Annotated in this window: 50 protein-coding genes (1 of these 50 cut by a window edge); 31 read left to right on the top strand and 19 right to left on the bottom strand. The window is 74.2% G+C overall.

Translation table 11 applies throughout. The annotated features are described in order from the left end of the window. Positions 1 to 475 carry the 3' portion of a class F sortase gene (locus ACFQ6N_RS19820; RefSeq protein WP_380650446.1) on the top strand. Its footprint begins 233 nt before the window's first position, so 475 of the gene's 708 nt are visible here — the last part of the coding sequence; the start codon falls outside the window, past its left edge; the stop codon is at positions 473 to 475. 133 nt (positions 476 to 608) lie between these two features. On the opposite strand, the gene ACFQ6N_RS19815 is transcribed toward ACFQ6N_RS19820, so the two are convergent. The 3 genes from ACFQ6N_RS19815 to ACFQ6N_RS19805 all read right to left on the bottom strand — a co-directional run bounded on the left by ACFQ6N_RS19815 (position 609) and on the right by ACFQ6N_RS19805 (position 4,626). Beyond that, positions 609 to 1,643: a methyltransferase gene (locus ACFQ6N_RS19815; RefSeq protein WP_380650444.1), complete on the bottom strand. Its 1,035-nt coding sequence runs from the start codon at positions 1,641 to 1,643 to the stop codon at positions 609 to 611. A 118-nt stretch (positions 1,644 to 1,761) separates the two neighbouring features. Then, entirely contained in the window at positions 1,762 to 2,844 is a 1,083-nt protein-coding gene (locus ACFQ6N_RS19810; protein ID WP_380650442.1) for a nitrous oxide reductase family maturation protein NosD, read from the bottom strand. 423 nt (positions 2,845 to 3,267) lie between these two features. Further along, complete coding sequence (locus tag ACFQ6N_RS19805) at positions 3,268 to 4,626, bottom strand: cytochrome P450 (RefSeq protein WP_380650440.1); 1,359 nt, start codon at positions 4,624 to 4,626, stop codon at positions 3,268 to 3,270. Between the two features lie 196 nt (positions 4,627 to 4,822). Between ACFQ6N_RS19805 and ACFQ6N_RS19800 the strand changes: the two genes are divergently transcribed. Together ACFQ6N_RS19800 and ACFQ6N_RS19795 are read left to right on the top strand one after the other, a co-directional pair. Next, positions 4,823 to 5,764: a deoxyribonuclease IV gene (locus ACFQ6N_RS19800; RefSeq protein ID WP_380650438.1), complete on the top strand. Its 942-nt coding sequence runs from the start codon at positions 4,823 to 4,825 to the stop codon at positions 5,762 to 5,764. 172 nt (positions 5,765 to 5,936) lie between these two features. Continuing rightward, positions 5,937 to 8,015: an MMPL family transporter gene (locus ACFQ6N_RS19795; protein WP_380650436.1), complete on the top strand. Its 2,079-nt coding sequence runs from the start codon at positions 5,937 to 5,939 to the stop codon at positions 8,013 to 8,015. Between the two features lie 42 nt (positions 8,016 to 8,057). On the opposite strand, the gene ACFQ6N_RS19790 is transcribed toward ACFQ6N_RS19795, so the two are convergent. Continuing rightward, complete coding sequence (locus ACFQ6N_RS19790; protein WP_380650434.1) at positions 8,058 to 8,279, bottom strand: hypothetical protein; 222 nt, start codon at positions 8,277 to 8,279, stop codon at positions 8,058 to 8,060. Between the two features lie 411 nt (positions 8,280 to 8,690). Between ACFQ6N_RS19790 and ACFQ6N_RS19785 the strand changes: the two genes are divergently transcribed. The 8 genes from ACFQ6N_RS19785 to ACFQ6N_RS19750 all read left to right on the top strand — a co-directional run bounded on the left by ACFQ6N_RS19785 (position 8,691) and on the right by ACFQ6N_RS19750 (position 17,017). Further along, positions 8,691 to 10,082 (top strand): amino acid permease, encoded by a 1,392-nt coding sequence (locus tag ACFQ6N_RS19785; protein WP_380650432.1) that lies wholly within the window; start codon positions 8,691 to 8,693, stop codon positions 10,080 to 10,082. Between the two features lie 291 nt (positions 10,083 to 10,373). After that, positions 10,374 to 11,021, top strand: a complete 648-nt coding sequence (locus ACFQ6N_RS19780; protein WP_380650430.1) for an HNH endonuclease family protein — start codon at positions 10,374 to 10,376, stop codon at positions 11,019 to 11,021. Between the two features lie 142 nt (positions 11,022 to 11,163). Beyond that, the gene (locus ACFQ6N_RS19775; protein WP_380650428.1) at positions 11,164 to 11,352 is read left to right on the top strand and encodes a YegP family protein; all 189 of its coding nucleotides are present in this window, start codon (positions 11,164 to 11,166) and stop codon (positions 11,350 to 11,352) included. Between the two features lie 121 nt (positions 11,353 to 11,473). Further along, positions 11,474 to 12,775, top strand: a complete 1,302-nt coding sequence (locus tag ACFQ6N_RS19770; protein ID WP_380650426.1) for a glycosyltransferase family 4 protein — start codon at positions 11,474 to 11,476, stop codon at positions 12,773 to 12,775. Beyond that, complete coding sequence (locus ACFQ6N_RS19765) at positions 12,772 to 13,968, top strand: glycosyltransferase (RefSeq protein WP_380650424.1); 1,197 nt, start codon at positions 12,772 to 12,774, stop codon at positions 13,966 to 13,968. The genes ACFQ6N_RS19770 and ACFQ6N_RS19765 overlap by 4 nt, the downstream gene beginning before the upstream one ends. Continuing rightward, entirely contained in the window at positions 13,943 to 14,827 is an 885-nt protein-coding gene (locus ACFQ6N_RS19760; RefSeq protein WP_380650422.1) for an SGNH/GDSL hydrolase family protein, read from the top strand. Before ACFQ6N_RS19765 ends, ACFQ6N_RS19760 begins: the two co-directional genes overlap by 26 nt. A 290-nt stretch (positions 14,828 to 15,117) precedes the next feature. Then, on the top strand, positions 15,118 to 16,344 hold the full coding sequence (locus ACFQ6N_RS19755) for an NUDIX domain-containing protein (protein WP_380650420.1): 1,227 nt from the start codon (positions 15,118 to 15,120) through the stop codon (positions 16,342 to 16,344). 208 nt (positions 16,345 to 16,552) lie between these two features. Further along, positions 16,553 to 17,017, top strand: a complete 465-nt coding sequence (locus ACFQ6N_RS19750; protein ID WP_380650418.1) for a DUF6188 family protein — start codon at positions 16,553 to 16,555, stop codon at positions 17,015 to 17,017. Positions 17,018 to 17,178: 161 nt separating this feature from the next. Here ACFQ6N_RS19750 and ACFQ6N_RS19745 read toward each other — a convergent pair whose 3' ends face one another. The 5 genes from ACFQ6N_RS19745 to ACFQ6N_RS19725 all read right to left on the bottom strand — a co-directional run bounded on the left by ACFQ6N_RS19745 (position 17,179) and on the right by ACFQ6N_RS19725 (position 21,108). Then, positions 17,179 to 17,553 (bottom strand): hypothetical protein, encoded by a 375-nt coding sequence (locus ACFQ6N_RS19745; RefSeq protein ID WP_380650416.1) that lies wholly within the window; start codon positions 17,551 to 17,553, stop codon positions 17,179 to 17,181. A 76-nt stretch (positions 17,554 to 17,629) separates the two neighbouring features. Then, complete coding sequence (locus ACFQ6N_RS19740) at positions 17,630 to 18,025, bottom strand: roadblock/LC7 domain-containing protein (RefSeq protein WP_380650414.1); 396 nt, start codon at positions 18,023 to 18,025, stop codon at positions 17,630 to 17,632. A gap of 82 nt (positions 18,026 to 18,107) precedes the next feature. Next, positions 18,108 to 19,211 carry a hypothetical protein gene (locus tag ACFQ6N_RS19735; RefSeq protein WP_380650412.1) on the bottom strand — a complete coding sequence of 368 codons (1,104 nt, stop codon included), beginning with the start codon at positions 19,209 to 19,211 and terminating at the stop codon, positions 18,108 to 18,110. A 148-nt stretch (positions 19,212 to 19,359) separates the two neighbouring features. Continuing rightward, positions 19,360 to 19,710 (bottom strand): hypothetical protein, encoded by a 351-nt coding sequence (locus ACFQ6N_RS19730; protein ID WP_380650410.1) that lies wholly within the window; start codon positions 19,708 to 19,710, stop codon positions 19,360 to 19,362. 789 nt (positions 19,711 to 20,499) lie between these two features. After that, positions 20,500 to 21,108 (bottom strand): TetR/AcrR family transcriptional regulator C-terminal domain-containing protein, encoded by a 609-nt coding sequence (locus tag ACFQ6N_RS19725; protein WP_380650408.1) that lies wholly within the window; start codon positions 21,106 to 21,108, stop codon positions 20,500 to 20,502. Between the two features lie 204 nt (positions 21,109 to 21,312). Between ACFQ6N_RS19725 and ACFQ6N_RS19720 the strand changes: the two genes are divergently transcribed. Then, positions 21,313 to 22,935 carry an amidohydrolase gene (locus tag ACFQ6N_RS19720; RefSeq protein ID WP_380650406.1) on the top strand — a complete coding sequence of 541 codons (1,623 nt, stop codon included), beginning with the start codon at positions 21,313 to 21,315 and terminating at the stop codon, positions 22,933 to 22,935. Between the two features lie 255 nt (positions 22,936 to 23,190). After that, positions 23,191 to 24,723, top strand: coding sequence for an APC family permease (locus ACFQ6N_RS19715; protein WP_380650404.1), 1,533 nt, complete (start codon positions 23,191 to 23,193; stop codon positions 24,721 to 24,723). A gap of 101 nt (positions 24,724 to 24,824) precedes the next feature. On the opposite strand, the gene ACFQ6N_RS19710 is transcribed toward ACFQ6N_RS19715, so the two are convergent. The 3 genes from ACFQ6N_RS19710 to ACFQ6N_RS19700 form a co-directional block, all read right to left on the bottom strand. Then, positions 24,825 to 25,847, bottom strand: a complete 1,023-nt coding sequence (locus tag ACFQ6N_RS19710; RefSeq protein ID WP_380650402.1) for an MsnO8 family LLM class oxidoreductase — start codon at positions 25,845 to 25,847, stop codon at positions 24,825 to 24,827. 98 nt (positions 25,848 to 25,945) lie between these two features. Beyond that, positions 25,946 to 26,527, bottom strand: a complete 582-nt coding sequence (locus ACFQ6N_RS19705; protein WP_380650400.1) for a DUF2269 domain-containing protein — start codon at positions 26,525 to 26,527, stop codon at positions 25,946 to 25,948. 370 nt (positions 26,528 to 26,897) lie between these two features. Next, positions 26,898 to 28,097: a peptidoglycan-binding protein gene (locus tag ACFQ6N_RS19700; protein WP_380650398.1), complete on the bottom strand. Its 1,200-nt coding sequence runs from the start codon at positions 28,095 to 28,097 to the stop codon at positions 26,898 to 26,900. Positions 28,098 to 28,471: 374 nt separating this feature from the next. Between ACFQ6N_RS19700 and ACFQ6N_RS19695 the strand changes: the two genes are divergently transcribed. From ACFQ6N_RS19695 to adhP, 3 genes are all read left to right on the top strand, one after another. Further along, positions 28,472 to 29,797, top strand: a complete 1,326-nt coding sequence (locus ACFQ6N_RS19695) for a DUF6271 family protein (RefSeq protein ID WP_380650396.1) — start codon at positions 28,472 to 28,474, stop codon at positions 29,795 to 29,797. After that, the gene (locus tag ACFQ6N_RS19690; RefSeq protein WP_380650394.1) at positions 29,794 to 30,291 is read left to right on the top strand and encodes a GNAT family N-acetyltransferase; all 498 of its coding nucleotides are present in this window, start codon (positions 29,794 to 29,796) and stop codon (positions 30,289 to 30,291) included. The genes ACFQ6N_RS19695 and ACFQ6N_RS19690 overlap by 4 nt, the downstream gene beginning before the upstream one ends. A gap of 233 nt (positions 30,292 to 30,524) precedes the next feature. Beyond that, positions 30,525 to 31,538 carry an alcohol dehydrogenase AdhP gene (gene adhP / locus ACFQ6N_RS19685; RefSeq protein WP_380650392.1) on the top strand — a complete coding sequence of 338 codons (1,014 nt, stop codon included), beginning with the start codon at positions 30,525 to 30,527 and terminating at the stop codon, positions 31,536 to 31,538. A gap of 59 nt (positions 31,539 to 31,597) precedes the next feature. On the opposite strand, the gene ACFQ6N_RS19680 is transcribed toward adhP, so the two are convergent. Continuing rightward, positions 31,598 to 32,281, bottom strand: coding sequence for a hypothetical protein (locus tag ACFQ6N_RS19680; protein WP_380650390.1), 684 nt, complete (start codon positions 32,279 to 32,281; stop codon positions 31,598 to 31,600). A gap of 132 nt (positions 32,282 to 32,413) precedes the next feature. On the opposite strand from ACFQ6N_RS19680, the gene ACFQ6N_RS19675 reads away from it, so the two are divergent. The 10 genes from ACFQ6N_RS19675 to ACFQ6N_RS19630 all read left to right on the top strand — a co-directional run bounded on the left by ACFQ6N_RS19675 (position 32,414) and on the right by ACFQ6N_RS19630 (position 45,502). Then, entirely contained in the window at positions 32,414 to 32,887 is a 474-nt protein-coding gene (locus tag ACFQ6N_RS19675) for a hypothetical protein (protein ID WP_380650389.1), read from the top strand. Positions 32,888 to 33,102: 215 nt separating this feature from the next. Then, positions 33,103 to 34,194, top strand: coding sequence for a hypothetical protein (locus ACFQ6N_RS19670; RefSeq protein ID WP_380650388.1), 1,092 nt, complete (start codon positions 33,103 to 33,105; stop codon positions 34,192 to 34,194). Between the two features lie 333 nt (positions 34,195 to 34,527). Further along, a complete protein-coding gene (locus ACFQ6N_RS19665; RefSeq protein WP_380650387.1) occupies positions 34,528 to 36,555 on the top strand; it encodes an AMP-binding protein in 2,028 nt (675 codons plus the stop codon). Then, positions 36,552 to 38,960, top strand: a complete 2,409-nt coding sequence (locus tag ACFQ6N_RS19660) for an FAD-dependent monooxygenase (protein WP_380650386.1) — start codon at positions 36,552 to 36,554, stop codon at positions 38,958 to 38,960. Before ACFQ6N_RS19665 ends, ACFQ6N_RS19660 begins: the two co-directional genes overlap by 4 nt. A 9-nt stretch (positions 38,961 to 38,969) precedes the next feature. Then, positions 38,970 to 39,941, top strand: coding sequence for a carbon-nitrogen hydrolase family protein (locus ACFQ6N_RS19655; protein ID WP_380650385.1), 972 nt, complete (start codon positions 38,970 to 38,972; stop codon positions 39,939 to 39,941). Further along, entirely contained in the window at positions 39,938 to 41,140 is a 1,203-nt protein-coding gene (locus tag ACFQ6N_RS19650; protein ID WP_380650384.1) for a cupin domain-containing protein, read from the top strand. The genes ACFQ6N_RS19655 and ACFQ6N_RS19650 overlap by 4 nt, the downstream gene beginning before the upstream one ends. Positions 41,141 to 41,183: 43 nt before the next feature. Beyond that, positions 41,184 to 42,074 (top strand): fumarylacetoacetate hydrolase family protein, encoded by an 891-nt coding sequence (locus ACFQ6N_RS19645; protein ID WP_380650383.1) that lies wholly within the window; start codon positions 41,184 to 41,186, stop codon positions 42,072 to 42,074. A 120-nt stretch (positions 42,075 to 42,194) separates the two neighbouring features. Continuing rightward, on the top strand, positions 42,195 to 42,953 hold the full coding sequence (locus ACFQ6N_RS19640; protein WP_380650382.1) for an Asp/Glu racemase: 759 nt from the start codon (positions 42,195 to 42,197) through the stop codon (positions 42,951 to 42,953). 90 nt (positions 42,954 to 43,043) lie between these two features. Continuing rightward, the gene (locus ACFQ6N_RS19635) at positions 43,044 to 43,886 is read left to right on the top strand and encodes a PaaX family transcriptional regulator C-terminal domain-containing protein (protein WP_380650381.1); all 843 of its coding nucleotides are present in this window, start codon (positions 43,044 to 43,046) and stop codon (positions 43,884 to 43,886) included. Then, a complete protein-coding gene (locus ACFQ6N_RS19630) occupies positions 43,883 to 45,502 on the top strand; it encodes an amidohydrolase (RefSeq protein ID WP_380650380.1) in 1,620 nt (539 codons plus the stop codon). Before ACFQ6N_RS19635 ends, ACFQ6N_RS19630 begins: the two co-directional genes overlap by 4 nt. A 7-nt stretch (positions 45,503 to 45,509) precedes the next feature. On the opposite strand, the gene ACFQ6N_RS19625 is transcribed toward ACFQ6N_RS19630, so the two are convergent. From ACFQ6N_RS19625 to ACFQ6N_RS19610, 4 genes are all read right to left on the bottom strand, one after another. Next, positions 45,510 to 46,025, bottom strand: a complete 516-nt coding sequence (locus ACFQ6N_RS19625) for a universal stress protein (RefSeq protein WP_380650379.1) — start codon at positions 46,023 to 46,025, stop codon at positions 45,510 to 45,512. Between the two features lie 216 nt (positions 46,026 to 46,241). Next, positions 46,242 to 47,063: a carbohydrate ABC transporter permease gene (locus tag ACFQ6N_RS19620; protein ID WP_380650528.1), complete on the bottom strand. Its 822-nt coding sequence runs from the start codon at positions 47,061 to 47,063 to the stop codon at positions 46,242 to 46,244. Between the two features lie 107 nt (positions 47,064 to 47,170). Further along, the gene (locus tag ACFQ6N_RS19615) at positions 47,171 to 48,151 is read right to left on the bottom strand and encodes a carbohydrate ABC transporter permease (protein ID WP_380650378.1); all 981 of its coding nucleotides are present in this window, start codon (positions 48,149 to 48,151) and stop codon (positions 47,171 to 47,173) included. A gap of 41 nt (positions 48,152 to 48,192) precedes the next feature. After that, on the bottom strand, positions 48,193 to 49,503 hold the full coding sequence (locus ACFQ6N_RS19610) for an extracellular solute-binding protein (RefSeq protein ID WP_380650377.1): 1,311 nt from the start codon (positions 49,501 to 49,503) through the stop codon (positions 48,193 to 48,195). A gap of 318 nt (positions 49,504 to 49,821) precedes the next feature. On the opposite strand from ACFQ6N_RS19610, the gene ACFQ6N_RS19605 reads away from it, so the two are divergent. After that, positions 49,822 to 50,628 carry an IclR family transcriptional regulator gene (locus tag ACFQ6N_RS19605; RefSeq protein ID WP_380650376.1) on the top strand — a complete coding sequence of 269 codons (807 nt, stop codon included), beginning with the start codon at positions 49,822 to 49,824 and terminating at the stop codon, positions 50,626 to 50,628. 144 nt (positions 50,629 to 50,772) lie between these two features. Here the strand turns inward: ACFQ6N_RS19605 and ACFQ6N_RS19600 are convergent, their stop codons facing one another. Next, positions 50,773 to 51,312, bottom strand: coding sequence for an Lrp/AsnC family transcriptional regulator (locus ACFQ6N_RS19600; protein WP_380650375.1), 540 nt, complete (start codon positions 51,310 to 51,312; stop codon positions 50,773 to 50,775). A gap of 45 nt (positions 51,313 to 51,357) precedes the next feature. On the opposite strand from ACFQ6N_RS19600, the gene ACFQ6N_RS19595 reads away from it, so the two are divergent. The 3 genes from ACFQ6N_RS19595 to ACFQ6N_RS19585 all read left to right on the top strand — a co-directional run bounded on the left by ACFQ6N_RS19595 (position 51,358) and on the right by ACFQ6N_RS19585 (position 54,385). After that, on the top strand, positions 51,358 to 52,266 hold the full coding sequence (locus tag ACFQ6N_RS19595) for an NAD-dependent epimerase/dehydratase family protein (protein ID WP_380650374.1): 909 nt from the start codon (positions 51,358 to 51,360) through the stop codon (positions 52,264 to 52,266). Positions 52,267 to 52,385: 119 nt separating this feature from the next. Next, a complete protein-coding gene (locus ACFQ6N_RS19590) occupies positions 52,386 to 53,210 on the top strand; it encodes an aldo/keto reductase (protein ID WP_380650526.1) in 825 nt (274 codons plus the stop codon). Between the two features lie 512 nt (positions 53,211 to 53,722). Then, complete coding sequence (locus ACFQ6N_RS19585; protein ID WP_380650373.1) at positions 53,723 to 54,385, top strand: alpha/beta hydrolase; 663 nt, start codon at positions 53,723 to 53,725, stop codon at positions 54,383 to 54,385. A gap of 54 nt (positions 54,386 to 54,439) precedes the next feature. Here ACFQ6N_RS19585 and ACFQ6N_RS19580 read toward each other — a convergent pair whose 3' ends face one another. After that, positions 54,440 to 55,033 carry a universal stress protein gene (locus ACFQ6N_RS19580; RefSeq protein ID WP_380650372.1) on the bottom strand — a complete coding sequence of 198 codons (594 nt, stop codon included), beginning with the start codon at positions 55,031 to 55,033 and terminating at the stop codon, positions 54,440 to 54,442. Positions 55,034 to 55,271: 238 nt separating this feature from the next. Here ACFQ6N_RS19580 and ACFQ6N_RS19575 point away from each other — a divergent pair, with 238 nt between their 5' ends. After that, a complete protein-coding gene (locus ACFQ6N_RS19575; protein ID WP_380650371.1) occupies positions 55,272 to 56,090 on the top strand; it encodes an MOSC domain-containing protein in 819 nt (272 codons plus the stop codon). Positions 56,091 to 56,203: the final 113 nt, after the last annotated feature.

Below are 56,203 nucleotides of genomic sequence, written 5' to 3'. Positions count from 1 at the left end.
GGCGGTGCTCAAGCGCGCCGCGCCGGTCCGGCTGAAGATCCCGCAGATCGCCGTGGACGCGCCGTTCACCGAGCTGACCCTCAGCCCGGCCGGCCAGCTCAACGCGCCGCCGCCGGACGACAAGAACCTGGTCGGCTGGTACCGGGACGGCGTGACCCCGGGCGAGCGCGGCAGCGCGGTCGTCGCCGGGCACGTGGACACCACCAAGGGCCCGGCGGTGTTCCTGCTGCTGAGCCTGCTGCTGCCGGGGAACAAGATCGAGGTGAGCCGCGCGGACGGCACGGTCGCGGTCTTCTCGGTGGACACGGTGGAGACCTTCGCCAAGGACGCCTTCCCCGACCAGAAGGTGTACGGCAGAACGACCGACGCCCAGCTGCGGCTGATCACCTGCGGCGGCACGTACGACAAGAAGCGGCTGGACTACCTGGACAACGTGGTGGTCTTCGCCCACCTGGAGTCCTCGCACAAGGCCTGACGCGGCGCGGACGCGGACGACCGCCGGCCCCCTGCTTCCCGGGGGCCGGCGGTCGTGTCGCGGGTGCGGCGGCTGCGGCTGCGGCTGCGGCTGCTGCTGGTTCGACGGCGGCGGCAGTGGCGGCGGCAGTGGCTCAGCCGCGCACGGTCGCCTCGAAGGCGTGCAGGTAGGGGTTGACCGGGCAGACCTCGGCAACCGTCAGGCCGGCCTCCTCCATCAGCAGGACCATGCTCTCCTCGGAGTGCTTGGCGCCGCCCACGTTGAGCATCAGCAGCAGGTCCATGGCGGTGGTGAAACGCATCGACGGGCTGTTGTCGACCAGGTTCTCCACCACCACGACGCGGGCGCCGGGGCGGGCCGCCTTCACCACGTTGGCGAGGGTGCGGCGGGTGCTCTCGTCGTCCCACTCCAGGATGTTCTTGATGATGTAGAGGTCGGCGTGGACCGGGATGTCCACCCGGCAGTCGCCCGGCACCAGGCGCGCGCGGGCCGAGAAGGCACCGCCGTCCTGCAGCCGGGAGTCGGCGCCCGCCACGACCTTGGGCAGGTCGAGCAGGGTGCCGTGCAGCGCCGGGTGCTTCTCCAGCAGGCTGGCCAGCACATGGCCCTGGCCGCCGCCGATGTCGACCACCGAGTCGACGCCGGTGAGGTCCAGGTAGTCGGCGAAGTCCCGGGCGGACTGCCGGCTGGAGGTGGTCATCGCCTTGTCGAAGACCTTCGCCGAGTCGCCGCCCTCGCTGTGCAGGTAGTCGAAGAACTCCTTGCCGAACAGTTCGGGGAAGACGTTGCGGCCCGAACGGACCGCCTCGTCCAGCTTCGGCCAGGCCTCCCAGGTCCACGGCTCCGTGCACCAGAGCGAGATGTAGCGCAGGGAGTTGGGGGCGTCCTCGCGCAGCAGACGGGACATCTCGGTGTGCTCGAAGCGGTCGTCGCCGGTCTCGGTGAAGATTCCGTAGCAGGTGAGCGCCCGCAGCAGGCGGCGCAGTTGGCGGGGCTCGGTGTCGAGCACGACGGCGAGCTCGGTGACGGTGGCCGGGGTGTCGCCGAGCGCGTCGGCGACACCGAGCCGGGCGGCGGCCCGGACGGCGGCGGCGCAGGCGGCGCCGAAGACGAGTTCGCGCAGGCGCATCGCGGCCTGCGGGCCGGTGTGGGCGGATGCGGTGGTCATGGGCGGTTCCTTGGAGTTCCTGGGCGGAGACGGCGGAGGGGTCCGCCGGGGTGCTGCCGGGGTACTTCCGGGGTGCTGGTGGGGTGCCGGGGCACGAGGGGCGTGCTGCCCCGGGCCGTCAGCACCGGCCGGACGGTTCCGAGCGCTCGCAGGTGTTGCGGGCGAAGGTGTTGTCGGCGCCGGTGTCGCGGTCGGCGAGGTCGGCCGGGCCGTTGCCGCTCAGTCGGTTGTCGGTGATCACGGCCCGGGCGTTGGCGATGCCGACGACGCTCTTGAAGAGCACGATCCCGCCGGAGAAGTCCGAGGTGCCCGTGTTGTCGCGGACCTCGTTGCGGGTGACCCGGGTGTCCTCGGTGCCGGTGAGCACGATGCCGGCGCCCTGGATGGCGCCCAGGCGCGGGTTCGCCGGGCAGAACTTGTTGTTGGCGACGACCCGGTTCCCCCGCACGTCGAGGTCCCCGGCGCGGGGCACGCCCTCGTCGCCGACCACGAAGACCCCGCTGCAGTTGCCGCTGATGTCGTTGTCCTGGACGACCAGCTCGCGCAGCCGGCGGACGGTGACGCCCACCCGGTTCCCGGTCAGCTCGTTGCCCTCGACGACGGTGCCGCCGGTGGCGGGCGCCCCGCCCTCGCGGTAGGCGTAGTTGGCGAGGAAGACACCCGACTGGCCGTTGTCGGTGGCGCGGTTGCCGCGGATGACGGCCCGGGTGGACATCTCCTGGCTGATGCCCTGCTGGGCGTTGTCGTGAACGTAGGTGTGGCGGACGGTCAGGCCGGCGGTACCGCTGGCGTCGACGCCGTTCTTCCGGAAGCCGGTGACGGCCAGGGACTCGATCGTGACGTCGGGCAGCGGGGCCGCCTCGGTGCCGACCACGCAGATGCCGTGCCCGGCGGTGGCGCAGGCGTTCTCCGTACCGGTACCGGGGGTGATCACGCTGTCCGGGCCCGCGCCACGCAGGGTGAGACCGGGGGTGGTGATGCGGACGCTGCCCCGGTAGGTGCCGGGGGACAGCAGGACGGTGTCGCCGGGACGGGCGGTGTCGACCGCCCGCTGGATCGATTCGCCCGGCTGGACGAGGTGCAGCCGGCCGAGGTCGGCGGCGTGGGCCGCCGGCGTGGCGGCCAGGGCGGCGAGAGTGGTGGTCAGGGCGGTGGCGGCGGCGGTGGCCGCGGCGAGGTGGTGGACCCGTCGCGTGGGCATGAGTGGTGACCTGTCTTTCGGCGCGCGCTGTTCGCTGTGGAGGAGCGCGGTGCGGGCTCGTGAGGGGTGGTGGCGCGGGTGGTGAGGGGTGGTGAGGGGTGGTGGCGCGGGTGGTGTCGTGGTGTCCGGCCCGCTCCGGCGGCGTGGGCTGACGCGCTGTGTGCGGGCGGTGACGGCCGGTGGGTGCGGCCGAGTCGACGGTACGGTCGCCCGGGAGGGGCCGCCACCAGGGCTGGGCTGCGGGACTGACGGGGCGTCGGCCGGTGGTGGGACGGCTCGGCGTGGCGTCCGGCGTGGCGCGCGGTGGCCGGACATGACGACGCGCCCGGCCGCGGGGGCGGACGGGCGCGAGGGGGGTGGACGGGCTGGTAGGTGGTGCTGGGTGGCGGTGCCGTGGGTCCGGCCCGGCGGCCCGGCGGCCCGTCAGTCCTCGGCCCGAGCCTGCGGGCCGAGGCGCACCGGCAGGGCGGCGAGGTGCCAGGCGGCCGGGTTCGGGCCGCGCTCGACGGCCTCCGGTCCGACCGCCAGGGCCACCCCCGGGTACGTCCGCAGCAGGACGTCGAAGGCGACCACCGCTTCCTCGTGCGCCAGGACCGCGCCCAGGCAGCGGTGGGCGCCGTGGCCGAACCCGAGGTGCGCCTCGTGGTGCCCGTCGCGGTCCGGCGCGCTCGCCCGGCGGACGTCCAGCCGCTCCGGCTCGGCGTACACCCGGGGGTCGTGGTTGGCCCCCGCGAGGATCGGCACCACCGCCTCGCCCTTGCGGATCAGGGTCCCGGCCAGGGTGAGGTCCTCGGTCGCGTAGCGCGGGACCCCGCCGATGGTCGGGCCGCACCAGCGCATCAGCTCGTCGACGGCGGCGGGCAGCAGGGCCGGGTCGGCGCGGACCAGCGCCAGCTGCTCGGGGTGGGCGAGCAGCGCGGCCGTCCCGTTGCCGATCAGGGTCGCGGTGGTCTCGTGGCCGGCGACGACCAGGTTGAGGATCAGCGACACGGTCTCGATCGGGTCGAGGGCCTCCCCCTCGGCGGCCGCCAGCCGGGAGAGCAGGCCCTCGGCCGGTTCGCCGCGGCGGCGCTCGACCAGCTCGCGGGCGGCGGCCACCATGGCGCGCAGTGCCTCGTCCAGTCCGGGCCCGGCGCCCCTGCCGAGGTAGGAACTCCAGCCGCGCCACTGCGGGCGGTCGGCCTCGGGGATGCCGAGGAGTTCGCAGATCACCGCGACGGGCAGCGGGTAGGCGAAGTGCGCGACCAGGTCGACGACGCCGTCCCGGTCGGCGTGCTCGGGCAGGGCCCGCGCGTACTCCTCGGCGAGCCGGGCGATCCGGGGCCGCAGGCGCTCTACCGCACCGGCCGTGAAGGCGGGGTGGACCAGGCCGCGCATCCGGCGGTGCCTGGCGCCGTCCGCGCCGAAGACGCCGGCGCGCAGGTACTTCGCGCACTCGGCCGGCATGCCCCGGGCGCGCCAGACCTGTTCGGTGCGGTGGGCGGGGCCGGGGGCGTCGGTCGGGCCCGTCGGGTCGGTCGGGTCGGTCGGGTCGGTCGCGGTGGCGGGGCAGTCGACGCCGTCGACGCTGCTGACGTTGTCGACGTTGTTGACGAAGCGCGGGTCGGACAGCACGGTGCGGACGTCCTGGTAGCGGACGGCGATCCAGAAGGGGTCCACGCCGGGGATGGTGGCGCGGGCCAGCGGGGCGCGTTCGCGCAGATCGGCGAAGGCGCCGAAGGGGTCGCGGACCAGGTAGTCGGCACGCAGGTCGACGGTCTCGGCGGGTTCGGCGGTGGTCACGACTGCCTCCTCGGGCGCGGAGTCCTTGTGGTCACGGATCGTGACGGAGCCGGGCGGCGAGGTCCGGGCTTTCCGGTCCGGATTCACTCGATCGATGACGAAGGATCGTTTCGCCGGCCCGTCTCCGGCACCGCCGGCGGCGGCCCGGCCCGGGCTGCCGGACACCTCCGTCCGGCCCCGTGGCATGCTCGGGGCCATGACCACCGCGCCCGCCCCGCCCGTCGCCACCGTCCGCAATCCGATCGGCGCCCACGTCCCGGTTGCCGGACGGGGACTGGCCGGGACGGGCCTGGCGTACGCACGGCGGGTCGGCGCCGAGACGGTGCAGGTGTTCGTGGCCAACCCGCGCGGCTGGGCCACTCCCCCGGGCAACCCGGCGCAGGACGAGGAGTTCCGCACCGCCTGCGCCGAGCAGGGCGTCCCGGCCTGGGTGCACGCGCCGTACCTGATCAACTTCGGCTCGGACAACCCGGCCACCCGCGAGCGCTCCGCCGACTCGCTGCGGCACTCGCTGCACCGCGGCCACGCCATCGGCGCGCTCGGCGTCGTCCTTCACACCGGCTCGGCGGTCGGTACGGCGCCCGGCGGCGGCTCGCGCCGGGCCGAGGCGATGGCGCAGGTCCGCGCGGACGTACGGCCGCTGTTGGACGAGCTCGACGCTCTCGGCGAGGACGCGCCCTGGCTGCTGCTGGAGCCGACCGCCGGGCAGGGCAGCTCGCTCTGCTCGCGGCTGGAGGAACTGGCCGAGTACGTGGAGGCGCTGGACGGCCACCCGAAGGTGGGCGTCTGCCTGGACACCTGCCACGCCTTCGCCGCCGGGCACGACCTCGCGGTGCCCGGCGGGGTGACGGCCGCCCTGGACGCCCTGGCCTCCGCCGCCGGTCCGGGCCGGCTGCGGCTGATCCACGCCAACGACTCGGAGGACGTCGTCGGCGCCCGCAAGGACCGGCACGCCAACATCGGCGCCGGGATGATCGGCGCGGAGCCGTTCCGGGAACTGTTCGAGCACCCGGAGACGGCCGGTGTGCCGCTGCTGGTGGAGACCCCGGACCGCAAGCACGGCGGGGACGGCACCGGGCACGCGATGGACATCGCGGTGCTGAAGGAGCTTCGGGAGCGGGCAGCGGTCCGGGCCTGAGGCCGCGGGAGCGGCGGGGGCGGACCGCGCGAGCGGGCGGACAACGGGCCCGGCAGGGACGCGGGGGGCTGACGGGAGCGGGGGCTGACGGCGGCCCCGGCTGAGCTGCCGGATGACCGGGCCGGTGGCAGGCTGGACGAGTCTCTGCCGCCGGCCTCCCAGGGGGTCTCGGATGTCCCCGACCCGGAAACTCGCCGCGCTGCCGTGCGGACGCCGCAGCAAGTGGGTGGTCCTGGCCCTGTGGCTGGTGCTGCTGGTGGCTTTCGGCCCGCTGGCCGGCAAGCTCATGGGCGCCGAGGACAACCAGGCGTCCAGTTGGCTGCCCGGCAACGCCGAGTCCACCCAGGTGCTGAACGAGCAACGGGCCTTCCAGCCGGTGGACACCGCTCAGGCCGTCGTGGTGTACCAGCGGACCGGTGGCATCACCCCCGAGGACCGGGCCGTGGCCACCCGCGACGCCGTCGGCTTCGCCGCCGTGCCGCATGTCGTCGGGCCGGTGGTCGGGCCGGTGGTCTCCGCCGACGGCCAGGCGATGCAGACCGTCGTGCCGATCGACATCGGCAGCAACGGCTGGAACGACCTCAAGCCCGCCGTCGACCAGCTGCGCCGGACCGCCGCCGCCGACAGCCACGGCATGACCACCCATGTGACCGGCCCCGGCGGGGTCGCCGCCGACCAGGCCGCGGCCTTCTCCGGCATCGACGGCTCACTGCTCGCCGCCACCGTCAGCGTCGTGATCATCCTGCTGCTGCTCACCTACCGCAGCCCCGTGCTGTGGGCCCTGCCGCTGATCTCGGCGGCCGGCGCGCTGACCGTCTCCCAGGCACTCATCTACCTCCTCGCCAAGCACGCCGGGCTGACCGTCAACGCGCAGAGCGCCGGCATCCTGATCGTCCTGGTGCTCGGCGCCGGGACGGACTACGCGCTGCTGCTCACCGCCCGCTACCGCGAGGAGCTGCGCCGCCACGAGGACCGGCACGAGGCGATGGCCTTCGCCCTGCACCAGGCCGGGCCCGCCGTCCTCGCCTCCTCCGCGACCGTGGTCGCGTCCATGCTCTGCCTGCTGGTCGCCCAGATGAACTCCACCCGGGGCCTCGGCCCGGTCTGCGCGATCGGCGTCGTGGTCGCCCTCGCCGCCATGCTGACCCTGCTGCCCGCACTGCTGGTGATCGTCGGCCGCTGGGTGTTCTGGCCGGTCCGGCCCGGGTACGGCACCCCCGAACCGACCAGGACCGGCCGCTGGGCGCACATCGGCGCGTGGATCGGCCGCCGCCCGCGCAAGGTCTGGGCCGGAACGGCGCTCGCGCTCGCGGCCTGCTGCGTGGGACTGGTCTCCCTCGACGCCAACGGCCTCGGCACGGCCGGGACGTTCACCGGCAAGCCGGACTCGGTGGTCGGGCAGCAGGTACTGGAGCAGCACTTCCCCGGCGGCACCGGCGCGCCGCTGACGATCATCTCCACCGCCGCCGCAGCCCCCGCCGTACGGGACGCCACCCGCACGACGGCCGGGGTGTCGGCCACCACGGCCCCGGTCGTCCACGACGGGCAGGCACTGTTCCAGGCCACCCTCGCCGACCCGCCGGACAGCCAGGCCGCCAAGGACACCGTCGACCGGGTGCGGACCGCCGTGCACGCCGTGCCGGACGCGAACGCCAAGGTCGGCGGCAGCACCGCCGTCGTGCTGGACGCCGGGCGGGCCGCCGGGAACGACAACCGGGCGATCATCCCGCTGGTCCTCGGCGTGGTGCTGCTGATCCTGGCCGTCCTGCTGCGGGCCGTCACCGCGCCGCTGGTGCTGATCGCGACCGTGGTGCTCTCGTACGCGGCGGCGCTCGGGATCAGCGCGTTCTTCTTCGCGCACGTCTTCCACTTCCAGGGCCAGGACAACGCGTTCCCGCTGTTCGTCTTCGTGTTCCTGGTCGCGCTGGGGATCGACTACAACATCTTCCTGATGACCCGGGTCCGGGAGGAGTCCGCCCAGCACGGCACCCGGCAGGGGGCACTGAACGGGCTCGCCGCGACCGGCGGGGTGATCACCTCCGCCGGGCTGATCCTGGCCGGCACCTTCGCCGTCCTGGGCACCCTGCCGATCGTGGGCTTCGCCGAGATCGGCTTCGCGGTCGCCCTCGGCGTGCTGCTGGACACCCTGGTGGTGCGCTCGGTGCTGGTCACCGCGCTCACCATGGACCTGGACCGGCACATGTGGTGGCCCGGGCGGCTGGGCCCGGGAGCCGGGAGCGGGCAGCGGTGAGCCCGGGAGCCGCCGTGGCGGTTCCCGGGCCCGGGGCCTCGATCAGGAGTCGCCGATGCAGTCGTCCTCGGTGTGCTCGTGGACGTTGAGCCAGGTGGCGTGCGGGCCGAACAGGCCGACACCGGCCGAGCCCGACTCCAGGCTCGCCCCGGTCGACGAGTGCGACGCGTTCCAAGCCATCGCCGGCACCGGCGCCGCGAAGGCGGCGGCGCCGGTCACGGCGGCGATCACGGCGAGCTTGCGGATGTTTCCACGAAGCGACATCAAATGTCCTTTGGGTGGTCTCTGGCATGAGGGAGCGCCCCGGGGTCGGCCACGAACACACCCGGCAACCCCGCGGCACCGACTCAGGTTTGCACACGAACCCGCACGAACCCGGCGGCGCCGCAACCCGAATCAGGCATTCGGGTGACACGACTCCCCCGACCGGACGAACGGGGCGGCCCCGCCGCGCACCCGGTCGAACGGCCGTACGCGGGCTCCGGACGAGTGCCCGTCCGACTGCCGCGCCACCGCAAGACTTGCGGTGAAGCACCCGGCGAACTGAACAAATCCTGTCGATTTGGTGCAAGGTGTCGCCTGGTCCGAGCATGAACGGTCGCTCCGCGCGCCCCACCCCGCTCCACCGAGCGCGCGCCGGAGCCCGAGCAGGACCACGAAAGGCGCAGCACCTCCATGCAGACCAGTCCCGCCGCACCCCGGCAGGCGACCCGACCGGACGGCCCGGCGACCCCGGCCCCGCACCCGGCCGAACCCACCCCTCCGAAGAACGGCCGCTTCGGGCTGGTGACCGCCACCGCCCTGGTCATGGGCAACATCATCGGCGGCGGCATCTTCATGATCCCGGCCGCCGTGGCACCGTACGGGACGGTCAGCCTGCTCGCGTTCGCGGTGCTCACCGTCGGCGCGATCGCGCTGGCGCTGGTCTTCGGGCAGCTGGCGCGGCGCAACCCGCGTACCGGCGGGCCGTACGTCTACGCCCGCGAGGCCTTCGGGGACTTCGCCGGCTTCCTGTCCGCCTGGTCGTACTGGATCACCACCTGGGTCAGCAACGCCGCGCTCGCCGTGGCCGCCGTCGGCTACCTCGGCGTGCTGCTGCCCCCCGTCGGCCACTCCATGGCGCTCAGCATCACCGCCGCACTGGCCTTCCAGTGGCTGCCGGCGCTGGCGAACCTGGCCGGGACGCGTTACGTCGGAGCGGTCCAACTCGTCTCCACCGTACTGAAGTTCATCCCGCTACTGCTGGTGTCGGTGGGCGGACTGTTCTTCTTCGATCCGAAGAACCTCGGGCCCTTCGACGCCAACGGCCAGGGCTGGGCGGGCGGCATGACCGCCGCCGCGGCGATCCTGCTGTTCAGCTACCTGGGCGTGGAGTCGGCCGCGATGAGCGCGGGCAAGGTCCGCGACCCGGAGCGCAACGTCGGCCGGGCCAGCGTGCTCGGCACCACCGGCGCGGCGGTGGTCTACCTGCTGGGCACGCTGGCGGTCTTCGGCAGCGTGGCGCACGAGCGGCTCGTCCACTCCACCGCACCGTTCTCGGACGCCGTGAACGCCATGTTCGGCGGCTCCTGGGGCGGCACGGTGATCGCCGTCGCCGCACTGGTCTCGATGACCGGCGCCCTCAACGGCTGGACCCTGCTGGCCGCCCAGGCCCCGTACGCGGCCGCAAAGGACGGGCTCTTCCCGGCCGCCTTCGCCAAGGAGCGGCGCGGTGTGCCGACCTTCGGCGTGCTGGTCAGCGTGGCCCTGGCCTCGGCGCTCACCGTCCTCAACTTCGCCAGCGGCGCGAAGGGCGCGTTCGACATCCTGGTGCTGGTCACCACCTTCACCGCCACCGTCCCGTATTTGCTCTCCACCGCCGCCCAGCTGTACTGGCTGGTCCGCGGCGCCACCGAGAAGGTCGACAACGGCCGGCTCGTCCGCGACGCCGTCCTCGGCCTGGGCGCCTTCGCCTTCTCCCTCTGGCTGCTGGCGGGGGCCGGCTACGCCGCCGTGTACCAGGGCGTCCTGTTCCTCTTCGCGGGGATCCTGGTCTACGTCTGGATGGCGGGCCGGCGCCGGGCCTGACCCCGGCCGGGGCTCCGGCCCGCCCGGGTCGGGGCCAGCCCCGGCCCCGACGCCGACCCGGCACCGGCACCGGCACCGGCACCGGCACCGACCAAGTGCGAGCGGCCTCCCGGTGCGAACCGGGAGGCCGTGAACTCCCCTGCCGAGTGCCGGACTTGTCCGGGAGACGACCGGTACGGGTCCGACGTCCACGAAGATTTCACTTCCCGGGTCTACCCGCGTAGTCCCGGGCTCGCCACACTGGCGCACGCAACTCAGCAGTTCATCCGATCTGATGATGGAGCGTTCGCCATGGCCCCCACCGCGTCCATACGCCGGTACCTGACCTTCGTCCCGACCGTCGCCGCCCTCGCCGCCGCGACCGTCCTCACCGCCGGCAGCCCCGCCCAGGCCGCCCTGCCGACCCCGATCTCCGCCGCCACCGCGCAGGCCTACCTCGCCGCGATGCCCGCCACCGCCGAGACCCACGGGGACACCTACGACCGGACGCTGTTCCCCACCTGGATCACCATCAGCGGCACCTGCGACACCCGCGAATGGGTCGTCAAGCGGGACGGCACCAACGTCGCCACCGACACCTCCTGCAAGGCCACCAGCGGCAGTTGGTCCTCGCCGTACGACAACGCCACCACCACCAACGCCTCGTCCTTCGACGTCGACCACCTGGTGCCGCTCTCCGAGGCCTGGGCCTCCGGCGCCTGGGCCTGGACCACCCCCCAGCGCCAGGCCTTCGCCAACGACATCAGCCGCCCCCAGCTGCTCCTGGTCTCCGCGAGCAGCAACCGCTCCAAGGGCGACCGCGACCCCGCCGAATGGCTCCCCCAGGCCTCCTACCGCTGCACCTACGCCCGCGCCTGGGTGCAGGTCAAGCAGTACTACGGCCTCAGCGTCGACAGTGCCGAGAAGACCGCGCTGACCGGCATCCTCAACGGCTGCTGACCCGACCCCCGCCGCAACGGCACACGGCCCCGGGCCCCGCACCGCCGGTGTGACTCGGATGCCCCGGTCGGGGGGCGGGGTGGCGGGGGCCGACCTACGGTGCGGTGCGAGGGGGTCGGTTGAGCGAGAGGTGTCGACAGGCATGGCTGGACGGTTCGAGCTGTACACGGACGAGAGCGGGATGCACCGGTTCCGGCTCAAGGCGAGCAACGGGTCGGTCGTGGTGACCGGGGACCCGGAGGAGAGCAAGGACGACTGCCTACGGAGCATCGAGTCGATCCGCAGGCTCGCGCCGTACGCGGAGTTGAAGGAGTCCGCCGGGTCGGTGTGAGACCGGGTGGCAGGACAGGCAGTGGGGGACGCGGGTCGGCGGCACAAATCGCCGACCCGCGTTCGCTTGTACGACAGATCCCTTTGGCCGGGTGCATGCCGGACCCGGACACAACACTGGCATGCGTGTCGTCATCGTCACCGAATCCTTCCCTCCCGAGGTCAACGGGGTCGCCCACAGCGTGCTGCGGACGGCCGAGCATCTGGTCCGCCGGGGCCACCAGCCCCTCGTCATCACCCCCGCGCCGGCGCGGGGCGCGGAGTGCCCGCCGGAGACCTTCGGGAGTGCCGAGGCGGCGGAGATCCCCGTGGTGCGCATCCCGTCCGTGCCCTTGCCCGGGTACCCGCAGGTGCGGATCGCGCTGCCGAGCCGCCAGCTGGCGGCGGCGGTCGCCGCGCACCGGCCGGACATCGTCCACCTGGCCAGCCCGTTCGTGCTGGGCGCGCGCGGGGCACAGGTGGCGGCACGGCTCGGGGTCCCCGCCGTGGCCGTCTACCAGACGGACCTCGCCGGGTACGCGCACGCCTACCGGGCCGGGCGGGGGCTCGGGGAGGCCGCCGCCTGGCGGCGGATCCGGTCCGTGCACCGGGCGGCCGCCCGGACGCTGGCGCCGTCCACCCCGGCCGCGCAGGACCTCACCGCGCACGGGGTCCCCCGGGTGCAGCTGTGGCCGCGCGGGGTGGACTCGGCCCGGTTCCACCCCCGGCACCGGGACGAGGCGCTGCACCGGGCGCTCGCGCCCGGCGGGGAGGTGCTGGTCGGGTACGTGGGGCGGCTGGCCCCGGAGAAGCGGGTCGACCTGCTGACGGCCGCCTCGGCACTGCCCGGCGTCCGGGTGGTGGTGGTCGGGGACGGCCCCTCGGCGCCCGGCCTGAAGGCCTCGATGCCCGGCGCGGTGTTCCTGGGCCGGCGGACGGGCGAGGAACTGGCGCGCTGCTTCGCGACGCTGGACCTGTTCGTGCACACCGGCCCGCTGGAGACCTTCTGTCAGACCATCCAGGAGGCGATGGCCAGCGGGGTCCCGGTGGTCGGCCCGGCGGCGGGCGGTCCGCTGGACCTGGTCGCGCACCACCGCACCGGTCTGCTGGTGCCGCCCCGGGACGGCGCGGCGGTCGCCCGGGCGGTGGCCGAGTTGGCCGCCGATCCGGTGCGGCGGGCCGCGTACGGGCAGGCCGGGCGGGCGGAGGTGACCGCGCGCACCTGGGAGGCGGTCGGGGACCTGCTGTTGCGGCACTACGCCGAGGTGCTGGCGGAGCACCGGGGGGCGGGGGTCCCTGCGACGGAGGAGTCGGCGGCGGCGGTCGAGGCGGTGGGGGGCGAGGCGGTGCCGACGGTGGCGGTCAAGGCCGTGGCGGGCGAGGCGGTGCCGTCGGCCGCGGTCGTCGTCGCCGAGGACGCGCTGGCGGAGGAGTTGCCGGCATGAGCACCGTCCCGAACGGCGAACCGCTGACGATCGTCCGGCTCGCCAACTTCGTCACCCCGGTCTCCGGGGGCCTGCGCACCGCGCTGCGGCACCTGGGCGCCGGGTACCGGGCCGCCGGGCACCGGCCGGTGCTGATCGTGCCCGGGGAGCGCCGCAACGAGGAGGAGACCGAGCAGGGCCTGGTGGTCACCCTGCCCGGGACGCCGCTGCCGGCCAGCGGCGGCTACCGGCTGCTCACCGACCGCCGGGCGGTGTCCGCCGAACTGACCCGGCTCTCCCCCGACCGGCTGGAGGTGTCCGACCGCACCACCCTGCGCTGGACCGGCGGGTGGGCCCGGCGGCACGGGGTGCGCTCGGTGATGGTGTCGCACGAGAGCGCCACCGGGCTGCTGCGCACCTGGGGACTGCCCGGGCCACTGGCGGGTGGCGCCGCCGACCGGCTCAACGCGGCCACCTCGCGGGCGTACGACTCGGTGCTCTGCACGACCGACTGGGCCGCCTCGGAGTTCCGGCGGATCGGCGCCCCGAACCTCGTCCGGGCCCCGCTCGGGGTGGACCTGGACGCGTTGCGGCCGCTCCCGCGGGCCGACCGGGCGTCGGAACGGGCCCGGTACGCGGCACCGGACGAGGTGCTGCTGGTGCTCTGCTCGCGGCTCTCGGCGGAGAAGCGGCCCGAGCGGGCGATCGAGGCCCTGGCCGCGCTGCGGGCCGGGCTACTGCCCGCCGTCCTGGTGGTGGCCGGGACCGGACCGCTGCGGGAGCGGCTGGCGGCCAAGGCGGCCCGGCTGCGGGTCCCGGTGCGCTTCCTCGGGCACCTGAGCGGGCGGGAGGCCGTGGCCCGGCTGCTGGGCTGCGCGGACGTGGTACTCGCCCCGGGCCCGGTGGAGACCTTCGGGCTGGCCGCGATGGAGGCCCTGGCCTGCGGGACTCCGGTCGCGGTCAGCCGCGCCTCCGCACTGCCCGGACTGGTCGGGCTCGCCGGGGTGGCCGCCGACGACTCGGGCAGCGGATTCGCCTCGGCCGTACGGCAGTTGCTGGACCGGCCGGAGGACGCCCGGCGGACTGCCGCCCGGGCGCGGGCCGAACGGTACGGCTGGCCGGCGGCGGTGGCCGCGTTCCTGGCGGCCCACGGGGCACGGAACCCCGGCGCGGTGGAGGAGGGTCGGAATGAGCATGCTCGGCACTGGTCCTGACCGCCTGTCGGAAGGGCGCTCGCCGGCGGGCGAGCTGGTGCGGTTCGTCGCCCTCGGGGACTCGCTGACGGAGGGCGTCGGCGACGCGGTGGGCGAGAAGTGGCGCGGCTGGGCCGCCGTCCTCGCGGGCTCGCTCGCCCCCGAGGGACGGGAGGCCGAGTTCACCAACCTGGCCTACAGTGGCGCGCTGACAGCCGACTTGACGAACCGTCAGCTTCCGAAGGCGCTGGCCCTGCGGCCCCAGCTGGCGGCCGTGGTGGTCGGCGGCAACGACACCCTGCGGGCGGGCTTCGACATCCGGCGCACCACCCTGGAACTGGACGCCACCCTGGGCGAACTGTCCGGCCACGGGGCGGTCCTGCTGACCGCCTGCCTACCCGACCCCGGCACCCTGCTCCGGCTCCCGGCGCCGCTCGCCCGCCCGCTGGCCCGCCGGATGCGGGCCGTCAACACCGTGGTGCACGCCCTCACCGCACGCCACCGGGCGGTGCACCTGCACCTCGCCGAACTTCCGTGGCTCGCGCGGCGGCAGCTGCTGAGCGTGGACCGCCTGCACCCCAGCGCCGAAGGCCACCACCTGATCGCCCGCCAGTACCACCGGCTGCTCACCGACGCCGGCCACCCCCTCGGCCCGCCGCCCGCCGCCGCACCGGCCGAGCCCCCACCCGGCCCGGCCGCCGACCTCTGGTGGATGGCCACCCGGGGCACCCGCTGGCTGGCCGCGCGCAGCACCGACCTGCTGCCCGGGCTGCTGGCACTCGCGGCCGCCGAGGCGGTCACCCGGCTGCGCGGCGCGAGCGCGCGGCACGACGAGCAGATGGCGCGGGCGGCGGCGCAGGCGCTGGCGTCGCTGGGGTGAGGGCGGGCCAGGGCCGGCTGCAAGCGGGCTCGGGCCGGGTGCAAGCGGGCTCGGGCCGGGTGAGGAGGCTCGGGCCGGGTGAGGAGGCTCGGGCCGGGTGAGGAGGCTCGGGCCGGGTGAGGAGGCTCGGGCCGGGTGAGGAGGCTCGGGCCGGGTGAGGGCACGCCCGGGCCGGATGAGGTGGCTCGGGCCTGGTGAGGGCGGGCCCGGGCCACCGCCCGGCCGGAAGGGTCGTCCCCGGATCACCCGACGGTGGTGATCGGCGCGGCGGCCGGGTGGGAACCATGGGAGTGGCGCGGGTAGTCGTGGCCGAGGAGAGCGCGGCCGGAGGGTGCGGCCCGGAGGGCGTGGCGGAGGGAGCCGGGGTGGAGCAGGCCGGGGTGGAGAGCGCGGACGCGGGTGGGCGGGGGCTGCTGGCGGCGGCGGGAGTGCTGTTCCCGGACCGGGACGGGCGCCTGCTGGTGGTGCGGCTGCCGTACGACCGGAAGCACCCGGTGGCGATCCCGGGCGGCGGGTGGGAGCCGACGGACCGGTCCCCGCGCGAGACCGCGGTACGGGAGATCCGGGAGGAGCTGGGGTTCACGCCCCGACTGGGGCCGCTGGCCTGCGTCGACTGGGCGCTGTACGACGGCCGTCCGCCGATCGTGGCGTACCTGTACTGGGCCGACCCGCTGACGGAGCGGCAGGCGGCGACGATCCGGCCGGACGCGGCGGAGATCGGCGGCTGGACGTGGCTGACCCCCGAACTGGCGGGGCACGCGCTGCCGCCCCTGCTGTCCCGCCGGGTGACGGCCTGCCTGCGGGCGCCGCGCACGGCCGGGCCGCTGGAACTGGAGGACAGCCGGCCGGTCGGGCACACGCTGCGGGTGCTGCCCGGCGACGGACCGGTGCCCGAGTACCTCGGGCCGGCCGCCGCCCCGGGACTGAAGCCGGAGACCGGACAGCGGCCGGACCCGCCGATGGACCGGGAGACCTACTACGCCACCCTGCCCCGGATCCGGGCCAAGGCGCGGACCCTGTTCACCGATGCCGCCGGGCGGGTGCTGCTGGTACGGCTGCGGCCGTGGGACGGGCCGCGCGGCCTGGTGCCGCACTGGACGCTGCCGGGCGGCGGTGTCGAGGCGGACCGGGAGATGCCCCGGGCGGCGGCCCGGCGGGAGGTCCGGGAGGAACTGGGGTGGGAGGTCGAGCCCGGGCCGCTGCTCGCCCTGGACTGGCAGCCCGGGACGCTGGCCGACCCGGAGGCCGACCCGGCGACCGGCGAGGACACCGCCGTACTGGTGTACGTGTACGACGGGGGCACGGTGACGGACGGGATGCTCGACTCGATCGTGCTGCCGGAGGAGGAGCTGGTGGAGTGGCGGCTCTGCGCTCCGGAGGAGGCGCGGGCGCTGCTGACCGGGCCGTCCTGGGACCGCACCGCCGCCGCGTTGATCGCCCGGGAGCGGGCGGGCGGACCGGCGGAGCTGGTGCGTGGACAGGCCGCCGGGCCGGTCGCCGGGACGGTCACCGGGTAGCGGCGGGGCGGGGACCGGAGGCGGGGGCTGGGAGGGCTGCGGGCTGGGAGGGCTGCGGGCTGGGAGGGCTGGGGGCCGGGAGGGCTGCGGGCCGGGAGGGCTGCGGGCCGGGAGGGCTGCGGGCCGGGAGGGCTGGGGCGGCTCGCCGGGCCGGCCACGGGGTGGGTGGACGCGCATCACCGGGCCCCGGCTGGGACACACTGGGGGCATGCGGAACACGATCACGGAGGTGCTGACCGGCCGTCGGGTCGAGTCGGTCAGCGGCGGCGGGCGGCTGGACCTGCGACTGGACGGGGAGGTGACCGTCCGGGTGGCGCACGAATTCCGTTTCGCCGCGCCGTCGTTCGCCGCGCCCGAGGAGGTCGGGCACTTCTTCCCGGCACTGACCTTCCGGCCGAGCCCCGCGCTGCTGGCGCTGGTCGGGCGGACCGTCGACGCCGCCCGGATCACCCTGGCCGGCGGACTGGAACTGGGCTTCGCCGGGGGCGGCGCGCTGTCCGTCCCGCCGCACGCGCTGTTGGCACCGTGGAGCGTGCTGGCCGTCGGCGGTGCGGTGTGCGCGGGGCTGCCGGGCGGCGAGGTCCGGTGGACGGAGTTTGGAGTCGAACCCGGGACCGAACCCGGGACCGAACCCGGGGTCGAGCCCTGGAACGGGGCCTGGCGCGAGGCCTGAAGCAGGGGCCGGGGGCCGTCGGGAGGGCCGGGGGCCGTTGGGGAGGTCCAGGGAGAGGGTGCGAACCCGGGACGGAGCCCGGCGGGGCCTGAGCCTCCGCCGGGGACTCCTCCGGTGCGCGCGGCTGCGCGCGAGCGCCCGCAGTCGGGCGCGGGTGGGCGTCAGACCTCCAGGTCGGCCTCGATCTTGGTGAGCTGGTGACGGGCCATGGCCAGGTTGGCGCGGCCCTTGTCCAGCGCGAGGTAGAGGAAGAGGCCCTTGCCGGTCCGGCCCGCGAGCGGGCGGATCAGGTGGTACTGGCTGGACAGGGTGATCAGGATGTCCTCGATGCCGTCCTGGAGGCCGAGCATGTCCATGGTGCGCATCTTGGCGCGGACCACGTCGGTGTTGCCGGCCGCGGCCACGTTGAGGTCGAGGCCGCCGGGGCCGTCGAGGGTCGCGAGCGCCATGCCGCTGTTGTAGTCCACCAGGGCCGCGCCGATGGCGCCCTCGATGGTGGTCATGGCCTGCTTGAGCGCGCCGGGTGCGTCGGTCATGGGTAACTCCCTCTCGGTGGTGTGGTGGTGGTGTTGTGGTGGTGGGGTTTCCGGGTGGTGCGGTGGGTGGCTCGGGTCAGCCCGCCTCGCGCGGGTCCTTGGGCAGGAGCGAGTCGTTGAGCAGCCCGGCGATCCGCTGGGCGCTGCGACGGGCCTCCAGGTGGAGTCGGCCGACGTTGACGTCCGGATGCGCCAGCAGCGTGAGCACGCAGCTGCCGCCGGCCGTGTAGGTGGCGACGTAGCCGTTCTCGCCGCGCACCAGCGACTCCCGGAATTCGCCCTGGCCGGTGGCGTCGGCGAGCCGCTGGGCCAGGGAGAGTGAGGCCGCCGTCATCGCGGCCAGGCCGGACGGTTCCGTCCCGTGGGTGTCGTGCGCGACCAGCAGACCGTCCACGCTGGCCACCAGGCCGCCCGCGAGGTGCGGGACGCGGTGCTTGACGGCGCGGAGTTCGGCGAGCAGCTCGGTCTCCAAGGCGATCAGTTGTCTCCTTCCGACACGCTGCTTGAGCGCCCGCCTCATGGCCGGGACGACGGGGTCGCGGGCGGGGAGTGGGTCAAAGTCGGGCCTCCAGAAGGTCTCGGACCCGGGTCAGCAGCGCGATGTCCGGGTCGGGGACGGTCAGCGGGTGGGCCGCTGCCGGGGTGGGCGGGCTTTCGGGGCGGGCGGTGCTCTCCGGCACGACCTCGGCGGCCTGGCCGCACTGGGTGGCGCCGGGGACGGGGGAACCGGGGACGGGGGAACCGGGGACGGTGGCGCCGGGGACGGAGACGGGGACGGGGGTGGGGGCGCCACGCAGGGTGGCGCCGGGGATCCGGCGGTGCAGGCCGCCGAGCGGCCGTCCGCTGTCGGCGGCGGGGGCGACCGGGGCGTCGGCGGCTGGCGCGGCGGCGGCAGGCCGGACCGGGGTCGGCGGGGCGGCAGGCCGGACCGGGGTCGGCGGGGCGGCAGGCCGGGACTCGTCGAGCAGCCCGGCGGCGGCCAGGCGGCGGACGTCCGCCGTGACGCCGAAGCCGGAGCGGCCGAGCAGCCGGGCCAGGTCCGCCGGGGTTCTTCGGCCGTCGGCGTGGTCGAGCAGTTCGCGGCGCCGCCGGCCGGCCGGGCGGTGGGACGCACGACGGCTGTGCTCGACCGGGCGGACCGGTGCGGTGTCCAACTGCCCCCAGGGCCAGATCCGGTCGAGCAGTCGGCGTCGGCGTTCAACCTCGCGATGGAGCCGGTCCGGGTCGACCGTGGCGACCGGCCCCAGCCAGTGCCGGGCGTCGGACTCGAAGCGCCAGACACCGCCGCCCGGGTCGGCGAGGACGAAGAAGGCGGCGTCGAACAGGGTTCCCAGGTGACCGAGTTCGAGTTCTCCCTGGGTGAGCAGCCCCCGCTCGACCAGCACTTCTCCGACCCGGCTCCGCAGGCCGTGGGCACCGATCAGCTCGGCCCAGCCCTCGGGGGTGATCCGGCCGCAGCCGGTGAGCAGGTCGGCGAGGCCGGGCGCCCGGGGGGACTCGGCGCCGGCCACCTCGCCGTCGACCAGGTGCAGGGTGCCGAGCGGGCCGTGCAGGGCGCCGGTGGCGCGGCGGTCGGCGAGCAGGGCGAGGGCCTCGCCCGGGCTCCTCGGCGTGGCGTACTCCGTCGGGGGCGGGACGGTGCCGGCGGCGGCGGTCATACGGCCCACCGCCGGGAGGCGACCGTACGGCGGGCCGCGGGTGCCTGGCGGCGGGTCGTACAGGGAGCCGGCCAGCGGACCGCGCGGCGAGCGGGCGGCTGAAATGTGACGACCGGCGGGAGTTGATCGACTGTCACGTAGCTCGCGCTCATCCCAGCACCAGCTCCTCGGCCAGCGCCTGGAGGCGGAAGCGGGCGGCGGCGAGGTTGCCTTCGCCGCGGTCCAACCAGAGGTGCAGGACGAGCCTGCTGTCGAAGACGGTGTCGATGAAGCGAATCAGGTGGTAACTGCGGCCGGCGGTGACGATGATGTCCTCCAGCGGGGATCGCCGGTCCTCCGCCACCGTGAAGGTCTGGCTCTCAACGGCCGCTCGTACCAAGTCGGTTGCCTCGGCGGCGGAGGTCTCGTGCTCGCCGGTCGGGCTGCTCCCGAGGCTGCCGAGGGTGAGCCCGCTGCCCCAGTCGACCAGGCTCGCGGAGCGGGCTCCGGAGATCGCCATCGCTCCGGAGAGACATTCGTCGATACCCGGCACACCGGCTCCTTCACGGGGTCTGGGCGGCCGGGCGCTGCGCGGCACCGGCCGGGTCGCCACCAGCAGTGGCAGGTTCGACACGGAAGGCTACTGCCGGATTCCATATGACGAACATTCCAATGGCATATTCACACCAAGGACGACCAGTTCCGGCCAAGGTGTGACGACACGTCAGGTCCATACGCCAGGCAAACCCGCTGGCCCGTCGATCGTTCGGGAACGGCGCTCGTCGACCACCTGGCACGGGACCTTGGCCGATACCCGGCCGCACCGAAGGGTTTCGGGCACGTAGGTGCGATAAAGGGACATGTCTGCGAGAGCCGAACACATGATGCCGCTCGGCCATGAGGGGCGTTCACGGCAGGGGCGCCATGAGCCGCACTCATGACGATCGGCGGCGGCATGAGGCGGGCGACGACATGAGAGGCGCTCATGGCACAGGGCATGAGGGGCGCTCATGACACAGGGCATGAGAGTTGTTCATGATGCGGAACATGAGAGGGACTCATGGCGCGGGCCATGAGTGGGTCTCATGACGAAGGGGCCCGTTCCGCTGACGGAACGAGCCCCTTCGAATCGGAGCGCCAGGCCCGGGTCGCACGGACTCTTCCTACTGAAAGTAGGACGTGCTCTGGTAGCACCACTGACGCCTGTTCGAGACGAACTTCTCTTCGGAAGATCATTTCCTCTCGACAAGAAGAACATTAGCAGGTCATCACGCCTGGTCAGAAATCGTTCCCGGGCGGGCGGGGGCGGTCAGTCCAGCAGTGCCCGATAGCCGTCGATCAGGGCCGTGAGGCCGAGCTCGAACGCCCGGTCGGCACGCTCGCGCCCGGCCGGCACGGAGTCCAGGGCGGCGGCGAGGCGCGGGGTGGCAGCGCGGTCGACGGCGTCGACCATGACGTCCGGGGCGACCAGATCCAGGGCCGAGCCGAGGAGGAAGCTCTCCAGGGCGGTGATCACGCCCATCACGTCCCGCGCGTCGAACCCCGCGTCCTCCAGCGTGGCGACGGCCCGCTCGTACAGCTCGTGCATGAACGATTCGGCAAGCGGGGCGGTGGCGAGCAGTCGGACGATACCCGGGTGCGCGGCGAAGGCATCCCGGTAGGCGTGCGCCCAGGTGCGCAGCGCGGCGTCCCAGGACTGGTCCCACATCGACTGCTCGCCGATCGTGCGCACCAGCTCGGCGCGCATCAGCGCGACGATCTCGGCCCGGCCCGTGACGTGGTGGTAGAGCGCGGAGGGGCTGACCCCGAGGGCGCCGGCCAGGGCCGGGATGGTGAGGTCCCCCGCCTCGTCGACCAGTCGCAGCGCGGTGTCCACGATCCGCTGCCGGTCCAGCAGGGGTGTGCGCGGCCTGGGCATGCCCGTTCCTCACCTTCGGGGGCGTCCGTTCGGCCCGCAGGCAGCGGCCACCCGAGATCATCGTGATCCAAGTGTTACTGAATGGCTTTCAATAAAACTCTTCCGCACCCGCCGGTGCCGCGCCTACGGTAACCGAACCCCATTCGGTTTCGGCAGGCCGTCCTCATCGGCCCGCCCTGCCCCGGAGAGGACGCACACCCCCGTATGCGTGCCGACACGATCTTCACCGGCGGCCGGATCCACACCGGAGACCCCGCCCTCCCCCGCACCCACGCCCTCGCCGTCACGGCCGGGCGGATCACCGCCCTCGGCGACGCGGCGCTCGCCCTGCGCGACGAACGCACCGAGACCGTCGACCTCGACGGCGGCGCCCTGCTGCCCTCCTTCGGCGACGGCCACGTCCATCCACTGCTCGGCGGCATCGGTCTGCGCGGGGTGCCCGTGCGCGGCTGCGCCGACCAGCACCAGGTCGTGGCCGCCGTCCGCGACTGGGCGCGGCGCCACCCCGAAGCCGAGTGGATCACCGGCGACGGCGTCGACCCGTGGCTCGCCGAGGGCGGGCTGTTCGACGCCCGGGTACTCGACGCCGCCGTCCCCGACCGGCCGGTCCTGCTTCGCACCATCGACCACCACACCGGCTGGGCCAACACCGAGGCGCTGCGCCGGGCCGGCTACGGGCCCGACACGCCGGAGCCCGTGGGCGGTGAGATCGTCCGGCGACCGGACGGCAGCCCGCTCGGCACCCTGCGCGAGTTCGGCGCGCTCGGGCCCGTCCTGGCCCTCGTCCCGCCGCTGCCCCTGGCCGAGCAGGTCGCCGCGCTGCGGGAGAGCACCGCCGCGCTCGCGTCCGCCGGTGTCACCTGGCTGCAGGACGCCTGGGTCGAACCCGCGCAAGTGGACACCTGGCTGGCGGCCGTCACCGAGGAGGACCTGCCGGTCCGGGCCGGGCTCGCCCTGCTGCTCGAACCGCACGGCTGGCGCGAACGGCTCCCGCGTCTGACCGCCGACCGCGACCGGGTCGCCGCCGCCGGACGCGGCCTGCTCAGCGCCCGGGCGGTGAAGTTCTTCGCGGACGGGGTCATCGAGTCCGGCACCGCCGCACTGCTGGAGCCCTACAGCGACTGCCCGCACTCCCACGGGGTCGCCAACTGGACCGGCGACGAGTTGGCGGACGCCGTCACCGCCGTGGACGCGCTGGGCTTCCAGCCGCACATCCACGCGATCGGCGACCACGGCGTGCGGATCGCCCTGGACGCCGTCGAGGCCGCCGCCCGCCGCAACGGGCCGCGCGCCCGGCGGCCGGTGATCGCGCACGTCCAGCTGGTCCACCCGGACGACCTGCCGCGTTTCGCCGAACTCGGCGTGATCGCCAACTTCGAGCCGCTGTGGGCACAGACCGACCCGCTGATGACCGAGCTCACCCTCCCCCGCCTCGGGCCCGAACGCGGCGCCCGGCAGTACCGGATCGCCGCCCTGCTGCGCGACGGCGCCCGGGTCTCCTTCGGCAGCGACTGGCCGATCACCCGGTACGAGCCGCTCGCCGGGCTCGCCACCGCCGTCACCCGGCAGACCCCGGACGGCCTGCCGGAGGGCGGCTGGCTCCCCGAGGAGCGGATCGGACTCACCGAGGCGCTGGCCGCGTACTCGGCGGGCGTCGCGCACCAGGCCTTCGAAGAGGCCGAGTGGGGCGTACTGCGGGCGGGCCTGCGGGCCGACCTGGTGCAGCTGGCGGTCGATCCGTACACGGTGCCGGCGAGCGGCCTGGCCTCGATCGAGGTGGTCGGCACCTGGCTCGGCGGACTGCGGACACACGGCTCGAACGGCTGACGCGGCGCACGCGGCCCGTTCAGCGCACGCGGCGCACACCCCGTACACCGCAGGAACGGCGCACCCGGCACGACCGGGCCCCACCACGGCCGTGCCCCATCGCGGCCGTGCGTCGTTCCCCGGTCGGCGGCCGAGGCGTGTGCGCTGCCGACCACCCCTTCCCCTCTCTCACTCCTCCCCCTCCCCCCGTTCGCACGATCCCGGGAGAGCTCCCCCATGAACCTGCCCTCCGATGTGCCTCGCTCTGCTTCCCCCGTGCCCTCCGCTTCCTCCACCTCCTCCCCGCTCCGCCCGCCCGACCGCGTGCCGTCCGACCGCGCGCCATCCGACCCCGTACCGTCCGACGGAGGCCCCGCCGGTCCCGGGGCCCTGGAGCGCGGGGTGCTCGGCACCGTCGACATCGTCTTCTTCGTCGTGGCCGCCGCCGCGCCGCTGACCGTGATGGCCGGTGTGGCACCGTTCGCGATCGCCTTCGGCGGTATCGGCACACCGGCCGCCTATCTGGTGACCGGCGTCGTGCTGGCGCTCTTCGCGGTCGGTTTCACCGCCATGACCGCGCACATCCGCAACGCCGGTGCCTTCTACGCCTACGTCACCCGCGGTCTCGGCCGGCCCGCCGGGCTGGGCGCCGCCCTGCTCGCGGTGCTCTCGTACAACGCCATCCAGATCGGGATGTTCGGCGCGTTCGGGTTCTTCGCCCGGACCACCGCCGCCGACCTGTTCGGGCTGGACCTGCCCTGGCCGGTCTGGGCGCTGGCCGGGGTCGGGGTGGTCTGGTTCCTCGGCTTCCGGTCGATAGACCTCGGGGCCAAGGTGCTCGGGGCGCTACTGGTCGCCGAGACCGGGATCCTGCTGCTGCTCGCCGTCGCCGTGCTCGTCCGGGGCGGGGCGCACGGCCTGAGCCTGTCCTCGTTCGCACCGCAGCAGGTGTTCTCCGGGGGCATGGGCGGGGTGCTGGGGCTCTCCTTCGCCGCCTTCATCGGTTTCGAGGCCACCGCGATCTACCGCGAGGAGGCCCGTCGGCCGCAGCGCACCGTGCCGCGCGCGACCTTCGCGGCGATCGCCTTCCTCTGCCTCTTCTACACCTTCATCACCTGGATGATCGTCCAGGCCTTCGGCGACGCCGGGGCCGTCGCCGCTGCCACCGCCGACCCCGCCGGGATGTTCTTCACCGCCATGACCGACTACGTGGGCGGCTGGGCCACCGACGTCCAGCGGGTACTGATCGTCACCAGCCTGCTCGCGGCACTGCTCGCCTTCCACAACACCATCACCCGGTACGGGTACGCGCTGGCCGCCGAGCAGGCCGCGCCGGCCGCGCTCGGGCGGATCCACCCGCGCCACGGCTCGCCGTGGATCGGCGGCATCGTGCAGTCGGTGCTGGCGGCGGTGTCCGTGGTGGTGGCGGCGCTGATCGGAGCCGACCCGTACGACCGGTTCTTCCTCTGGGCGAACTCCCCCGGCGTCGTTGGCATCCTGGTCCTCCAGGCGCTGGCCGGGCTGGCCGTGTTCGTCTTCTTCCGCCGCAACCGGGCGGCCGCCGCGAGCGCCGGGGTGTTCCGTACGGCCGTCGCGCCGCTTGCCGCCACCGTGCTGCTGTGCGGGGCGACGGTCCTGGTGGTCTGGCGGCTCGACCTGTTCACCGGTGCCGGGCCCTCGGTCAACTGGCCGCTGGTGGCGACCGTTCCGGTGGTGTTCCTGACGGGTGTCGGGATCGCGCTGCGGCTGCGGGCCCGGCGCCCTGAGGTGTACGCGCGGCTCGGAACCACCGGGGCCGACACGGACTGAGCGCCCCTCCCGGCCGGCAAGGCCCGGCGAGGCCCGGCGAGCGCGCGACCGAGGCCCCCGGAGCCCGGGGCGAGCGCGCGACCGGGTGTCGAACCTCCGGCTCAGGCCTGGCCGACCGCCTCGGCGAGCAGGCGGTAGGAGTCGAGCAGGGCGGCGCGGTCGTAGCTGCTGGTCGTGACCAGGAACTCGTCCGCGCCGCTGCGCTCCACCAGGGCGGCCAGCTCGGCGGCGGCCTGCTCCGGGGTGCCCGCGATGTGGCCCTTGAGCGACTGCTCGTAGGCGGCGCGTTCCCGCTCGGTCATGGAGCGGGCGCGGATCTCGGCTGCGGGGGCGAGCGGCGGGAACTCGCCATGGGTACGGGAGTACGCGCCGGACCAGGCCTCCGGGACGAGCAGTTCGTGCGCCGCCTCGGCGCTCTCGGCGACCGCGACCGTCCCCGAGACCACCACGTACGGCTCGTCGGCCTGCGCGGAGGGACGGAACCGGGCGCGGTAGCGGTCGATCGCCGCGAGCATCCGTTCCTCCCCGCGCGGGGCGGCGATGACCAGGGGCAGCCCTGCCTCGGCGGCCAGGTCGGCGCCCGCGCCGGTGGCCAGGACGAAGGCCGGGACGTGCAGGCCTTCGGCCGGCCGGGCGTGGACACCGCGGTGCGCCTGCTGCGAGCCGTCGAAGTAGCCGAGCAGTTCGGCCAGCTGGGCGCCGAAGTCGTCCGCCGAGTCCTTCTCCCTCCCGAGGGCCCGCCGGACACCGTCGGTGAACCCGACCGAGCGGCCGAGACCCATGTCGATCCGGCCGGGGAACAGCGCCGCGAGCACCCCGAACTGCTCGGCCACCACCATGGGTTGGTGGTTGGGCAGCATCACCCCGCCGGTGCCGACCCGGATCCGGGTGGTGGCCGCCGCCACCGCCGCGGCGAGCACGGTGGGCGCCGAACCGGCCACCCCCGGCACCCCGTGGTGCTCGGAGACCCAGAACCGGTGGTACCCGAGCCGCTCGGCCTCGCGGGCGAAGGCCACCGTGTCCCGCAGCGCCCGGGCCGGCTCCTCACCCTGTCTGGTGCGGGAGCGGTCGAGCACGGAGAGCCTGGTCACGGGCGTAGCGCTGCTGGTCACGTCGGTGGACAACGCCCGCCTCCCGGGCGGGCATTCCCCCGGCGAGGGCCCGGGGCGACCTGCCGGAGAGGCCCCGGCCAGGCCCCGGCCAGGCCCCGGCGGCCGACGGCTCAGCCACCCGCGCCGGCGCCCGGTATTCGCCGGGCCGCGGCCTCAGCCCCCGCACCGGCACCAGCCCCCGCTCCAACCTCAGCCCCGGCACCAGCCCCCGGCCTCGCACCCCGTCCGGCTCCCGGCCGTCCCCCCGCCGCCGCCGTGCGGCGCCGGCCCCAGGGCTTGTACACCGACAGGATGACGTTGAAGAGGTAGAGCGACAGGGCGACCGCCGGGACGATCACCACGTTGTAGCGGACGAAGCCGATCTCCGCCACCGGGATCGGGCCGGTCGGATGCGCGTCCGCCACGCGCACCGCATCGTGCAAGCGGGCGGTGAGGGCGAGGACCGAGGCCGCCATCGCCCCGAGCGTCAGCCAGAACTTGGTGCTCACCCAGTAGTACCGGAACAGGCCCCAGGAGGTGCCGAGCCCGAGGGCCACCCCGCTCAGGAAGGTGAGCAGGCTCAGCGGCAGGACCAGGACGTCGCCGAGTAGGCCCATCGCCCGGTACGCGGCGCGCAGCCGGTCGGCGTCCCCGGTCGTCAGTGCCGCCAGCGCCAGGGTGAGCAGGCAGAGCATCAGCGCCAGCCAGCTCACCGAGGCGACGACGTGCAGGACGACCAGCCGTTTCCGCGCCCCCGGCGACAGGCGGCGACCCGCCTGCCGCCGCCGGTCGCCGGGGGACGGCCCGGCCGTTCCTCCCTCACCGGCAGCACGGGCACCACCGGCACGACCGGCGGCACGGGCAGCACCAGCGGCGCCGGCGGCGCCGGCAGTGGCTCTGCTGGACGAGCGCACGGGTACCTCCTTCGAGTCAGGGCCACGAGGACGGCCCCAGACTCCCCCGCCCGCCCCTCATCGGGCATCTGACGAGGGGAGTAACCCCGGCTACTCCCGGGCGAGTACGCGCCCCCGCCCGGACGCGCCGACACGCCTCCCCCGGCAGTACCCCGAGGAGCCGCTCCGCTCAGTCGGTCACCGCGAAGCCCTGCGCCGAGCCCAGCCGGTCCAGCGAGGCCTGCCCGGGGATCCCGTCCGCCGCCCCCGCCTGGTACCCGCAGCGCCGCTGCCAGGCGGCGTACGCGGAGACCGTCCGGGTGCCGAAGGAGCCGTCCACCCAGCGCTGGTCGAGCAGCCCCTCGTCCGCCAGCGCCTGTTCCACGAGCGCCACTTCGGCCCCGTACGTCCGGTGCCCCTGCTCCGCGCCCGGGTCGGTCTGCGCGGCGGCCACCACGTGGGCGACCGACACCGTCCGCTGCCCGGGGAGGTAGCCGAGCAGCCGGTTCAGCGAGGCCTCGCCGGGGACGCCGTCCGCCGCCTGTCCGGAGTAGCCCAGGCTCCCCTGGTAGTCCGCGTAGTTCTCGGTGTCGGCGTCGGTCCAGTCCGGTCCGGGGCCGGAGCGGTAGTGGGCGCCGTAGCCGCGGGCGACGAGCGCCCGCCCGACGGCCGTCACCTGGTAGCCGTGGGCGCCGTAGCCGTACGCCAGGCCGTTGATGGAGACCTGGTAGCGGGCGGGCGAGGAGTCCGCCGGGGGCGCCGGGTGCTGCTGCGAGGGCGGGGAGCCCGGGATGCCGGGGCCGGCCGTGAGGTCGGGCCAGGAGCCCGGGTCGGTGTGGTCGTTGAACGGCACGTGGGCGTGCGCGTACCAGCCGCCGACGCTCTCCCACACGGTCTCGTCGCGGTGGCCGGAGAAGTCGGCGGGCCGGCCCATCGGCCACAGGTCGGGGACGCCCCAGGAGGCGATCCAGGCGTGGATCCGGTCCCAGCCCGCGCAGGGGGTGTCGACCAGTCGCGGGTAGATCCGGCCCTGGTAGCGGCAGTACGGGAAGAACACCGCCTCGATCTGGATCACCACGCGCCCGGCCCGGTTGGTGCGGGTCGGGCTCGCGGTGGGGCTGAGCAGGCTCTTCGAACGGGAGTCGGCCGGGAACAGCTGCGCCGTCCGGCCGCTGAACGGGTCCCAGACCAGGTGCGGCGCGTCGCCGGCGCCGCTGCCGGTGAAGTAGTTCACCAGGTCCTCGTAGGTGCACCAGTCCTGCGGCGCGGCGGCGGTCGCGTTGCGGTCCCAGGTGATGTGGGCGATGGCCTTCGGCGGGTACTGCTGGTCGGTCGGTGCGTGGTCGCCGAGGTCGTGGATCTCGGCACCGGGCAGCCACAGCTCGGGCATGCTGGCTCCTCCGAACGGCGTCATGACGTCGTTGCGGGTATCGGCAGGTCCACGACGGGAATTGACCCCGTCGGCGCGATTGGCGGCGTTGAACCGCCCGGACTCGCTCGGCCGTTCGGACCAGTGAGGGGAATTCGTCTCCGTGTACGGACCCGGGGGCCCGCACCCAGTGCCGCCGGACCCGCGCTCCGCCCTGCCCGGAAGGGGGCCCGAGAGGCCCCGGAAGGCCGCCGGGCGGGGGCGTATTCCACCCCGACGCAGCCTCCCTGTCAATCGTTGACTTCGGCACTGGTCTAGTCCACGGTTGGGCGCTCAAAGCACTCATATCGTCATCGCCGCAACGATTCTGACGACCCGACGGAGATTCCACCGCCATGCAAAGAGTCTGCCTCGCCCTGCCCACCATGCGACCGTGTCCCGAGACCATCGCGGAACTCGCCGAGGAGGCGGCCTACGCCGTCGCGACCTTCGGGGTCGAGGTGCACCTGCTCGTCCTCGACACCACCGACGCCGCCGCGTTCGCGGAGAACGCGGCCGCCGCGGCCGCGCTGGAGCCCGCCCCCGGCGTGGTCGTCCACCACCTCGGCAACGAGCGGCAGCGGGAGTTCTTCCGTCGGGTGGCCGAGCGCACCGGCGCCGCCGACCCCGAGCTGCTGGTCGACATGATGCTCCCGCGGGCCGCCGCCTACGGATCCTGCGTCAACCGGCTCTTCCTGGGCGCGGCCGCCCTGGGCTGCACCTCGGTGCACCTGCGCAACGACGACGCGGACTTCCAGGTCGTCGACGGCCGGAAGGCCTTCCCGATCCACCACGAGCTGCTGTCGATCGGCCGCCCGGCCGGCGAGGCGGCGGCCGTCGTGTCCCGCTCCGATCTCGACCCGGCCGACGCGGACAGGCCGGTGATGCTGGTCAGCGGCTCCTTCATCGGCGAACTCAACGTGGACATCAGCGAGATCCACGAGCTGGACCCGGCCGTCTACCGGGACCTGGTGCGCCTGTGGACCCCGTCGGTCTGGCCGGACGAGGACCGGGACGCGATGGTGGAGGTCTCCTTCAAGGGCGCCGGCTCCGAGCCGTTCAGCACCGACGAGTCCGTCCTCGGCGTACCGGACATCTGGGACGTCTACATGTGCAACATCGCCCTGGACCACCGGGCCTACGAGGCGCTGCCGCTACTGCCCTCGGTCGAGACCATCGGCTGCGACTACGCCCTGCTGCACGCCCTGGTCCACTCCCGGACGCCCGGCGTCGTCCACAACCGCCACATCGTCAACTACTACACGCCCGAGCGCCGCACCGGCACCGGCTTCATCAACTACCAGCTGCGGTTCGTCAAGTTCCTGCTCTCGATGCTGTACCTGTACCCGGTCTACGGCGGGATGATCGACCTCGGCCGCGGACTGCTCGACGAACGGCACGAACTGAAGGTCGGACCGATCCTCGACCTGGTGCGGGGCAGCGTCGACTGGGACCGGGCCGGGAACGAGCACTGCCTCGACGTCGTGGACCGCTCCTACCGCAAGCTGGGCGGCAAGTACGCCGAGCTCGCGGACGTGGTGGCCGGGAGGCGCCAGCAGCTCCTGGACGAGGCGCAGGAGGACGCCGAGCGCTGGGCGGTGCTGATCGAGGCCTGGGCGCCCATGGTGGCCGCCGCCCGCGCGGAGGGGCTCGGCACCGCCCCGGAGGTCGCGGCCGGGTGAGCGACGACCTCCGGATCCGGCTCCTGGCCGACGACGACTGGGACGCCGTCGTCGCACTGGAGCACGACGCCTACGCGGCCGACGGCCTGTCGGAGGGCCGGGAGGCGCTGCAGTCCCGCGCCCTCGCCTCACCGCGGACCTGCTTCGTCCTGGAGCAGGACGGCACGGTCCGCGGCTACCTGCTGAGCCTGCCGTACCCGCCGATGCGCTGCCCGGACCTCGGCCGGCCGGAGGAGGCGGTGTTCGCGTCGGACAACCTGCACGTGCACGACCTGGTGATCGCGGAGGACCTGCGCGGCCGGGAGGTCGCGCTGGGGTTCATCCGGTACTTCCGGGAGCGGGCGGAGGAGCTGGGCTACGAGCGGATCTCGATGGTCGCGGTGCGCGGCGCGGACATCCTGCTGCGGATCATCGGCTACCGCGCGCACCGGGAGGTGGCGGTCCCCGAGTGCTACGGGCGGCGCGCGGTCTACATGTCGATGCCGGTGCGCTGACCGGTGGGGGCCGGCGTGCTGACCTGCGGGGTTCCGGCGTGCCGACCCGCAGAGGTCCGGCGCACCGACCCGCAGGGGTCCGGCGTGCCGACCTGCGGGGATACGTGAACGAATGATCACTCGTTCGGCCTAGTCCGGGCGGCGAAGATCACCCCATCGGGTGAGGCTGGTGGCGGCTGCGCCCCGCGCGCGGCCACCACCAGCAGCTGTCCGTACGCCCGAGGGAGCACCGTATGAAGGCCGCCGTCGTCCACGACTTCACCGCGCCGCTGGTCGTCGAGGACCTCCCGGTACCCGAGCCAGCCGCCCACCAGGTCCGGGTCCGGATCGAGGCCTCCGGCCTCTGCCACACCGACATCCACGCCGCGCACGGCGACTGGCCCGTCAAGCCGAGCCCGCCGTTCGTCCCCGGGCACGAGGGCGTCGGCATCGTGGAGGCGGCGGGCGCGGAGGTCCGGCACGTCCGGGTGGGCGAACGGGTCGCCATCCCCTGGCTCGCCGACGCCTGCGGGCGCTGCGACCAGTGCGTCACCGGCTGGGAGACCCTCTGCCTCCAGCAGCACAACAGCGGCTACTCGGTCGACGGCGCCTACGCCGAGTACGCCCTCGCGCACGGCGACTACGTCGTCCCCGTCCCCGACGGCCTCGACCCGCTCGACGCCGCGCCGCTGTCCTGCGCGGGCGTCACCACCTACAAGGCGCTCAAGGTCTCCGGCGCCCGCCCCGGCACCCGGGTGCTGGTCTCCGGCATCGGCGGGCTCGGCCACCTCGCACTGCAGTACGCCCGGATCTCCGGCGCCGAGACCATCGCCGTCGACGTCACCGACGACAAGCTCGCGCTGGCCCGCGAACTCGGCGCCGACCACGTCCTCGACGCCCGCAGCCAGGACGTCGCGGCCGAGGTCCAGGCGCTCGGCGGCGCCCACGCGGCCATCGCGCTCGCCGTCAGCAACGCCTCCTTCCAGGCCGCGTACGGCGCGCTGCGGCGCGGCGGCACACTCGTCCTGGTGGCGCTCCCGGCCGGCGGGAAGCTCGAACTGCCGGTGTTCGAGACGGTGTTGAACGGCACCAAGGTGATCGGCTCGATCGTCGGCACCCGCGAGGACCTCGCCGAGGTGTTCCGCCTGCACGCCCTCGGCCGGACCCGGGTGATCCGCGAGACCCGGCGACTGGACGAGGTCAACGCCTGCTTCGACGAGGTACTGGGCGGCAAGGTCTCCGCCCGGCTGGTCTTCGACCTGCGCTGACCCCCGCCCACCGGCCCGGCCCGCCCCCCACGCCTCGCCGGAGCCTTGACCCGCGAAGCTCAGGCACCACTGCCGGTCGAACCGCCGTGCCCGATCGTGCTCAGCCAACCGCTGCTCCCCGCCCGGTGCGAGACCGGGGGCGGCGGTTCCGGGCGCCGGCGGTGGCGGACGTGCAGGTCCACCGCGACGGCGGGGGAAAGGGCCTCGGACAGCTCGCGGTGGAGTGCGGCGGTGTCGGTGTCCTCGGGCAGGGACAGCCGGGGGAGCCTGCCGTGTGCCAGCAGGACGGTCAGCGTGACGGTGACGGACCTCGGGGCCCGGTCGCCGTCGTACGGCTCCTCGGTGGAGTGGTCGATCCGGATCCGTCGCACCTCGGTGACCGGCAGCGGCCGGTCCGCCCCGGCACCCCGCACGAGGACGACAGTGGCCGGCTCGGCGGAGGGCGCGAAGCGCAACCGGTGCACATGGCGGAAGACCGCACGGACCATCAGCACCCACCCGATGACCGCGCCCGCCCCACCGGCGATCCCGGCCGCCTCCCACACCGGGCCCCACCCGGTGCCGGCGAACAGCATGGCGATGTCGAGGGGGAGGGAGAGCAAGGCGCCGACCAGGAACAGCACCGGTACGGCGATCACGCTCTGGAGCGCGGCCGTGAGCGCGTACCGGAGCGAGCCGCCCCGCTCCGCGAGGACCAGGTCGAGCACCTCCGGGTCCGACCTGTCCAACAGGACACGCTGCATGACACAACGGTAGGAGCGTGCGGCGCGTTGCGGAAGGGCTCCGGCCCCGGAGGTCCGCGGACGACGGCGAGGATGGCAGGACCCCCTGGGCCTACGGCATGATGGCCTCCATGACCGCATACCGAAAGGCCGATGCCGCGTAGCCGGCCCGGCCGGCTCCGTGCCGACCGACGACATGACCCGCGCACCTGGGACGGCCCGCCGCCGGCCCGGATCCACCGGCTCTCGACCCCCTCCAGTCTGGCGATACATCGGGCCGAGATGCTCTCGACGGACTACTACGTGTACCCGGGTGCCACGGAACGGGCCCTGCGGCGCTACCGGGCCTTCGTACTGTCACCGGGACACCGCACCGTCTACCCGCAGGAAGCGCACTGCTCGTGCCGTGGGTGCTCCCTCGACGACGTGCGGCACGCGCGGGACGTCCTCGACCGGGTCCTGCGGCAACTGCCCGCCCGTGCTCGCGGGGAACTGCGGCGTCGGATGGCCGCTCTCGACGCCGCATACCTCGAACGCACTCTGCCGGATCCCTTCGCGGATCAACGCCAGTGGCGCTCCGACCTGTGGTGGCGCCGCCGCCTCACCGACGGCAGGGAGGGCTGGTGAACCGCTCGATCAAGCGGCTCCGTCCGTCCCGTCCGTCCTGTCAGTCCCTGGTGAACCGTCCGGCGGTTCCGACCCTTGCTTACCTCCCGCCCCTTCCGTAGCGGCAACGTCCGGGAGCGGTTGCAGTTGCGTCTCCGTTCCGTTCGGCGGGGGTACGAAGTGGCCGGCGGTCCGGGATCGTGGAGGCGACGACTGGGCCGGCAAGGGGAGTTGCCATGGGGGACGGCCGCGGGATGGTGCCCGGCGTGGTGGGCGCGCTGCTGGACGGCGGGCCGCACCAGGCGGTGGCGGACGTGGTGCGGGCACGGCTGCGGATGGTGCCGGAGGGGGCGCGGGCGCTGGCCTCGGCCGAGGAGAGCCCGGAGGACGCCGCGGCGCGGTCCCTGCTGACCGCCGCCGTCGCCCATCTGCTCGCCGGCGACGAGGCGTTCGCGCAGTACCTGGCCACCACCGCGCTCGGGCGGCCCGCCGATCCGCCGACCGTCCACCTGCGGACGGACCCCGGCACCGTCCAGCTGCGGACCGGACCGCCGTCCGAACCTCCGCGCTCGGGCCCTCCGACGGCGTCACCGGCCGGTCCGACCGGTCCGGGCGGCCCGACGACCGTGCAGCTGCGGGTCGCCCCCGTGGACGCCCGGGCCCAGGCCCTCGCCGCCCGACGCGGCAGCGCCGGGATCGTGGTGGCGCTCGCGCTGGTCGTGATCGCCGCCCTGGTCGCCCTCGGCATCCACCTGGGCTCGCGCCCGCTGCTGAAGCCGGGCGGGCCGGGACTGGCGCACGCCGCGCAGCCGCTGCGCGACCCGGCGCTCGTGCGGGCCGTCCTACCCGACGCACAGGCGATGCCGGACGGCTGGCAGGTGGAGAGCGGGCCGGATTCGGGGACCGGCACGGCCGACCGGGTACCGTGCCTGCTACCGGCTTCCTGCGACCGCCAACTCGCCTACGCCACCGTGCGGTTCCGTACGGTCGGCGTCCAGAGCGTGACGTTCGACGTGGCCGCGTTCGTCTCCCCCGAAGCCGCCGCCGAAGCGTTCGGCACCACGCTCGACCGCACCGCCGGCGAGGACTCGGGGACGGTGGCCCTGCCCCGGATCGGCGACCAGAGCGCCGTCCGCGTCCGCGGCTCCTCGACCGCGGTGGCCCTGGTCCGGGTCGGCGGCGTGGTGCTCATCGTGCGCGACGACGGCCCTGCCGCCGCCGTGGCCGCGCCCGCGCTCACCGTGTTCGCCCAGCTGCTCGCCGAGCGCGCCCAGCAGGCCCAGGACGGCCGCACCCCGGACGCCGCCGCCCAGCCCACCTCCGGCTGACCCACCGGGGCGCGGCGGGCCCGGCGGGCGCCCCGGCGGGCCCGGCGACCCTCCCCTGACCGGCCGCGCGTTCACCCCGGGTGACCGGTCGCGCCGACGCGGGCCCCTACCGTCCCCCGCACCGCCACCCACGGTGACCGGGACGCCGGACCCGCCGGCACGCTCCCGGAGCACTCCCGGAGCCGGATCGCCTCACACCGCCACACACCGCCACCGCATGCCAACGCACGCCGCCACCGCGCCGTCGCCCGAATGCATGTATCGCTCTCTTGACTGGCGTCACCGACGCGCCATACTGGCCTCACTCCCGCCAGCCCGATGAGGTGCCCGCCCATGGAGCTCTCCCCCTCAGCGCACCTGGACACATACTGCCGAGACCACCTCCCGCCCTTCGGACAGTGGCCCGAACTCCTCTTTGAACTCCCGGAGTTGGCCTACCCGGACCGCCTGAACTGCGCAGCCGCCCTGCTCGACGACACCATCGACCGCCTCGGCCCCGACCGCCGCTGCCTGCTCACCCCGACCGAGCAGTGGTCCTACGGCGAACTGCGCGACCGCGCCGACCGGATCGCCCGGCTGCTGACCGGCGAGCTCGGCCTCACCACCGGCAACCGGGTGCTGCTGCGCGGCCCCAACACCCCCTGGCTGGCCGCCTGCTGGCTCGGCGTGCTGAAGGCCGGCGGGGTGGTCGTGACCACCATGCCGCTGCTGCGCGCCGGCGAGCTGACCGAGCTGACCGGCATCGCCAAACCGGTCATCGCCCTGTGCGACCACCGCTTCCTGGACGAGCTGCACCGCGCCCGGACCCCCGGCCTGCGGATCGTCGCCTATGGCGGCGGCGGGCCCGAGGACCTCACCGTCCGCTGCGCCGACGAACCGCCCGGCTTCACCGCCGTCCCGACCGCCGCCGACGACGTCGCACTGATCGCCTTCACCTCCGGCACCACCGGCCGCCCCAAGGCCACCCTGCACTTCCACCGCGACGTGCTCGCCAACGCCGACACCTTCTCCCGCCACCTGCTCCGCCCCACCCCCGACGACCTCTTCGCCGGCACCCCGCCGCTCGGCTTCACCTTCGGCCTCGGCGGCCTGCTGGTCTTCCCGCTGCGGGCCGGTGCCGCCGGCCTGCTGCTGGAGCACGCCACGCCCGAGCAGCTGGCCGAGCGGGTCCGGGAGCACCGGGTGAGCGTGCTGTTCACCGCGCCGACCGCCTACCGGGCGATCCTGGCCGCCGGGCTGGCCGACCGCCTCGCCGGGGTGCGGCGCTGCGTCTCGGCGGGCGAGCCGCTGCCCGCCGCCGTCTGGCGGGCCTTCCACGCCGCGACCGGGCAGCGGCTGATCGACGGCATCGGCGCCACCGAGCTGCTGCACGTGTTCATCTCGGCCGTCGACGACGACATCCGCCCGGGCTCCACCGGCAGGCCCGTCCCCGGCTACCGCGCCGCGATACTGGACGGACAGGGCCGGCCGGTGCCGGACGGCGAACCCGGGCTGCTCGCCGTCAAGGGCCCGACCGGCTGCCGCTACCTGGACGACGAACGCCAGCTGAGCTACGTCCGGGACGGCTGGAACCTCACCGGCGACACCTTCGTCCGCGACCGGGACGGCTACTTCTGGTACCAGGCGCGCAACGACGACATGATCGTCTCGGCCGGCTACAACATCGCCGGTCCCGAGGTCGAACAGGCGCTGGCCGCCCACCCCGACGTGGCGGACTGCGCGGTGGTCGGCGCGCCGGACGAGCGGCGCGGCTCCGTGGTCAAGGCGTACGTGGTGCTGCGCGCGGGCGCACCGGACGGGCCGGAGGCGGTGCGGGACCTCCAGGAGCACGTCAAACGCACCATCGCGCCGTACAAGTACCCGCGGGCGGTCGAGTTCGTCACCGAGCTGCCGCGCACCGCGACCGGCAAGCTGCACCGGGCCGAGCTGCGGCGGCGGGCCTCGTCCGCCCCGGCCGGCATCGCGATCGAGCGCCGGGTCGAGTGGTCCGACACCGACGCGGCCGGGCACTACCACTTCTCCGCCGTGCAGCGCTGGGCCGAGGCAGCGGAGGCGGCGCTGCTGCGCCGGCTCGGGCTGGCGGAGCTGTTCGGGCGGATCCCCCGGGTGCACTTCGAGGCGGACTACCGCGAGCGGCTCTGGTTCGGGGACGTGGTCCGCACCGAGCTGCGGGTGGTCCGGGTCGGCGCCTCCTCGCTGCACTACGCCTTCGAGGTCCACGGGCCGCAGGGCCTGGCCGCGAGCGGACGGATGTCGGTGGTGCACGCCGCGCCGCACGCCAAGGGCGCCGAGCCGTGGCCCGCGCGGGCGCGCCGCGCGCTGACCGAGGCCGGGCCGCAGCAGCCGGAGGTGATCGCATGAGCGGCACCCCGCGCCCCACCCCGGACGGCGCCCCTCCCGGGCCGGGCGGCACCGCCACCGCCCGCCGGATCGCGGTGATCGGCGCCGGCCCCGGCGGCCTCTACTTCGCCGCCCTGGCCCGGCAGTCGGCGCCCGGGCGGGAGATCACCGTCTTCGAACGGGACGGCCGGGAGGACGGATCCGGCTTCGGCGTGGTCTTCTCCGACGAGACCCTGGACGGCATCGCCCAGGCCGACCCGGAGGTCTTCGCCGCGATCAGCGCCGAGTTCGCCCGCTGGAGCGACATCGACATCCGCTACGCGGGCCGGGTCCGCACCAGTGGCGGGCACGGCTTCGCCGCCCTGGACCGCAACCGGCTGCGCGCCATCCTGCGCCGGCGCTGCGCCGAGCTGGCGGTGGACGTCCGCTACCGCACGCCCGCCCCGCCCGTCGAGCGGCTCGCCGCCGAGTACGACCTGGTGGTGGCCGCCGACGGCATCCGCTCCGGGACCCGCGCGGCCTACCGGGAGGCCTTCCGTCCCGAGCTGGACGAGCGGCACTGCCGCTACATCTGGCTCGCCACCGACAAGGTCTTCGAGGCGTTCACGTTCATCGTCGAGCGGTTCGACTTCGGCGTGGTCCAGGTGCACGCCTACCCGTACAGCGCCACCCGGTCCACCTTCATCGTCGAGGTCGCCGAGGAGGCCTGGCGGCGGGCCGGCTTCGAGGCCTTCGCCGCACGGGAGTTCGCGCGCGGCGAGAGCGACCGGGAGAGCGTGCGGCGCTGCGCGGACCTGCTGGCCGGCCACCTGGACGGCCACCGGCTGATCCCCGACGCCTCCCGCTGGATCCGGTTCACCACGGTGCGCAACGCGAGTTGGCGCCACCGCAACGTGGTGCTGCTCGGCGACGCCGCGCACTCCGCGCACTTCTCGATCGGCTCGGGCACCAAACTGGCCCTGGAGGACGCCCTCGCCCTCACCGCCTCGCTGGGCGAACAGCCCACCCTGGACGAGGCGTTGGCCGCGTACGAGGCCGAGCGGCGGCCGGTGGTGGAGTCCACCCAGCGCGCCGCTCAGGCCAGTCTGGAGTGGTTCGAGACGGTCGGGCGGCGCACCGGCCAGGACGTCGACCAGTTCGCCTTCAACCTGCTCACCCGCAGCCGACGGGTCACCTACGGGAACCTCCGGGCCCGCGACGCCGCCTTCGTGGACGCCGTGGACACCGCCGTCGGCGGCTCGCCCGGGGTGCCGCCGATGTTCCGGCCGCTGAAGCTGGGCGCCCTGGAGCTGCGCAACCGCGTGGTGGTGCCGCCGCTCGCCACCTTCACCTCGCCCGACGCGCTGCCGAGCGGCTTCGACCGGGCCCAGCTGACCGGGCACGCGCTCGGCGGCGCGGGGCTGGTCCTGGCCGGGATGACCGCCGTCAGCCCGGCGGGCCGGACCACCGACCGGTGCCCGGGCCTGTGGACCGACCACCAGGGCGCCGCCTGGCGCGAACTCGTCCGGGCCGTACGGGCGGTGAGCGACACCCCGCTCGGCATCCAGCTGACCCACGCCGGGCGCCGGGGCGCGACCGCCGTGCCCGGCCCGGACGGCATCGGGCGCCCGCTCCCCGGGGGCCGGCCGCTGCTGTCCGCCTCGGCGCTCCGGTGGGACGCCGACAGCCCGCTGCCGCACGAGGCCGACGAGGCCGAACTGGCCGCCGTCACAGCGGACTTCGCTGCCGCCGCCGGACGGGCCGCGCGCGCCGGGTTCGACGTGCTGGAGCTCCAGTTCGGCCACGGGCACCTGGTCTCCTCGTTCCTCTCCCCGCTCACCAACCGCCGCACCGACCGCTACGGCGGCCCGCTCGCCCACCGGCTGCGGCTGCCGCTGGAGGTGCTGGCGGCGGTACGGGCCGTCTGGCCGGCCGGGCAGCCGCTGCTGGTCCGGATCTCGGCGTGCGACTGGGCGCCCGGCGGCACCACCGAGGCCGAGGCGGTGGCGATCTGCCGCGCGCTCGCTCAGGCCGGGGCGGACGCGGTGGACGTCTCCACCGGCGAGGTCGTGGCGCATCAGCGGCCGCCGTACGGGCGCGGCTACCAGACGCCGTTCGCCGAGCTGGTCCGGACCGCCACCGGCCTGCCGACCGTCGCGGTCGGCGCGATCTCCGGGCCCGACGACGCCAACTCCGTGCTGCTGGCCGGGCGGGCCGACCTGGTCGCGGTCGGCCGCGCCCAGCTGTACGACCCGCTCTGGACGCTGCACGCCGCCGCCGAGCTGGGCTACTCCGGGCCGGGCGCCCGCTGGCCCGAGCCCTGGCGGGCGGGCAGCCGCCGGCCGCCGGGCCCGGGCGCGGACCGGGTCGCCCCGCGGCTGCGGCTGCTGCGCGAGCCGCCCGCCCCCGTCCACCGCCGCTGGTCGCCGACACCGCCCGAGGAGTGACGAGGACCCATGCCCCACCTGCCCCGCTTCACCGCCGCCGCCGTCCAGGCCGCGCCCGTCTACCTGGACCCGGCCGCCACCGTCGACAAGGCCGTCGCACTGATCCGGGAGGCGGCCGGCCAAGGCGCCGGACTGGTCGTCTTCCCCGAGGTGTTCGTACCCGGCTACCCGTACTGGAACTGGACGATGAACCCGGTGCAGGGCTCGCCCTGGTACGAGCGCCTGTACCGCGCCGCCGTGGACGTGCCCGGCCCGTACGTCGACACCCTGCGCGCCGCCGCCCGGGAGGCCGGGGTCGTGCTGGTGATCGGCGTCAACGAGCGTGGCCGGCACAGCCTCGGGGCGCTCTACAACACCGTGCTGATCATCGACTCCGACGGCGAACTCCTCAGCGTGCACCGCAAGTTGGTGCCGACCTGGGCCGAGAAGCTGACCTGGACCCCGGGCGACGGCAGCACCCTGAAGGTCCACCGCACCGCCGTCGGACCGCTGGGCGCGCTGGCCTGCGGCGAGAACACCAACCCCCTGGCCCGGTTCACCCTGCTGGCCCAGGGCGAACTCGTGCACGCCGCCTGCTACATCGCCCTGCCGGTGGCCCCGGAGGACTACGACATGGCGGAGGCGATCGCGCTGCGCGCAGCCGCGCACTGCTTCGAGGGCAAGGTGTTCACGGTGGTCTCCTGCTCCACGATCTCGCCCGGCATCGCCGACCTGATCGCCGGCGACGACCAGCAGCTCCGCAAGCAGCTCGCCCGGCCGCGCAGCGCCCTGTCCGGGATCTTCGGCCCGGACGGGCGCGCCGTCACCGAACCGCTGGTGGACGAGGAGGGCATCGTGTACGCGGAGATCGACCTCGGCCGCTGCATCCAGCCGAAGCAGATGCACGACATCGTCGGCCACTACAACCGCTTCGACGTCTTCCGGCTGCACGTGAACGACCGACCGCTGCGGCCCCTGGTGTTCCCCGAGGAGGAGTCATGACCGGTCAGGACGGCACCCCCGGCGGCCCCGACGTCCCCGGTACCCCCGGCGGCGCCGACGGACCCGGGAGCCCCGACGCCCCCCAGGACTACGACGACGGCCGGATCGGCCGCGCGCGGGTCACCGACAGCCCCGAACTGCTCGCCTTCTACCAGGAGTTGGCCAAGCACGAAGCCGGTGCGCTGTGGACCGTGGCGAACGAGATCGAGCCCTGGTACCCGCAGCCCAAGTCCGTCCCGGTGCTCTGGCGCTACGCGGACCTCGGCCCGCTGGTACGCAAGGCGCTGCCGCTGGTGAGGGCCGACGACGCGGGCCGCCGGGTGGTGATGCTGGTCAACCCCGGCCGCCGTGAACTGAGCGCCGCCGTCGGCCTGTTGTACACCGGCCTGCAGATCATGGGCCCCGGCGAGGCGATGACCGCGCACCGCCACCAGGCCTCCGCGCTGCGTTTCGTCCACGAGGGCACCGGCGCCTGGACCGTCGTGGACGGGCAGAAGCTCCGGGTCGGCCCGCGCGACTTCGCGATCACCCCGAACGGCACCTGGCACGAGCACGGCAACGAGGCCGACGACGCCCCGGTGATCTGGCAGGACGGCCTGGACATCCCGCTGGTCAACACGCTCGACGCCAACTTCTACGAGGTCCACCCGGACCTCCACCAGCGCCCCGGCCCGGTGGTGAACTCCTCGCTCCTCAGCCACGGCGGCAACCTGCTGCCGTACGGCGTCGAGAAGTGGACCCGCCCGTACTCGCCGCTGTTCGGCTGGCCGTGGGAGCCCAGCTACCACGCGCTGGGCCGGCTGGCGCTGGCCGCCGAGGGGTCGCCGTACGACGGCGTCATCATGGCGTACACCAACCCGGTCACCGGCGGCCCGGTGATGCCGACCATGGCCGCCCACCTGCAACTGCTGCGCCCCGGCCAGGCCACCCGCGCCCACCGGCACACCGGCTCGGTGGTCTACACGGCGGCCAAGGGGCGCGGCGTCTCGGTGATCGCCGGGCAGCGCTTCGCCTGGCAGCAGGGGGACATCTTCGTCGTCCCGTCCTGGGCCTGGCACGAGCACGCGAACCTCGACCAGGGCGAGGACGCCTGCCTGTTCTCCTTCAACGACTTCCCGGTGATGCACTCGCTCGGCCTGTACCGCGAGGAGGCCTACCCGGACCACGACGGGCACCAGCCCACCACGACCACCGCCTGACCTCCACCTGACCTCCACCAGAGCATTCGGGAGACCCACCGCCATGCACCTGCTGACCTACCGCACGGACGACGACACCCCGCGCCTCGGCGCGCTGCTCGACGGGGACCGGGTCGCCGACCTCACCGCCCTCGCCACCGCCGCGGGCGCCGAACTGCCGCCCGACCTCCTCGGGTTGGTCCGCGCCGGCCGGACCGCCCTGGCCACCGCGCGCGAACTGCTCGCCGGGTCGCCTACCACCCGGCCGCTCGCCGGGGTGTCGCTGTGCGCGCCGCTGCGCCCCGGGAAGATCGTCGGCATCGGCCTCAACTACGTGGAGCACGTGGCCGAGTCGCACCGCACCCTGGATACCGATCGCGAACTGCCGGACCGCCCGGTGCTGTTCGGCAAGCCGTCCACCGCCGTCATCGGCCCCGGCCAACCGATCCGGCACGACGCGAACCTCACCAAGCAGCTCGACTGGGAGTGCGAACTCGCGGTGGTGATCGGCGAACCGGCCTTCCGGGTCGCCGAGGAGGACGCCCTGCGGCACGTGTTCGGCTACAGCATCATGAACGACATCAGCGCCCGCGACCAGCGCCGCTCCGGCCAGTGGTTCTTCTCCAAGGGCCAGGACAGCTTCGCCCCGTTCGGCCCGGTCGTGGTGACCGCCGACGAGATCCCCGACCCGCAGCGGCTCGACCTCTCGCTGAAGGTCAACGGCGAGCTGCGGCAGGACTCCAACACCCGCCACATGCTGTTCGGCATCGCCCGGCTGATCGCCGACATCTCCTCCGGCGTCACCCTCGAACCGGGCGACGTGATCTCCACCGGCTCCCCCTCGGGCGTCGGCTCCGGGATGGTGCCGCCGCAGTTCCTGCAGCCCGGCGACCTGGTCGAGGCGACCGTCGAGCGGATCGGCACACTCGCCAACCCCGTGGTCGACGCCCGCTGAGACGCCGCCGGCGCGCCGCCGGGACATCCGCCGGCGCGCCCGCCCGGACACCCCCGGGACACCTGCCGAAGCACCTTCCGAAGCACCTGCCGCACCACCCGCCGAGAGGAGCACCCGCTGATGCCGACGTACCGGATCGGCCAGATCGTCCCCAGCTCCAACGTCACCATGGAGACCGAGGTCCCGGCACTGCTGCGGGCCCGCGAGGCCGTCGCCCCCGAACGGTTCACCTTCCACTCCAGCCGGATGCGGATGACCAGGGTCACCCCCGAGCAACTGCGTGCCATGGACGGCGAGTCCGACCGCTGCGCCACCGAGCTCTCGGACGCCCGGATGGACGTGATCGGCTACGCCTGCCTGGTCGCGGTGATGGCCACCGGCCCCGGCTACCACCGCGAGGCCGAGCGGCGCCTGCACCTGCGCACCGTCGAGAACGGCGCGCCCGCGCCCGTCGTGACCAGCGCCGGCGCCCTGGTCGCCGGGCTGCGGACGCTCGGCGCCCGGAAGGTCGCGATGGTCACCCCGTACCTGCGGCCGCTGGCCCGGACGGTGGTCGACTACCTCGCCGAGGAGGGCATCGAGGTGCTCGACCACGCCGCCCTGGAGATCGCCGACAACCTCGACGTGGCCGCCCACGACCCGGCCCGACTGCCCGCGATCGCGCGCAACCTCGCCCACGCCGACGCGGACGCGGTGGTGCTCTCCGCCTGTGTGCAGATGCCCTCGCTGTCCGCCGTCGAGGAGGCCGAGCGGCAGCTCGGCAAACCCGTGGTGTCGGCCGCGATCTGCACCGCCCACCAACTGCTCCGCGCCCTCGGCCTGCCCGCCTTCGCGCCCGGCGCCGGGCAGTTGCTCTCCGGTGCGTACGCGGAGGTCTGAACCTCCGGGGCCACCGCTATGATCACCACCGGCCGCCGGGTCGCCACCGGTGACCGGGTCACCAGCAGCAGCCGGGAGGAGCGCCCACGCATGCCGGAGAGCACGACCCGGCCGAGTTCCCTGATCCACACCGTCTACGGCGAGTTCGTCCGCCGCCTCGGCGGCTGGATATCCATCGCCGACCTGATCGCGCTGATGGCCGAGCTGGACGTCGACGGCCCGGCGGTCCGCTCGGCGATGTCCCGGCTGAAGAAGGCCGGCACGCTCCTCCAGGAACGCCGCGCGGGCACCGGCTACCGGCTCGCCCCCGCGATGGAGCCGGTGTTCGAGGAGGGCGACCGCCGGATCTTCCACAGCCTGGAGCCCGCCGGGCTCGCCGACGGCTGGGTGGTGGCGGTCTTCTCGGTCCCCGAGTCCGAGCGCGCCCACCGCCACCAGCTGCGCTCCCGGCTCAGCTGGCTCGGCTTCGGCAACGCCGCCCCCGGCGTCTGGCTGGCACCCGCCCGGCTGCTCCCGGACGCCCGCCGCCTGCTGGAGCGCCTCGGGCTGAGCGCCTACGTCCATCTCTTCCTCTCCGCCGAGTACGCCGGGTTCGCCGACCTCCGGACGGCGGTGGCGAGTTGGTGGGACCTCCCGGCGATCGAGGCGCAGTACGCGGCATTCACCGACGCCTGGCGCCCGGTGGCCGAGCACCTGCGGGAACGCCCCCGGATCGACCCGGTCGAGGCCTTCCGCGACTACGTGCCGATGCTCACCGAGTGGCGCCGGCTCCCCTACCTGGACCCGGGGCTGCCCGGGCCGCTGCTGCCCGACGACTGGAACGCCGTACCCGCGCGCGCCGTCTTCACCGAGTTGCACGCGCTGCTCGCCGAGCCCGGCCTGCGGTACGTCGAGAAGGTCACCGGCCTGTCCCGCCCCCAGGAGCCGTCATGACCGCCCGGTCCACCGCCGACCTGCTGATCCGCGCCGCCGCGGTGCACACTCTCGTGCCCGGTGAGCCGCCCCGGCGCGCGATCGCCGTCACCGGCGGGCGGATCACCGCCCTCGCCGCCGCGCCCGACGGCCTGGACGCCCTGGCCGGGCCGGCCACCGAGGTCGTCGACGCCCCCGGCACGACCGTGCTGCCCGCCTTCGACGACACCCACACCCACCTGGTCCTGGCCGCGCTGAGCGTCCACGGCGTGCCCGTCCACCGGGCCCGCGACCTCGCCGGATTCCTCGGCCTGATCCGCGAGCGCGCCGCCCGGACGCCCGCCGGGGAGTGGATCCACACCACGGTCAACTGGCAGGAGGTGCTGCTCGCCGAGCAGCGCCTGCCCACCACCGAGGAGTTGGACGCCGCCACCTCCGAGCACCCGGTCCTGGTGCGCCGGGGCGCGTACAACATGGTGCTCAACTCGGCCGCGCTGCGGCTGGCCGGGATCACCGCCGCCACCGAGGCCCCGCCCGGCGGGGTGATCGAGCGCGACGGGCAGGGCCGGCTCACCGGCCGGCTGGTCAACCGGGCCGTCGAGCTGGTCGAACGGGTGCTGCCGAGCCCCACCCCCGCCGAGCGGATCGACGGTCTGCGCGCCGCCTCCGCCGACTACGCCGCCACCGGGATCGGCACCGTCCGCGACTGCCTCGTCCCGGTCGAGGACCTCGACGTGCTGGACGCGGCCCGGGCCGAGGGCGCCCTCGCCGTGCGGGTCCGGGCGCTGGTCTCCGGCTTCGCCGCCCGCACCCCCGAGCAGGTGGACGCGCTGCTGGACCGGATGGACGGGTGGCGCGCGGCCGGCCGGGACGACGACCGGCTGCGGCTGTGGGGCGTCAAGTTCGGCATCGACGGCGGCTTCGAGGCGGGCGCGCTGGAGGAGCCGTACCAGGGGCAGCCCTGCTACCACGGGCGGCTGCTCTGGGAGCCGGACGAGCTGCTCGCGGCGGTGGACCGGGTGGTCGGACGCGGCTGGCGGGTCGGCGTGCACGCCTGGGGCGACCGCGGCCTGCGGGTCCTGCTGGACGTCTTCGAGCGGGTGCTCGAGCGCCGCCCCGGCCTGCCGTCCGGGACCCTGGTGGTCGAGCACGGCGGACTGGCCCGCCCCGACCAGCGGGCCCGGGCGATCGCGCTCGGCATCCCGGTGACCGTCCAGCACCCGCTCCTGCACGACGGCGCGCTCACCCAGCAGCGGGCCTGGGGCGAGGAGCGCACGGCGGCGATCTTCCCGCTGCGCGAGTGGCTGGACGAGGGCGCGCTGCTCACCGGCGGATCGGACTTCCCGGTCGGCCCCTACGGCGCGATGGTCTCGGTGTGGGGCATGACGACCCGGGGCACCACGGCCGGGGTGGTCGGCCCGGAGCACGCGATCGACCGGGCCGAGGCGGTCGCCCTGCACACCGTCAACGCGGCCCGGCTCACCGGCGAGAGCGCCGTACGCGGGAGCCTGCGGCCGGGGGCGTTCGCCGACCTCACGGTGTGGCCGCTCGACCCGCTGGACTGTCCGCCGGACGCGCTGCGCGACCTGCTCCCGCTGCTCACCGTGGTCGACGGCCGGGTGGTGCACCGCTCCTGACGGTCCGTCAGGCGGAGACCAGTTCCCGCAGGTCGATGCCGCGGTGCAGCGCCCGCAGGTCCTCGTGCAGGGTGGACGGCGGGACGACGAGCACGCCGCAGCGCGCTCGGTCGAGGCAGCGCCGGGTGACCGAACGGCGCAGCACCCGGCGCAGCCGGGCGCGCACGCCCTGCTCCCCGGCGCTGACCACCAGCAGGTCGCCCGGCCGGTCGGCCAGCTCGGTCAGCACCGCGCCGGCGTCGCCGCGCACCACCAGCGGCCGCACCGGCACGCCGACCGGCAGGCCGCCGAAGGCCTGCTCCAGCGCGTCCGTCATCCGGGCGTCGGCGAGGTCCTGCCAGGCGCGGAGCAGCGGCGGGCAGGGCCGCGCGCGGTAGTTGCGCTCGCCGCCGACCGGCGTCCAGGCGAGCACCGGGACCAGGTCGGCCCGCCGGATCCTGGCCTCCTCGGCCGCCCGGTGCAGGGCGGTGAGGCTGTGCAGTGAGCCGTTGACTCCGACGATGACGCGAGCGCCGTCCGACATGATCCTTCGCTTTCCGATGCCTAGCCCATTCAGTGTCTGCGATTATGCTGCCACATCCTGATTGAGACCTACAAATCGAAGGCATTCACTGAATACTGCCTTGCATCGCTTGCCCACAGCGCTTGCGCGAAAACGGTCGGAGCGGAGCCGGGGCCCTCGCCCCCGCTCCGCTCCGACCGCTCGACCGACCGCTCGTGGCGCGTCAGTCCGTGGCACTCAGTCCTTCACCGCACCCGCCAGCCCGGACACCAGCTTGCGCTGGACCGCGATGAAGAAGATCAGCACCGGCACGGTCATCAGCGTGGACGCCGCCATGATGCCGCCCCAGTCGTTCTCGTCCGGCTTGAAGAACACCAGCAGCGCCGAGGGCAGCGTCTGGTTCTGGGTCGCGCTGATGATGAAGGTCTTGGCGAAGACGAAGTCGTTCCACGCCGCGATGAAGGAGAACACGCTGGTCGCGGCCAGTCCCGGGGCCACCAGCGGCAGCAGGATCCGCCACAGGATGCGGGTCCGGCCGGCGCCGTCGATCTGCGCGGCCTCCTCGATCGAGACCGGGACGGCGGCGACGAAACCGCGCATCATCCAGATCCCGAACGGCAGCGAGAACGCCAACTGCACCAGGATCAGCGAGGCCAGGGTGTTCAGCCCGATCCCGGGAGCGAACTGCCCGGCGTCGCGGAACATGAAGAACAGCGGGATGGTCAGCGCCTCGACCGGGATCATCTGGGCGATCAGGAACATCACCATGATGGTGGTGCGGAACCTGAACCGGAACCGGGTCACGGCCACCGCCGCCAGGAACACCACGACCGCCGAGAGCACCACCACCGACAGCGCGATGACCAGGCTGTTCAGGAAGTACCGGCCGAAGCCGTCCACGCTGAGCACCTGACGGAAGCTGTCCAGCGTGGGGTGCGCCGTCCACGGCTTCGGGTCCAGCGACTGCACCTCGCCCTTGGGCTTGAAGGCCGAGAGCACCATCCAGAAGATCGGGAAGGCGGTGACCACGGCCACCGCGATCGCACTGCCGTTCGCGATGAGCCGCCACCGGCCGCGGGTGCTCCGACGGGGCTTCCGGGCGGACTTCGCCGGGGTGGTCCGAGGGGTGTCCCGGGGGGTGGTCCGAAGCGATTCCCGCGTGGTGTTCACAGCTCGTTCCCCGTCCGTCGCAGGCTGCGGATGTACAGCACGGTGGGGATGACCAGGATCAGCAGCATGATCACGCCGATCGCCGCGCCCAGCCCGTACTGCGAGGAGGCGAACGCCTTCTGGTACGCGTACACGTTGAGCACCAGGTTCTGGCCGGCGATGCCGCCGCCCTCGGTCATGACGTAGATCTGGGTGAAGACCTTGAAGTCCCAGATCACCGACTGGATCACCACGATGGTCAGGATCGGCCGCAGCATCGGCGCGGTGATCCGGCGGAAGGTGGTCCAGGTGTTGGCGCCGTCCAGGGCCGCCGCCTCCATGATCTCCTCCGGGATGGCGCGGATGCCCGCGTAGAGGGTGACCATCACGAACGGGAAGGAGTGCCACACCACCACGGCCCCGACGATCAGGAACGCCGTCCACTTGTCGTAGAACCAGTTGAACTCGTGGAAGCCGGAGAGCCCGATCCGCTCCAGGGTGTGGTTGACCAGGCCCAGGTTGGTGTCGAACAGGAAGCTCCACACCGTCGAGCCGGTCATCGCCGGCGCCGCCCAGGCCGCCATCGCCGCCGTGGTCAGCACCAGCCGCGGCCACCGGCCGACCTTGGTGAGCAGCACCGCCAGGGTGGCGCCGACGGCCAGGGTGGCGACCACGCAGAACGCGGCGAAGCCGATCGTCTGCGCCAGCACCGTCCAGAACTGGCTGTCCTCCAGGATCCGGCTGTAGTTGCCGAAGCCGACGAAGGAGGTCGGCACGCCGCCGGACGCCTGGGCCTGCCCGAAGTCCAGCACGGACAGCAGCCCGAGCTGGTAGATCGGGTAGGCGACCAGCGGGATCAGGATGACCGCGGCCGGCAGGAGCAGCAGCAGCGGAGGCCGGTGGCGCCGGCCGCCCGGGGGTGCGGCCGGCGCCCTTCCCCCGCGGCGCCTCTGCGGGGAAGGCGGCGCCGCAGGGGCACTCGTGGTGGATACGGACACGTGCGGGACCTGCTCTCTGTGACGGATCGGGACCGCGGCCGTCAGTGCGCCGCGAAGGCCGAGTTGACCTGGGCCGCGGCGTCGCCGGAGGCCTTGGCCACGTCCGCCTTGCCGGTGACGACCTGCTGGAGCATCGTGGGGATCACCGACTGGGCGTCGATCTGCGCCCACGCCTGGTCGAGCGGGACGAACCTGGTGCCGGCCGCGATGGTGTCGGTGAACGGCTTCAGGAACGCGTCCTTCGCCGCGACCTTGCCGCTGACGGACTTCAGCGTCGGCAGGTTGCCCATCGCGTCGTACATCTGCTCCTGGTACGCCGGGCTCGCCAGCAGTTCGGCGAACTCGACGGCGAGCGTGCGGTGCTTGGCCGCCTTCATGACGCCCAGGTTGTTGCCGCCGGCGAAGGCGGGGGCGATCGAGCCGGCCTTCTCGCCGGGCAGCGGCACCACGCCGTACTTGCCCTTGACCGCGCCCGCCTCCACCTTGCCGCGGTTGGAGTTGAGCAGGATCGCCATCGCCGACTTGCCGGCCGCGAACAGGTCCACGGTCTTCCCGCCGGTCAGGTCCGCGCACTGCTGGGCGGGGCAGCCGTCCGCACCGAACAGGTCGGTGTAGCGCTTGATCCCGGCCTGCGAGGCCGGCGAGTCGATCGCCGACTTGAACGCGCCGCCGTCCTTGGTGGCGATGTCGCCGCCCGCGTCCCAGACGAAGGGCAGCGCACCGAAGGTGTACTTGCCGCCGACCGCGATCCCGAAGGTGTCCGGGTGCGCGGCGTGGATCTTCTGGTTGGCGGCGACCAGTTCGGCGTACGAGGTGGGCGGGGTGAGCCCGGCCTCGGTGAACAGGTCGGTGCGGTAGTACAGGGCGCGCACGCCGACCCACCACGGCAGGCCGTACGTCTTGCCGTCCATCACGGCGGTCTTGGCGATGGCCGGGTCGAGGTCGCCCTTGTCCGACCACTTGTCCAGCTCGCCGCCGATCTCGGCGAGGCCGCCGGCGGCGACGTAGCCCGGCAGGTCGGTGTTGCCGAACTCGACCAGGTCGGGGGCGCTGTTGGGGTCGTTGAAGGCCCCCTTCATCTTGGCCGCGCGGGCCGAGGCGTCGGTGTCGATGTAGCTGACGTTGACGGTGACGCCCTGGTGGGAGGCCTGGAACTCGCTGACGGCCTTGCCGACCACGGCCTCCTTGGCCGTGTTGCCCGCCTCGTTGTACAGCCAGACCTGCAGCGTGCCGGTCCGGTCGTCGCCGGCCCTGTCGCCCGCCGACGAGGCGGTGCCCGGAGCGCAGGCGGTGGCGGCCAGGCAGCCGGCGGCGAGTGCGGTGGCCACTGCGGCCCGTCCGATGAGTCGCATGGTGGAGACCTCCCCTCCCGACAGCTGCCGCCGAGACGCGCGCCGCCGGGGAGGGGCACGTCGAAGCAGGCCCTGACCGGGGCCGATGGTGAGTGAGTGGTGGGGGTACGGCAGGGCGAAGCGCTCGGGTGGGGCGTCGTCGCCTGCTCGATGGCAGGGACGTTAGGCGTGGGCGAACGGCGCCAACAAGAGGGGGTTGGCGAAAGTTTTGCACTGCACAACGTTGTATCGAAGATGGGGCTGTGCCCCGGGGAGGGGGTACGTTCTGACAACCGCCGCAACAGACACCCCCACAGAACACCACCAGGGAACGGACCCATGACGGAGACGGCACCCAAGAAGCCCGCGACCGAACGCAACCAGTCCTCCTCGCTGCGCCGCGCGCTCGCCGTCCTCGGCTACGTCCGCGACCACGGCGACGGGCGCGGCGTCCCGCTCGCCCAGCTCGCCGAGGCCCTCGACCTCAACAAGAGCACCGTGCTGCGGCTCGCCGGCCCCCTCCTGGACGAGCACCTGCTCGACCGGGACCGCGAGACCGGCTGGTTCCGGCTCGGCCACGGCTCACTGCGCCTCGGCCAGGCCTACCTGACCACCCTCGACCTGCGCAGCGTCGCCGCCGAGCACCTGCGCCGGCTCCAGCGCGAAGCCGGCGAGACCGTCCACCTGACCGTCTGGCAGGCCCCCGGAATCGTCTACCTGGACAAGGTCGAGGACGAGACCAACGTCCGGATGGCCTCCCGGGTCGGCAGCCGGGCCCCGGCCTACTGCACCGCCACCGGAAAGGCCATCCTCGCCTGGCTGCCCGAGGACGCCCTCACCGAGGTGGTCGCGGCCGGGCTGCGCCCGGTGACCGCCTGGACCATCGCCGACGAGCCCCGGCTGCGCGCCGACCTCGCCCGGATCCGCGCCCGCGGCTACTCCATCGACGACCGGGAGAACGAACCCGAGGTGCGCTGCGTGGCCGCGCCGATCTTCGACCACACCGGCGAGGTCACGGCCGCGCTCTCCGTCTCCGGGCTGACCTCGCGGATGACGGCCGCCCGGGTGCGCGCCCTCGGGCCGGTGGTGGCACAGGTCGGGCTGCGGATCTCGCGCGAACTGGGGTCCGACCGACAGCCGTCCTGAGGCCGGCCCCGGCGCCGTAGGACCCGGCGCCATCGGACCCCGGTGCCGTAGAGCCCCGGCACCGTAGGACCTCAGTGCCATCGGACCCCGGCGCCGTAGGGCCCGGCGCCGTAGGGCCCGGCGCCGGGGATGGCTCGGGGGGCGTCAGTCCGACGGCAGCAGCACCCGCTGTTCGACCGGCGAGGAGAGGATCACCGAGGTCGTCGTCCGGCCGAGCACCGAGATCGCCTCGATCAGCTCCTCCAGGTGCGAGGTGTCCCGCGCGGCGACCTTGAACACCCAGCAGTCCTCGCCGATCACGTGGTGCACCTCCAGCACCTCCGGCCGGTGCAGCAAGTCCTGGCTGCGCAGGTACTTCACCGTCATCCGGGCGTGCGGCGAGACCCGGACGAAGGCCCGGATGCCGTAGCCCAGCCGCTCCGGCGCGACGAGCGCCGCGTAGCCGGTGATCGTGCCGCCCGCCTCCAGCCTGCGCACCCGCTCGCCGACCGCGGCCGGGCTGAGGTTGACCCGCCGGCCCAGTTCGCTGAGCGTGATCCGGCCCTCGGACTGGAGCAGTTCCAGCAGCCGCAGATCGACCGCGTCCGGACCGCCGCCGGCGCCGCTCCGGAAGCCCACCGACGAATCGTCGGCGGATTCGCCCGACTGCCGTCGGTCTTTCGGCCGCAGCGCCTGAACTCCCATGATCACCCCTTCATCGAACCGCGCCGCACCATAACACTTGTGGGTATGGAAAACGTGCTCGTCATCGGGGGAAACCGCTACTTCGGACGGCAGTTGGTCACCCGGCTGCGCGACTCCGGGATCCGGGTCGCCGTACTCAACCGCGGCTCCACGCCACCACCGCCGGGCGTCGCCCACTTCGTCGCCGACCGCTCGGACGAGCGGGCCCTGACCGCCGCACTGGCCGGGCAGGAGTTCGACACGGTGATCGACCAGGTCTGCTCGACCCCGCGGCACGCCGAGACCGCCGTCCGCGCCTTCGCCGGACGGACCGGCCGCTACCTGATGACCTCCACCATCGAGGTCTACGACACCGGCGAGCCGCACCGCCCGGGCCGCCCGCTCGCCGAGTCCGCCGTCGACCCGGCCGACTGGCCGGTGAATCATGAACTCCCTTGGGAAGAAGACGAGTTCCGCCAAGCATCGTACGGCGAGGGCAAGCGCCAGGCGGAGGCGGTGTTCACCCGGAGCGGGGCCTTCCCGTTCGCCTCCGTCCGGCTCGGACACGTCCTGGGCGCCGCCGACTTCACCGGACGGCTGGCCCACTACGCCGAGCGGATCGCGGCCGGCCTGCCCGTCCTGATCCACCCGGAGAACCTGCCCTCCTCCTACACCCACGAGGGGGAGGCCGCCGGCTTCCTGGCCTGGGCGGCGGACCAGGACTTCACCGGCCCGGTCAACCTCGCCTCGCACGGCGAGCTCACCGCCACCGACCTCTGCGACCTGGTCGCGGCCGGCCGGCCGTACCGCACAGCGGCGCCGGAACCCGGCGAACAGGCCTCCCCCTTCTCCTTCGAGCGCTACTACGGCATGGACAACTCCCGGGCGCACCGGCTCGGCCACCCGCTCTCCCACACCCGCGACTGGCTGCCCGGCCTGATCGCCGCCACCGTCGGACAGGAGCTCCCCGCATGACCACCGGAACCGCCCCCGGCCCCAAGGGCTCCACCGGAACCGCCGGCCTTCCCGGCTCCGCAGGCCCGGCGTCCCGTCTGCTCGGCGCCGTCCGGACCAGCGCCATCGGCCTCGGCGCGATGCCGCTCTCCGTCGAGGGTCGCCCGGACGAGGCCCGCGCCGTCGCCACCGTCCACGCCGCACTGGACGCGGGCGTCACCCTGATCGACACCGCCGACTCCTACCACTGGCACGCCGACGAGTACGGCCACAACGAGGAGCTGATCGCCCGGGCCCTCGCCTCCTACGGCCCGGGCGCCGACCACGTGCTGGTCGCCACCAAGGGCGGACGCGGCCGCCCCGGCGACGGCTCGTGGACCGTCAACGGCGACCCCGCCCACCTCAAGCGAGCGTGCGAGGGCTCGCTGCGCCGCCTCGGCGTCGAGGCGATCGGCCTCTACCAGCAGCACCACCCGGACCGGAACGTCCCGTACGCCGACTCGCTCGGCGCGATCCGCGAGCTCCACGAGGAGGGCAAGATCCGCGCGGCCGGCATCTCCAACGCCGACGTGGCACAGGTCCGCCTCGCCCGGGAGATCCTCGGCGACGCCCTGGTCTCGGTGCAGAACAAGTACTCCCCCGCCGTCCGCACCCACCAGCCCGTCCTGGACCTGTGCGCCGAACTGGGCCTGGCCTTCCTCCCCTGGAGCCCCCTCGGCGGCATCGGCCGCGCCGCCGAACTCGGCGGGGCCGGCACGGAATTCGCCGCCGTCGCCGCCGGACACGGAGTCAGCCCGCAGCGCGTGGCACTCGCCTGGCTGCTGGCCACTTCCCCGGTGACCATTCCGATCCCCGGCGCCAGCCGCCCCGAGACCATTCGCGACTCCGCCCGAGCGGGGGACCTGGTCCTCGAAGAAGCGGAATTGGCCCGCCTCACAAACGCGGACAGGGCCCGGCACCTGTAAAAGGCACCGGACCCTGTCCGACAATGGAGCGCCAGGCCCGGATCGCACGGACTCTTCCTACTGAAAGTAGGACGTACTCTGGTAGTACCACTGACGCCTGGCGAGGAATTCTCTCCCTCGCGACAAGAAGAACACTAGCAGCTCAACGCCCCTGCGACGAACCACGAACGGGCACCGAGAACCCGCCCTCGAAAGCCCGACTCCGAATCCGGCCCCGACCCTGGCCCCGAAAGCCCGATACCGGAACTGCGGCCCCGAAAACGCGGACAGGGCCCGGCGCCTGTAAAAGGCACCGGACCCTGTCCGATATCGGAGCGCCAGGCCCGGATCGCACGGACTCTTCCTACTGAAAGTAGGACGTGCTCTGGTAGCACCGCTGACGCCTGGCGAGGAATCTCGTCCCTCGCGACAAGAAGTACAGTACCAGCTCGATGATCAGTCACCGAATCGGAGGGGAAGCCCGAATGACGAGTGATCAGCCCGAGTCAGTTCCTTACGCGAACGGACGACTGTTGGACGTTCACCGACCGCTCACCGGCACCGCCGGGGCGGCCCCCGTCGTGCTGCTCTGGCACGGCCGGGGCGCCGACGAGCGGGACGTGCTCCGGCCGTTGGCCCGGGAGGCCGCCGGGCTCGGGCTGCTGGTGCTCGTCCCGGACTGGAGCAGCGACCAGGCGGACGGCGGCCGCACCGAACTGCTCGCCTCGCTCGCCCAGGCCCGCGTCATCGCCGACCGGTTCGGCGGGGACCCGGCCCGCTTCGTGCTGGCCGGCTGGTCGTCGGGCGGCCGGGAGGCGGTCGCCGTGGCCACGCACCCGGGCACCCCCGCCGAACTCCGGCCCACCGCCGCCGTCGGCATCGCCTCGCGCTACTCCGAGCCCGCCGCCACCACCGGCGACGCCCCGCTCGACCGGTTGGCCGCCACGCCGTCCCCCGTCCCGCTCTGGCTGGTGCACGGCACGGCGGACGACCTCGTGGACATCGGGCACACCCGCAAGCTGAGCGCCGCCGTACCGACGGCCACCCTGCTCGAACTCCCCACCGACCACGCGGGCGTGGTGATGACCGTCTTCAGCCCCGAGGCCGGACGCTGCGTCCCGGCCACGGCCGCCGGCACCCTGGAGGCCGGGCGCCGCACCGCCGCCGTGCTCGCCGAGGCGGCCGGGCTGTCGTAGCCGGAGGGGGACGATCGGCGGCCCGCACGACGGCCACCAGCCTTGGCCGGTGGGTCAGTTCCGCACGGACGACGCCCGCAGTCCGTACCCGTGTCCGCGCTCCAGCGCCTCCAGGTCGCGCTGCAGCGGCGGGCGCGGGACCGCCAGCACCGGGCAGCGCGCGTGCCGGACGCAGTAGGCGGTGACGGAGGGGTGCACCAGCCGGGCGAGGCGGCCGCGTTCGCGGCCGGCGCCGAGGACGAGCAGGTCCCCGGGCCGGTCGGCGCAGCGCACCAGGGCGTGGCCGGTGTCGCCCCGCACGGCCTGGCAGCGGAGCCGCACACCCGCGTAGCGACCGGCGAAGGCCTCGTCGAGGGCCTGGCGCAGCCGGGCCACGGCGGCGTCGCGGCCCGCGTCGACGACCGGCGGGCAGGGCGTGCGGCGGTAGCCGAGTTCATCGCCGGGCGGGGTCCAGCAGAGCACCGTGAGCACCTCGGCGTCCGTCCGGCGGGCCTCGGTGACGGCGTGGTGGAGGGCCGCGAGGCTGCCGAGCGAGCCGCTGAGGCCGACCACGATCCGGCCGCCGCCGGGACCGTTCCCCGCGCCGTCCGCGTAGTCCGCATCATGTGCGTTGTCCGCGTTGCTCGCGCCGCCCGTGCTGTCCGCCATGCCCCGCCCCTGCCTCTCCTGCCGGTCCGGCCTCCGTCGCACCCCAGCAAAGCGCCCCTCGGCCGGGCGGCCGCCCTCCGTTGACGAGGCCCTGATGCGGCGGCCGGCGTTCCGTACGCGTCCCTGATGGCGTGGCGGTCGGGCGGGATGCCGGCGGCCGTCGCACCTCGGCCGTCCTCGCCCCGGCCCGCTCATCTACCCTTCGGAGGGTTCGGTTCCGGTGAGGACGGGGGAAGTCATGGCCACGGTGACGGAGTTGCGGTACTACCCGGTGAAGGGGTGTGCCGGGGTAGGAGCCGCGCAGGCGGAGCTGACCCGGGCCGGGCTGGCCCACGACCGGGCGTTCATGGTGGTGGACGAGCAGGGCGTGTTCCGGTCCCAGCGCCGGGATCCGCTGCTGGCCGCGGTCCGTCCGGCGGTCGAGGACGACGGCCGTCGACTGACCCTCACCGCCCCGGGGGCCGAGCCGGTGACGGTGGCGATCGACACCGACGGCCCGCGCCGCGAGGTGCGGCTGTTCGGCGCCCCGTTCCTCGGCATCGACCAGGGCGACGACGCCGCCGACTGGTTCTCCGGGGTACTCGGCGCGCACAGCCGGCTGGTGCGGGTGCCGCCGGAGCACGACCGGGTGACCGACGGCCTGATCCCCGGCACCTCCGGCTACGCGGACAGCTGCGCCGTCCACCTGCTGTCGCGCTCCTCGCTGGACCGCTTCAACGAGCTCTCCGGCGTGGCCGCGCTGTCGGTGGACCGGTTCCGCCCGAACGTGGTGGTGGACGGCTGGGCGGAGCCGCACACCGAGGACCGGGCCCGCCGGATCGCCGTCGGCGACGCCGAGCTGGGCTACGCCAAGCTGGCGATCCGCTGCTCGGTGACGCTGGTGGACCAGTCCAGCGGTGCCAAGGCCGGTCCGGAGCCACTGCGCACACTGGCCCGGTACCGCCGGGCGGCGGCCGGCGGGGTCGCGTTCGGCAGCAAGTTCGCCGTGCTGCGGCCCGGCACGCTGCGGGTCGGGGACGAGCTGGCGGTGGGCGCCTGGGGAGCGTCCGAGCTCTGAGAGCAGCCAAGCAGCCGAGCGGCCGACGGGTACGGCGGTGAGCGGTACGGCGGTGAGCGGTACGGCGGTGAGCGGTACGGCGGTGGCCCCGGCGCGAACGTGCGCGCCGGGGC

Source organism: Kitasatospora sp. NPDC056446, assembly GCF_042796115.1.
In the GTDB taxonomy this organism is placed as follows: domain Bacteria; phylum Actinomycetota; class Actinomycetes; order Streptomycetales; family Streptomycetaceae; genus Kitasatospora.
Note: the sequence above shows the minus strand (reverse complement) of the source record. Positions and strands in the feature narration are given on the sequence as shown.

Coding starts and splice junctions, on each gene's coding strand:
- ACFQ6N_RS19815 (WP_380650444.1), bottom strand. CDS start 1,643: ATGACCACCGCATCCGCCCACACCGGCCCGCAGGCCGCGATGCGCCTG.
- ACFQ6N_RS19810 (WP_380650442.1), bottom strand. CDS start 2,844: ATGCCCACGCGACGGGTCCACCACCTCGCCGCGGCCACCGCCGCCGCC.
- ACFQ6N_RS19800 (WP_380650438.1), top strand. CDS start 4,823: ATGACCACCGCGCCCGCCCCGCCCGTCGCCACCGTCCGCAATCCGATC.
- ACFQ6N_RS19795 (WP_380650436.1), top strand. CDS start 5,937: ATGTCCCCGACCCGGAAACTCGCCGCGCTGCCGTGCGGACGCCGCAGC.
- ACFQ6N_RS19790 (WP_380650434.1), bottom strand. CDS start 8,279: ATGTCGCTTCGTGGAAACATCCGCAAGCTCGCCGTGATCGCCGCCGTG.
- ACFQ6N_RS19785 (WP_380650432.1), top strand. CDS start 8,691: ATGCAGACCAGTCCCGCCGCACCCCGGCAGGCGACCCGACCGGACGGC.
- ACFQ6N_RS19780 (WP_380650430.1), top strand. CDS start 10,374: ATGGCCCCCACCGCGTCCATACGCCGGTACCTGACCTTCGTCCCGACC.
- ACFQ6N_RS19775 (WP_380650428.1), top strand. CDS start 11,164: ATGGCTGGACGGTTCGAGCTGTACACGGACGAGAGCGGGATGCACCGG.
- ACFQ6N_RS19770 (WP_380650426.1), top strand. CDS start 11,474: ATGCGTGTCGTCATCGTCACCGAATCCTTCCCTCCCGAGGTCAACGGG.
- ACFQ6N_RS19765 (WP_380650424.1), top strand. CDS start 12,772: ATGAGCACCGTCCCGAACGGCGAACCGCTGACGATCGTCCGGCTCGCC.
- ACFQ6N_RS19760 (WP_380650422.1), top strand. CDS start 13,943: ATGAGCATGCTCGGCACTGGTCCTGACCGCCTGTCGGAAGGGCGCTCG.
- ACFQ6N_RS19750 (WP_380650418.1), top strand. CDS start 16,553: ATGCGGAACACGATCACGGAGGTGCTGACCGGCCGTCGGGTCGAGTCG.
- ACFQ6N_RS19745 (WP_380650416.1), bottom strand. CDS start 17,553: ATGACCGACGCACCCGGCGCGCTCAAGCAGGCCATGACCACCATCGAG.
- ACFQ6N_RS19735 (WP_380650412.1), bottom strand. CDS start 19,211: ATGACCGCCGCCGCCGGCACCGTCCCGCCCCCGACGGAGTACGCCACG.
- ACFQ6N_RS19730 (WP_380650410.1), bottom strand. CDS start 19,710: ATGGCGATCTCCGGAGCCCGCTCCGCGAGCCTGGTCGACTGGGGCAGC.
- ACFQ6N_RS19725 (WP_380650408.1), bottom strand. CDS start 21,108: ATGCCCAGGCCGCGCACACCCCTGCTGGACCGGCAGCGGATCGTGGAC.
- ACFQ6N_RS19720 (WP_380650406.1), top strand. CDS start 21,313: ATGCGTGCCGACACGATCTTCACCGGCGGCCGGATCCACACCGGAGAC.
- ACFQ6N_RS19700 (WP_380650398.1), bottom strand. CDS start 28,097: ATGCCCGAGCTGTGGCTGCCCGGTGCCGAGATCCACGACCTCGGCGAC.
- ACFQ6N_RS19695 (WP_380650396.1), top strand. CDS start 28,472: ATGCAAAGAGTCTGCCTCGCCCTGCCCACCATGCGACCGTGTCCCGAG.
- adhP (WP_380650392.1), top strand. CDS start 30,525: ATGAAGGCCGCCGTCGTCCACGACTTCACCGCGCCGCTGGTCGTCGAG.
- ACFQ6N_RS19680 (WP_380650390.1), bottom strand. CDS start 32,281: ATGCAGCGTGTCCTGTTGGACAGGTCGGACCCGGAGGTGCTCGACCTG.
- ACFQ6N_RS19675 (WP_380650389.1), top strand. CDS start 32,414: ATGCCGCGTAGCCGGCCCGGCCGGCTCCGTGCCGACCGACGACATGAC.
- ACFQ6N_RS19670 (WP_380650388.1), top strand. CDS start 33,103: ATGGGGGACGGCCGCGGGATGGTGCCCGGCGTGGTGGGCGCGCTGCTG.
- ACFQ6N_RS19665 (WP_380650387.1), top strand. CDS start 34,528: ATGGAGCTCTCCCCCTCAGCGCACCTGGACACATACTGCCGAGACCAC.
- ACFQ6N_RS19660 (WP_380650386.1), top strand. CDS start 36,552: ATGAGCGGCACCCCGCGCCCCACCCCGGACGGCGCCCCTCCCGGGCCG.
- ACFQ6N_RS19655 (WP_380650385.1), top strand. CDS start 38,970: ATGCCCCACCTGCCCCGCTTCACCGCCGCCGCCGTCCAGGCCGCGCCC.
- ACFQ6N_RS19650 (WP_380650384.1), top strand. CDS start 39,938: ATGACCGGTCAGGACGGCACCCCCGGCGGCCCCGACGTCCCCGGTACC.
- ACFQ6N_RS19645 (WP_380650383.1), top strand. CDS start 41,184: ATGCACCTGCTGACCTACCGCACGGACGACGACACCCCGCGCCTCGGC.
- ACFQ6N_RS19640 (WP_380650382.1), top strand. CDS start 42,195: ATGCCGACGTACCGGATCGGCCAGATCGTCCCCAGCTCCAACGTCACC.
- ACFQ6N_RS19635 (WP_380650381.1), top strand. CDS start 43,044: ATGCCGGAGAGCACGACCCGGCCGAGTTCCCTGATCCACACCGTCTAC.
- ACFQ6N_RS19630 (WP_380650380.1), top strand. CDS start 43,883: ATGACCGCCCGGTCCACCGCCGACCTGCTGATCCGCGCCGCCGCGGTG.
- ACFQ6N_RS19625 (WP_380650379.1), bottom strand. CDS start 46,025: ATGTCGGACGGCGCTCGCGTCATCGTCGGAGTCAACGGCTCACTGCAC.
- ACFQ6N_RS19610 (WP_380650377.1), bottom strand. CDS start 49,503: ATGCGACTCATCGGACGGGCCGCAGTGGCCACCGCACTCGCCGCCGGC.
- ACFQ6N_RS19605 (WP_380650376.1), top strand. CDS start 49,822: ATGACGGAGACGGCACCCAAGAAGCCCGCGACCGAACGCAACCAGTCC.
- ACFQ6N_RS19600 (WP_380650375.1), bottom strand. CDS start 51,312: ATGGGAGTTCAGGCGCTGCGGCCGAAAGACCGACGGCAGTCGGGCGAA.
- ACFQ6N_RS19595 (WP_380650374.1), top strand. CDS start 51,358: ATGGAAAACGTGCTCGTCATCGGGGGAAACCGCTACTTCGGACGGCAG.
- ACFQ6N_RS19590 (WP_380650526.1), top strand. CDS start 52,386: ATGCCGCTCTCCGTCGAGGGTCGCCCGGACGAGGCCCGCGCCGTCGCC.
- ACFQ6N_RS19580 (WP_380650372.1), bottom strand. CDS start 55,033: ATGGCGGACAGCACGGGCGGCGCGAGCAACGCGGACAACGCACATGAT.
- ACFQ6N_RS19575 (WP_380650371.1), top strand. CDS start 55,272: ATGGCCACGGTGACGGAGTTGCGGTACTACCCGGTGAAGGGGTGTGCC.